The organism is Murimonas intestini (assembly GCF_024622195.1).
Lineage (GTDB): Bacteria > Bacillota > Clostridia > Lachnospirales > Lachnospiraceae > Murimonas > Murimonas intestini.
In genome coordinates this window covers 1-57671 of the sequence record NZ_JANKBI010000006.1, presented here as the reverse complement: position 1 = coordinate 57671, position 57671 = coordinate 1, and the positions used below count along the sequence as shown (strand labels likewise).

Annotated in this window: 46 protein-coding genes, 1 tRNA gene and 1 other annotated feature (1 of these 48 running past the window's edge); of the genes, 35 read left to right on the top strand and 12 right to left on the bottom strand. The window is 45.8% G+C overall.

Annotated elements, in window-relative coordinates; all coding sequences use genetic code 11:
* The 4 genes from hflK to NSB28_RS11140 all read right to left on the bottom strand — a co-directional run.
* Window positions 1-321, bottom strand: the start of a protein-coding gene (gene hflK / locus NSB28_RS11155) for an FtsH protease activity modulator HflK (protein WP_109627328.1). It extends 846 nt beyond the left edge of the window; the window shows 321 of its 1167 coding nt (coding positions 1-321); its start codon is at window positions 319-321; its stop codon lies beyond the left edge, outside the window.
* Between the two features lie 308 nt (window positions 322-629).
* The gene (locus NSB28_RS11150; protein WP_109627326.1) at window positions 630-1187 is read right to left on the bottom strand and encodes a hypothetical protein; all 558 of its coding nucleotides are present in this window, start codon (window positions 1185-1187) and stop codon (window positions 630-632) included.
* 149 nt (window positions 1188-1336) lie between these two features.
* Window positions 1337-2737: an MATE family efflux transporter gene (locus NSB28_RS11145; protein WP_109627324.1), complete on the bottom strand. Its 1401-nt coding sequence runs from the start codon at window positions 2735-2737 to the stop codon at window positions 1337-1339.
* A gap of 35 nt (window positions 2738-2772) precedes the next feature.
* Window positions 2773-3513 carry an SIR2 family NAD-dependent protein deacylase gene (locus NSB28_RS11140; protein WP_109627322.1) on the bottom strand — a complete coding sequence of 247 codons (741 nt, stop codon included), beginning with the start codon at window positions 3511-3513 and terminating at the stop codon, window positions 2773-2775.
* A 190-nt stretch (window positions 3514-3703) separates the two neighbouring features.
* On the opposite strand from NSB28_RS11140, the gene NSB28_RS11135 reads away from it, so the two are divergent.
* The 3 genes from NSB28_RS11135 to NSB28_RS11125 all read left to right on the top strand — a co-directional run bounded on the left by NSB28_RS11135 (window position 3704) and on the right by NSB28_RS11125 (window position 10176).
* Complete coding sequence (locus NSB28_RS11135; protein WP_109627319.1) at window positions 3704-5569, top strand: serine hydrolase domain-containing protein; 1866 nt, start codon at window positions 3704-3706, stop codon at window positions 5567-5569.
* 59 nt (window positions 5570-5628) lie between these two features.
* Window positions 5629-7098, top strand: a complete 1470-nt coding sequence (locus NSB28_RS11130; protein ID WP_257497737.1) for a diguanylate cyclase domain-containing protein — start codon at window positions 5629-5631, stop codon at window positions 7096-7098.
* 76 nt (window positions 7099-7174) lie between these two features.
* Window positions 7175-7409 (top strand) — a binding site (T-box leader).
* A gap of 118 nt (window positions 7410-7527) precedes the next feature.
* Window positions 7528-10176, top strand: a complete 2649-nt coding sequence (locus NSB28_RS11125) for a valine--tRNA ligase (RefSeq protein WP_109627315.1) — start codon at window positions 7528-7530, stop codon at window positions 10174-10176.
* Between the two features lie 16 nt (window positions 10177-10192).
* Here NSB28_RS11125 and NSB28_RS11120 read toward each other — a convergent pair whose 3' ends face one another.
* Both NSB28_RS11120 and NSB28_RS11115 read right to left on the bottom strand, forming a co-directional pair.
* Entirely contained in the window at window positions 10193-11779 is a 1587-nt protein-coding gene (locus tag NSB28_RS11120; RefSeq protein ID WP_109627313.1) for an ABC1 kinase family protein, read from the bottom strand.
* 20 nt (window positions 11780-11799) lie between these two features.
* Window positions 11800-12270 carry a hypothetical protein gene (locus NSB28_RS11115; RefSeq protein ID WP_257497738.1) on the bottom strand — a complete coding sequence of 157 codons (471 nt, stop codon included), beginning with the start codon at window positions 12268-12270 and terminating at the stop codon, window positions 11800-11802.
* A 311-nt stretch (window positions 12271-12581) separates the two neighbouring features.
* On the opposite strand from NSB28_RS11115, the gene NSB28_RS11110 reads away from it, so the two are divergent.
* A complete protein-coding gene (locus NSB28_RS11110; protein ID WP_257497739.1) occupies window positions 12582-13736 on the top strand; it encodes a sensor histidine kinase in 1155 nt (384 codons plus the stop codon).
* A 152-nt stretch (window positions 13737-13888) separates the two neighbouring features.
* Here NSB28_RS11110 and NSB28_RS11105 read toward each other — a convergent pair.
* Window positions 13889-13962, bottom strand: a tRNA-Arg gene (locus NSB28_RS11105).
* A 197-nt stretch (window positions 13963-14159) separates the two neighbouring features.
* On the opposite strand from NSB28_RS11105, the gene NSB28_RS11100 reads away from it, so the two are divergent.
* Genes NSB28_RS11100 through NSB28_RS11090 form a run of 3 tightly spaced genes read left to right on the top strand, consistent with a single transcriptional unit; the run spans window position 14160 to window position 16670 of the window.
* Window positions 14160-14993: a hypothetical protein gene (locus tag NSB28_RS11100; RefSeq protein WP_109627309.1), complete on the top strand. Its 834-nt coding sequence runs from the start codon at window positions 14160-14162 to the stop codon at window positions 14991-14993.
* A gap of 17 nt (window positions 14994-15010) precedes the next feature.
* Complete coding sequence (locus NSB28_RS11095) at window positions 15011-15772, top strand: ABC transporter ATP-binding protein (protein WP_109627307.1); 762 nt, start codon at window positions 15011-15013, stop codon at window positions 15770-15772.
* Entirely contained in the window at window positions 15747-16670 is a 924-nt protein-coding gene (locus NSB28_RS11090; protein ID WP_109627304.1) for a SufB/SufD family protein, read from the top strand. The genes NSB28_RS11095 and NSB28_RS11090 overlap by 26 nt, the downstream gene beginning before the upstream one ends.
* A 96-nt stretch (window positions 16671-16766) precedes the next feature.
* Here the strand turns inward: NSB28_RS11090 and NSB28_RS11085 are convergent, their stop codons facing one another.
* The gene (locus NSB28_RS11085) at window positions 16767-17012 is read right to left on the bottom strand and encodes a helix-turn-helix domain-containing protein (RefSeq protein ID WP_187374214.1); all 246 of its coding nucleotides are present in this window, start codon (window positions 17010-17012) and stop codon (window positions 16767-16769) included.
* Window positions 17013-17176: 164 nt separating this feature from the next.
* The gene (locus NSB28_RS11080; protein WP_109627302.1) at window positions 17177-17536 is read right to left on the bottom strand and encodes a helix-turn-helix transcriptional regulator; all 360 of its coding nucleotides are present in this window, start codon (window positions 17534-17536) and stop codon (window positions 17177-17179) included.
* A 190-nt stretch (window positions 17537-17726) separates the two neighbouring features.
* Between NSB28_RS11080 and NSB28_RS11075 the strand changes: the two genes are divergently transcribed.
* On the top strand, window positions 17727-17924 hold the full coding sequence (locus NSB28_RS11075) for a hypothetical protein (RefSeq protein ID WP_109627300.1): 198 nt from the start codon (window positions 17727-17729) through the stop codon (window positions 17922-17924).
* Window positions 17925-17985: 61 nt separating this feature from the next.
* On the opposite strand, the gene NSB28_RS11070 is transcribed toward NSB28_RS11075, so the two are convergent.
* Window positions 17986-18456: a CYTH domain-containing protein gene (locus NSB28_RS11070; protein ID WP_109627298.1), complete on the bottom strand. Its 471-nt coding sequence runs from the start codon at window positions 18454-18456 to the stop codon at window positions 17986-17988.
* Window positions 18457-19098: 642 nt separating this feature from the next.
* On the opposite strand from NSB28_RS11070, the gene NSB28_RS11065 reads away from it, so the two are divergent.
* The 17 genes from NSB28_RS11065 to NSB28_RS10985 all read left to right on the top strand — a co-directional run bounded on the left by NSB28_RS11065 (window position 19099) and on the right by NSB28_RS10985 (window position 44130).
* A complete protein-coding gene (locus tag NSB28_RS11065) occupies window positions 19099-19653 on the top strand; it encodes a DJ-1 family glyoxalase III (protein ID WP_109627296.1) in 555 nt (184 codons plus the stop codon).
* A 144-nt stretch (window positions 19654-19797) separates the two neighbouring features.
* Window positions 19798-21084 carry a trigger factor gene (gene tig / locus NSB28_RS11060; RefSeq protein WP_109627294.1) on the top strand — a complete coding sequence of 429 codons (1287 nt, stop codon included), beginning with the start codon at window positions 19798-19800 and terminating at the stop codon, window positions 21082-21084.
* A gap of 70 nt (window positions 21085-21154) precedes the next feature.
* Window positions 21155-21736 (top strand): ATP-dependent Clp endopeptidase proteolytic subunit ClpP, encoded by a 582-nt coding sequence (clpP, locus tag NSB28_RS11055; protein WP_109627292.1) that lies wholly within the window; start codon window positions 21155-21157, stop codon window positions 21734-21736.
* A gap of 116 nt (window positions 21737-21852) precedes the next feature.
* On the top strand, window positions 21853-23139 hold the full coding sequence (gene clpX, locus NSB28_RS11050) for an ATP-dependent Clp protease ATP-binding subunit ClpX (protein ID WP_109627290.1): 1287 nt from the start codon (window positions 21853-21855) through the stop codon (window positions 23137-23139).
* The gene (gene lon / locus NSB28_RS11045; protein ID WP_109627288.1) at window positions 23136-25457 is read left to right on the top strand and encodes an endopeptidase La; all 2322 of its coding nucleotides are present in this window, start codon (window positions 23136-23138) and stop codon (window positions 25455-25457) included. Before clpX ends, lon begins: the two co-directional genes overlap by 4 nt.
* A gap of 12 nt (window positions 25458-25469) precedes the next feature.
* Complete coding sequence (yihA, locus tag NSB28_RS11040; RefSeq protein WP_109627286.1) at window positions 25470-26090, top strand: ribosome biogenesis GTP-binding protein YihA/YsxC; 621 nt, start codon at window positions 25470-25472, stop codon at window positions 26088-26090.
* A gap of 89 nt (window positions 26091-26179) precedes the next feature.
* Window positions 26180-30697, top strand: coding sequence for an efflux RND transporter permease subunit (locus tag NSB28_RS11035; RefSeq protein WP_109627284.1), 4518 nt, complete (start codon window positions 26180-26182; stop codon window positions 30695-30697).
* Window position 30698: 1 nt separating this feature from the next.
* Window positions 30699-31331, top strand: a complete 633-nt coding sequence (locus NSB28_RS11030) for a TetR/AcrR family transcriptional regulator (protein WP_109627283.1) — start codon at window positions 30699-30701, stop codon at window positions 31329-31331.
* 175 nt (window positions 31332-31506) lie between these two features.
* Window positions 31507-33897: a glycoside hydrolase family 94 protein gene (locus NSB28_RS11025; RefSeq protein WP_109627280.1), complete on the top strand. Its 2391-nt coding sequence runs from the start codon at window positions 31507-31509 to the stop codon at window positions 33895-33897.
* 13 nt (window positions 33898-33910) lie between these two features.
* Window positions 33911-35338 (top strand): phosphoglucomutase/phosphomannomutase family protein, encoded by a 1428-nt coding sequence (locus NSB28_RS11020; protein WP_109627278.1) that lies wholly within the window; start codon window positions 33911-33913, stop codon window positions 35336-35338.
* 214 nt (window positions 35339-35552) lie between these two features.
* Window positions 35553-37331, top strand: coding sequence for a sensor histidine kinase (locus NSB28_RS11015; protein ID WP_109627276.1), 1779 nt, complete (start codon window positions 35553-35555; stop codon window positions 37329-37331).
* A 103-nt stretch (window positions 37332-37434) separates the two neighbouring features.
* Window positions 37435-38823 (top strand): ABC transporter substrate-binding protein, encoded by a 1389-nt coding sequence (locus tag NSB28_RS11010; RefSeq protein WP_109627615.1) that lies wholly within the window; start codon window positions 37435-37437, stop codon window positions 38821-38823.
* Between the two features lie 90 nt (window positions 38824-38913).
* Complete coding sequence (locus NSB28_RS11005) at window positions 38914-39801, top strand: carbohydrate ABC transporter permease (protein ID WP_109627274.1); 888 nt, start codon at window positions 38914-38916, stop codon at window positions 39799-39801.
* A gap of 13 nt (window positions 39802-39814) precedes the next feature.
* Window positions 39815-40675, top strand: coding sequence for a carbohydrate ABC transporter permease (locus NSB28_RS11000; protein WP_109627272.1), 861 nt, complete (start codon window positions 39815-39817; stop codon window positions 40673-40675).
* A gap of 182 nt (window positions 40676-40857) precedes the next feature.
* Window positions 40858-41598, top strand: a complete 741-nt coding sequence (locus NSB28_RS10995; RefSeq protein ID WP_109627270.1) for a response regulator transcription factor — start codon at window positions 40858-40860, stop codon at window positions 41596-41598.
* A gap of 117 nt (window positions 41599-41715) precedes the next feature.
* Window positions 41716-42744 (top strand): ArsR/SmtB family transcription factor, encoded by a 1029-nt coding sequence (locus NSB28_RS10990; RefSeq protein WP_109627268.1) that lies wholly within the window; start codon window positions 41716-41718, stop codon window positions 42742-42744.
* A gap of 258 nt (window positions 42745-43002) precedes the next feature.
* Window positions 43003-44130 (top strand): aldo/keto reductase, encoded by a 1128-nt coding sequence (locus NSB28_RS10985; RefSeq protein WP_109627266.1) that lies wholly within the window; start codon window positions 43003-43005, stop codon window positions 44128-44130.
* 106 nt (window positions 44131-44236) lie between these two features.
* On the opposite strand, the gene NSB28_RS25115 is transcribed toward NSB28_RS10985, so the two are convergent.
* Window positions 44237-44530 (bottom strand): helix-turn-helix transcriptional regulator, encoded by a 294-nt coding sequence (locus NSB28_RS25115; protein ID WP_109627265.1) that lies wholly within the window; start codon window positions 44528-44530, stop codon window positions 44237-44239.
* Window positions 44531-45033: 503 nt separating this feature from the next.
* Between NSB28_RS25115 and NSB28_RS10980 the strand changes: the two genes are divergently transcribed.
* The 8 genes from NSB28_RS10980 to NSB28_RS10945 all read left to right on the top strand — a co-directional run bounded on the left by NSB28_RS10980 (window position 45034) and on the right by NSB28_RS10945 (window position 52161).
* Window positions 45034-45603, top strand: coding sequence for a putative ABC transporter permease (locus NSB28_RS10980; protein ID WP_109627263.1), 570 nt, complete (start codon window positions 45034-45036; stop codon window positions 45601-45603).
* A 61-nt stretch (window positions 45604-45664) separates the two neighbouring features.
* Window positions 45665-46519: a DegV family protein gene (locus NSB28_RS10975; protein ID WP_109627261.1), complete on the top strand. Its 855-nt coding sequence runs from the start codon at window positions 45665-45667 to the stop codon at window positions 46517-46519.
* A 360-nt stretch (window positions 46520-46879) separates the two neighbouring features.
* The gene (locus NSB28_RS10970; RefSeq protein WP_109627613.1) at window positions 46880-48268 is read left to right on the top strand and encodes a radical SAM/SPASM domain-containing protein; all 1389 of its coding nucleotides are present in this window, start codon (window positions 46880-46882) and stop codon (window positions 48266-48268) included.
* A 390-nt stretch (window positions 48269-48658) separates the two neighbouring features.
* Window positions 48659-49669, top strand: a complete 1011-nt coding sequence (locus NSB28_RS10965; protein ID WP_109627259.1) for a zinc-dependent alcohol dehydrogenase — start codon at window positions 48659-48661, stop codon at window positions 49667-49669.
* Between the two features lie 21 nt (window positions 49670-49690).
* Window positions 49691-49852, top strand: a complete 162-nt coding sequence (locus NSB28_RS10960; protein ID WP_257497740.1) for a hypothetical protein — start codon at window positions 49691-49693, stop codon at window positions 49850-49852.
* Window positions 49849-50520 (top strand): response regulator transcription factor, encoded by a 672-nt coding sequence (locus NSB28_RS10955; protein ID WP_109627257.1) that lies wholly within the window; start codon window positions 49849-49851, stop codon window positions 50518-50520. Before NSB28_RS10960 ends, NSB28_RS10955 begins: the two co-directional genes overlap by 4 nt.
* A complete protein-coding gene (locus NSB28_RS10950) occupies window positions 50517-51608 on the top strand; it encodes a sensor histidine kinase (protein WP_109627256.1) in 1092 nt (363 codons plus the stop codon). Before NSB28_RS10955 ends, NSB28_RS10950 begins: the two co-directional genes overlap by 4 nt.
* 4 nt (window positions 51609-51612) lie before the next feature.
* Window positions 51613-52161, top strand: a complete 549-nt coding sequence (locus NSB28_RS10945) for a hypothetical protein (protein ID WP_109627255.1) — start codon at window positions 51613-51615, stop codon at window positions 52159-52161.
* Between the two features lie 1036 nt (window positions 52162-53197).
* On the opposite strand, the gene NSB28_RS10940 is transcribed toward NSB28_RS10945, so the two are convergent.
* Window positions 53198-54310 carry a radical SAM/SPASM domain-containing protein gene (locus NSB28_RS10940; RefSeq protein ID WP_257497741.1) on the bottom strand — a complete coding sequence of 371 codons (1113 nt, stop codon included), beginning with the start codon at window positions 54308-54310 and terminating at the stop codon, window positions 53198-53200.
* 297 nt (window positions 54311-54607) lie between these two features.
* Here NSB28_RS10940 and NSB28_RS10935 point away from each other — a divergent pair, with 297 nt between their 5' ends.
* Window positions 54608-56107, top strand: coding sequence for a response regulator transcription factor (locus NSB28_RS10935; protein ID WP_257497742.1), 1500 nt, complete (start codon window positions 54608-54610; stop codon window positions 56105-56107).
* A 54-nt stretch (window positions 56108-56161) separates the two neighbouring features.
* Complete coding sequence (locus NSB28_RS10930; RefSeq protein WP_109627247.1) at window positions 56162-57538, top strand: sulfatase family protein; 1377 nt, start codon at window positions 56162-56164, stop codon at window positions 57536-57538.
* Window positions 57539-57671 lie beyond the last annotated feature (133 nt).

Genomic DNA, 57671 nt, shown 5'->3' with positions numbered 1-57671 from the left:
ATATCCGATAGGAAATCCCTGAATAGTCGTGTTCACTTTTTTTACCTGCTGGATAACAGGAAGCTTAAAGTGGAGTCCTGTTTCCGTGACAGCTTTAGGTTTTCCAAAAGTGATAAGCACTGCCTGTTCCTGCTCCTGTATCTGGTAAAATGCGCCCATGCCCAGGAAAACAAAAACAACTGCGGCAATCACTATAATGACAGTCCGTTTAATGCGGCCGCCTGATCTGCCGGAACTGCCGCCTGAATGGTATGTACTGTCTGAGCCGGTATTAAATTGTGTCTTTCTTTTAAAGAAATCTTGTCCGTTTGGTATCTTCATAATCGTTCTCCTTCCGGTTGCAGTGCCGGTATGCTAAACCATGGTTTTTAGTGTTCCGGCAGTCATCATGTTGAAGATAAGGAGCAGCTTAAGACTGCGTGTATAATTTTTTATAAAAAAAAGACTTCTATTCCAGGCCGGGCCTGAAATAAAAGTCTTGCTAATCACTTACATGATGCGGATATCGCTATCGTACTGACGACACCATGTACCATCTTATTTATTATATCGATGGCAGCTACTCCCTTTTCTTTGTCAAAAGATTAACATACTTTTTGAGAAAAATCAATTAAAAATTTATTAAATATTTATAGCTGTAAAAGCTTTTGGCTGTTCCAGAGGAAAATAAGATAAAGGATGGAAGCCACCAGCTGTACAACGGCTGTCACAACACTTACAAGAGCAGCCATAATATTGATGATCGGTATATAAGACAGAAGTCCGCAGACAATAGAGATAGCCATACATACTGCATACAGCATCCATATTGTGCGTGCGCGCTCTGCCTGCGTATAGGCCTGAGCCATACTCATCCCTGAAAGCAGCTGCCCTGTGCTGGTGCACACGTAATAAACTACCAGGAAACTGATGATATTTTTCAGGATACTTAACACACCGCTCATAAATCCCCCTGTAAAGAAGTTGGCGAGAATGCCGATGACCATTCCCACAAGAGTAAGCGTGAATGCATTCTTATAGTCTATGGTTGCCTGTGACAGGGTGTAGAGCCCATAAAGGGAGATGACAGCGCCGATGATAAGTGCGGCCAGCCCCAGAAACGGGATAAAGCTAAACAGAGCTACTATCTGGCCGGTAAATACAAACATTAGCCCCCGGCCTGCAGTTCTTCTTGTTTCTTCAAACATAATTTCTCTCCTTCCGCAAGATTAGAATATACAGCCATTATAGCATAGGAGGAGGAGACTTGCCATATGAAAGTTCAGATATTGATGTTGCAGTGTAAAAGTTCAGCCGGACCGCCTTTATTCACGCGGGCAACGGGCCAAAGTCAGGCTCACTTGACCTTGGTGACTGCTGCGGGGGTCTTTGATTTACTGGCAGCTCCTTTCAGAAACAGACGCTTCTGCTTGTATACATAATAAATGATAAACAGGATCGATGTAAGCACCCATGTTATAGGATAGCTGAAGATAATTGTCGATACGGAGGGGCTTACTGGAACTGCGATTGCCACCCAGACTATTCTGAGCGCGCAGATGCCGAACATGGTCAGCAGCATTGGGATAAGCACATCCCCGATACCCCGCAGGGCTCCGGAAAGGATCTCTATAAATACAAAGAACACATAACAGGGTGTGATCATCTCCAGCATTTTTGAACCGATCTGAATTACGTTGTCATCGGCTGTAAAGATGCTAAAAAGCGGAACTCTGGCGAGCATCAGGAAAACCACCAGGATAGCGGCCACTGAAAAATCCATGAACAGGCAGATGCGGACACTTTTTTTGATCCTGTCGTATTTGCCGGCGCCAAAATTCTGCCCCACAAAAGTAGTGATGGCTATGCCGAAGGCGCCGCTGATCATCCAGAAGATAGCGTCCAGCTTTCCGTAGGCGGCCCAGGCAGCTGTGGTATCGGTGCCAAACTGGTTCAGCGCTGCCTGGATGATTATATTGGAAAAACTGTACATCACAGACTGAAGCCCGCCCGGAAGGCCTATCCGGAGCTGGGAGCGCAGCACGTTCCTGTGGAACCTTATTTCCTTTAAGGACAGTGAAAGAATGTCACTTGATTTCATTAAAGCCCTTGTTACAAGGACAGCACTGACAGCCTGTGATGCCAGAGTGGCAATAGCTACGCCTGCCACACCCAGAGGGAACACGACCACCAGAAGGATATCAAGCACAATATTTAAAAAACAGCAGACGATCAGGTAGTAAAGAGGCCTTTTAGAATCCCCGGCAGCTCTCAGGATACTTGAGCCTATATTATAAATGAAGACAAAAACTATTCCGCCAAAATAGATCTGCAGATAAGCAGTGGAGTCTGCCATCAATTCAGGCATCGTATTCATCTTTTCAAGCATATAAGGGGCCAGCAGGATGCCGACTATTGTAATGATAACGCTGCCTGCCAGAGAAAAGGCATAGGCTGTATGTATGCTCTCCCCCAGGCTTTTGCCGTCCCTTGCCCCGTAGAACTGGGATATGATAACAGTTGCTCCGGCTGTGAGGCCTGTGAAAAAGCCAACTACCAGGTTGATGATCTGGCCGGCTGAGCCTCCCACGCTGGCAAGAGCCTCTTTGCCAACAAAACGCCCTACGATGACAGCGTCTATGGTATTGTAGAACTGCTGGAAAAAGGTACCCAGTACAATTGGAAAGAAGAACAGCAGCAACTGTTTCCAGATGACTCCTTCAGTAATGTGGTTAGTTTTGATCATATTCTTTTTCATTTAGTAAAATCCATCCCTCGCGCTAGAATTAAAAATCAAGCCTCTTCCACCCATTCTGAAATCTTCTTTAAGGTATCTGCAATCGGCTCATTTATGACCAGGTCAGCCTGGCGGTCTGAGTAGTCGGACACAGGATTAATGACTATAAGGTGGTCGCCTTCAAAATACCGGGCGTACTGCCTTGCGGGTTCAAATCTCAGGCTTGAGCCGATCACAAGAAGAACGTCAGCTTTTGAAACCTCAGCGGTGGCGCGGCTCATGAGAGCATTATCGACTGTCTGTCCGAAAAAGATCAGTCCGGGGCGCAGTAAAGCTCCGCATTTGCTGCAGCGGGGAGCATTTTTGGACGCGAGGATATATTCTTTGGGATATTTTTCTTTACAGTGGGGACAGTAATTATTTTCAATATCACCATGCAGGGAAACTACGTTTTCGCATCCGGCTTTTTCCGGATAGCTGTATACGTTGTTTGTGATCACGCATTTTAATTTTCCGCATTTTGAAAGGTCTGCCAGATGATAAAAGGCCTCCCCGGGACAGCCCTCTCCGGCCAGTATCTCATTTCTGTAGAATTCAAAAAATCTGTCAGGGCGGGTTGAATAAAAAGAACTTGTGAACATTTCTTCCGGAGAATATCCGTATTTTTTCTCAATCTCATAGGCGCGGTCAGGGTCGCGCATGCTGAGCTGGCCGTATTCCTTCAACATTCCGCTCCCGCACAGGGCGACTAAGTACCTGCTCCTTAAGACCGCTTTTTTTAAGGCTTCATCTAACATATGATTTCCCTCCTTGTTTTGATTCTATTTTAGGTCATGGAGACAGATGAAGTCAACATATTTGGAGAATATATACAAAATATGCACGAAAATACTCCCCGGGCCAATAGCGTGAGAAAAGTAACAGAAAACAGGCACTTGTATCATATTTAAAGTTGTATTATACTATATCAAAACGGAGGCGGCAATTATGTTAAAGGAACAAAAAGCAGTTGTTGAGCTGATTGGGAGTCTGGTGCTTGGAAAAACAGCAGACATCAGCAGGGTAGAGTATTTTCCTCAGAAGCCGGCTTTTCCCCAGGGGGAGCTGCAGCAGAAGTTTCCCAGGGCGACACCTGAAAGCCAGGGGATATCTTCGGACTGGCTGTCCGGCATGATTGAAGAGCTCTCAGAAAGCAGGACGGGTGACATCCATCAGTTCATGGCAGTAAAGGGCGGACATGTCATCTGTGAGTGCGGTTTTGCACCATACAAAAGAGGGATCTGGCATATCACACATTCGCTGTGCAAGAGCATTACAGGTATGGCAATTGGAATGCTGATAGCAGAGGGAAAGCTTAGTCTGGATGACCATCTGATAGATATATTTAAGAACCGGCAGAATCTTTTTAGTTTTCTCAGACAGAGAGATATTACCATCCGGCACCTGCTTACTATGGCAAGCGGAGTCTCATTTAACGAGACCGGAGCTGTTGCGGGAAGTGACTGGGTAAAAGGATTTCTTGAGGCGGGCATTCATGACAGTCCCGGTACTAAATTCGAGTACAATAGTATGAATTCTTATATGCTCTCTGCTGTTGTCACGGAAATAACGGGCGAGACCATGATGGACTATCTGAGGCCGCGTCTGTGGGAGCCGCTTGGTATAACAAAGGTATTCTGGGAGACATGTCCCAAAGGTATAACAAAAGGCGGATGGGGACTTTTCCTGACCCCGGAGGATGCTGCGAAGCTGGGCTGGCTCTACCGCTGTAAGGGAGTCTGGAACGGGCAGCAGATCATAGCTCAGGAGTGGATAGAGGAATCTGTAAAAAAACAGATAGATACGGATGAGGACGGCAGTTCCTGCGGTTATGGCTATCAGATCTGGCCTAAAAAGAGGGAAGGCAGCTTTAATTTCAATGGCATGCTGGGACAGAATGTACTGGTATATCCAGATCTTGACCTGGTTATTGTTACGAATGCAGGAAGCAGTGAAATCTTCCAGGAGGGGGCTGTCATGGGCATCCTGGAAAAATACATAGGTAAATTGTCTCCTGGAGCAGGCCCTCTGCAGGAGGATTTGGAGGCGGCAAGGCATCTGAAAGCAGTAATACGCAGTGCAGAGGCAGCATCAGGCGGTGTCAGTCTGATTGAACAGGGAGGCTGGAAAAACAGAAAGCCGTCAGGCAGGTACTGCAGACGGGAACGGCGTGCAGGAAGTGACAGATATGCCGCTGACTTGACCGGCAGGAATGTTCAGGCCGGCATCAGGGATCTGATGCACATGGCAGAGGGGCGCCGGTACATAATGGACAGCGGTTCAGTGGGCTTTTTCCCGCTGATGATGCAGGTTTTTCATAATAATTATACAGACGGCATTAAAAAGCTGTGGTTTACGTCGGAAAACGGAAGACTGTGGATGGAATTTACAGAAGGTGAAGAAGATAAAAAAATAGAAATCGGCATTGGCAGGGCCTGTGTGACGGAGATAACAGAACATGGGGAGCCATATCTGGCTGCAGTTACAGGAACAATAGCCAGAGATGAGGATGAAAGGCTTGTCCTGAAGCTGGATATATCGTTTCTTGAGGAGGCAGCCAGAAGGACCTGCAGGATATATTTTGAAGATAAAAAAATCGAGCTCAGATTTAATGAAGCTCCCGGTAAGGTGGTCATACTCAATGGCCTTGCGGGGATCATGCAGGATGCAGGGAGCAAACTGAAATGGTCTGATAAAAAGGATGGCAAAGGAGCCAGGCTGATCCAGAGAGTTATGGAGTCATCTATTGCCCCTATAATCTACGGAAGTGAGGAAACTGCAGAGACTGAGCAGGAGGAATCAGTAGAAAATTAGAGCGTGTATACCGAAAAATGGATTTTCGAACACGCTTTAGGCAAGAGGAGATAAGGGCTATGAAACAGAGCGATATAAGAGAGTGGCTTAGCGAGAATGGGACAGGAGAGTTAAGCTACCGGGAAATCTTTGAACATGCTCCTGCAGGCTATGTGGTCTGCAGAGATGACGGGCAGATACTGATGGCAAACAGAGAGTTTTACAGGATGACAGGAGGGGAGAAAAAAGCCAGAGCATCTCTGACAGGGTACGTGGCAGAAAAAGATCATGGGGAACTGTTTTCTCTTCTCAAAAAAGCTGAATGCGGGACGGCGGCGTCAGCAATAAGCTTTCTGAGCACAGGGAAGAGACAGTGCATACCTGTGGCAGTGACTGCCAGCAGCATTGTGGGAGCGGCAGGACTAAATAAGGATAAATGTATTTTGTGCATATTGACTGACATGGAGACCTTTGCAGCCCGCTATGAGGAGATAGCACATGAAAATCTGTGTGATGCAATGACGGGACTTTTTAATAGAAGGTTTTATACCCAGTTTCTTAAACAATATGATGAAAAATCAGGTATGCCGTTCTCTGTCATGGTGTTGGACCTTAACGGCCTGAAAATGATAAATGATTCTCTGGGACATCAATTTGGAGACAAGGCAATCATAGGTGTTGCTGATGCGCTTAAAAAATATGCGGGACCAGGTTACCAGCTGGCCAGAATAGGCGGGGATGAAATCGTGGGGCTTTTTCCGGAAACTGGGCCGGATGAGGTACAGAAGTACATGGAAAGGGTGGAGCGGGAAGTGGCCAGCCATAAACTGGGCGGGTTGACTTTGTCTTTCTCATGGGGAATGGCCGTAAAAAGGAAAGAAGAGGAAGGGCTTAATGTGACGATCCATGCGGCCGAGGATGCCATGTACAGCCAGAAAGTCATAAGAAGCACCCAGCAGAAGTCGGAAACAGTAGATATCGTCCTGAAGACTTTATTTCAAAAAAGCCCCAGATTCCATAATCACTGCAGAAACGTATCTGTGATGGCGGCAGAATTCGGAAGGTATCTGGGATATGACGAGAAAGGGCTTCAGAATCTTCAGCAGCTGGGGTATCTGCATGATATTGGGATGGCTTCCATGTCGGGGGAAGTGCTGGACAAAAATGTGCCCCTGAAAAGAGCGGAGCGTCTTGAAGTCAAGCGTCATCCGGAAGTCGGCTACCGTATCCTCTATTCGGCTCCGGAACTCAGGAATAAGGCGCTGTCGATCCTTTACCACCATGAGAACTGGGATGGAAGCGGATATCCTTACCATATCTCAGGAGACAGGATTCCTGAGGAAGCCATGATCATTCACATAGTAGACACTTATGACAGGGCCAGGTTTGGCTATTTAGGCGTTGAGGGCAAGCCGCAGGAAAGTGTCCTGGCGGACATCAGGAATCAGAGCGGGAAAAAGTTCAGCCCCAAGATCGCGGAGGCATTTGAGAAGTGGATGAGGGTAAAGGCAGCTGAGCGTGTTACTGAGCATGGAGTGAACGGTAACTAAGATATTGGTTATTATGCAAAAATCAGCCAAGCCCTTGACAAAATCCCCCAAATTAGCTATTATTGGGTACATAGTTAAAAAGGTGGCGAGAAAGAGGAGTATATTTACACCGTCTGTCAGAGAGGATGCCTCATGGGCTGGGAGGGCATTTCAGATAGGATAAATAGAAGGTAGCTTTTGAACTGAACGGCTGAGAAACAGTGGATTAGGCCGTTACGCGTAATCAGCGTTAAAGGATTGGAGAGATATGGAAGGTCCTGACAGGATTTTCTGTATGAAAAAGGTGGTACCGCGTTTAATACGCCCTTTGCATATGCAGAGGGCGTTATTTTTTTGAACTCCGCGCCGGAGCATTTTTCGAAAATGCTCTAAGCTGCGCGGTCACATTTTACCGGACAGAGGATGCCGGATTATCCAGGAGGAATTATAATGAACAAAGAACTGGCAAAGACATACGATCCAAAGGGTATAGAGGACCGTCTCTATGAGAAGTGGATGAACAAAAAATATTTCCATGCGGAAGTGGACAGGAGTAAAAAACCATTTACTATCGTTATGCCGCCGCCCAATGTAACAGGGCAGCTCCATATGGGACATGCGCTGGACAATACAATGCAGGATATCCTGATCAGGTATAAGAGGATGCAGGGCTACAATGCGCTTTGGCAGCCGGGAACAGACCATGCCGCTATTGCCACAGAGGTAAAGGTGATAGAGAAGCTCAGGGAGCAGGGGATAGACAAGGATGAAATCGGAAGAGAAGAATTTCTGAAGCATGCCTGGGAGTGGAAGGAAGAGTACGGCGGTAAGATCATCAATCAGCTGAAGAAGATGGGCTCATCTGCTGACTGGGACAGGGAACGTTTTACGATGGACGAAGGATGTTCCAAAGCTGTAGAAGAGGTGTTTATCAAGCTCTACGAAAAAGGATATATCTATAAAGGTTCCCGCATCATTAACTGGTGTCCTGTATGCCAGACATCCATATCGGACGCGGAAGTAGAGCATGTTGACCAGGATGGCTTTTTCTGGCATATTAATTATCCTATTGTGGGAGAAGAGGGGAAATTTGTGGAGATCGCCACCACACGTCCTGAAACTCTGCTGGGGGATACTGCAGTTGCCGTTAATCCGGAAGATGAACGTTATAAGGATCTGATTGGAAAGATGCTGAAGCTGCCGCTCACAGACAGAGAGATTCCTGTGATCGCAGACAGCTATGTAGATAAGGAATTTGGTACTGGCTGCGTAAAGATCACGCCTGCCCATGACCCGAATGACTTTGAGGTGGGCAAACGTCACAATCTGCCTGAGATCAACATTATGAATGATGATGCTACGATCAATGAGCTTGGCGGAAAATATGCCAATATGGAGCGTTATGCTGCCCGCAAGGCTATGGTGGAAGACTTAAAGGAACTGGGACTTCTTGTGAAAGTAGTACCGCATACACATAATGTAGGCACCCATGACCGCTGCAAGACGACAGTGGAACCAATGATCAAACAGCAGTGGTTTGTCAGGATGGAGGAGATGGCTAAGCCTGCAATAGAAGCTATTAAGAATGGCAGCCTGAAATTTGTGCCTGAGCGTTTCGACAAGATATATCTGCACTGGCTGGAAAACATCCGCGACTGGTGCATATCCAGACAGCTGTGGTGGGGACACCGTATACCGGCATATTACTGCGATGAATGCGGTGAAATTGTGGTATCTGGAAGTCAGCCGGAAAAATGTCCAAAATGCGGATGTACACATCTAACACAGGATGAGGATACACTGGATACATGGTTCAGTTCAGCTCTGTGGCCGTTCTCCACACTTGGATGGCCTGACAAGACAGAGGATCTGGATTATTTCTTCCCCACAGATGTTTTAGTGACAGGCTATGACATTATCTTCTTCTGGGTAATCCGTATGGTCTTCTCATCTCTTGAGCAGACAGGAAAGGTTCCGTTCCATCATGTACTGATCCACGGCCTGATCCGTGACTCCCAGGGACGCAAAATGAGTAAATCTCTGGGGAATGGAATCGACCCGCTGGAGATCATAGACCAGTACGGGGCAGATGCGCTCAGACTGACGCTGATTACAGGAAATGCACCTGGAAATGATATGCGTTTCTATATGGAGAGAGTGGAAGCGAGCAGAAACTTTGCGAACAAAGTTTGGAATGCATCCAGATTTATCATGATGAACCTGGAAAAGGCGGAAGTGCCCTCATCAATGGAATTAAGCCAGCTTACCAGCGCCGATAAATGGATTCTTTCAAAAGTAAATACTCTGGCAGGCGATGTCACAGAAAATATGGATAAGTATGAGCTGGGTATTGCCGTTCAGAAGGTTTATGACTTTATCTGGGAGGAATTCTGTGACTGGTATATTGAGATGGTTAAACCACGTCTCTATAATGATGATGACAATACAAAATCAGCTGCTCTCTGGACTTTGAAAACAGTGCTGGGCAATGCCTTAAAGCTGCTCCACCCGTTTATGCCTTTTATTACAGAAGAGATATTCTGCACACTGCAGGAAGAGGAAGAATCCATCATGATATCCGAATGGCCGCAGTTTAGGAATGACTGGGATTTTAAAGAGGATGAAACGGCAGTCGAGACGATCAAAGAGGCAGTGCGCGGTATAAGGAATGTGCGTACAGGTATGAATGTCCCTCCAAGTAAGAAAGCAAAAGTATATGTGGTTTCTGAAAAGCAGGAAATCAGGGATATCTTTGAAAATGGAAAAGTATTTTTTGCCACTCTTGGATATGCCAGCGATGTAGAGATCCAGACTGATAAGACAGGAATTGCTGACGATGCTGTGTCAGCAGTGATACCTGATGCAGTGATCTATATGCCATTTGCTGAATTGGTGGATATTGAAAAAGAAGTAGAACGTCTGAAGAAAGAAGAAGAAAGGCTCACAAAAGAACTTGCACGTGTTAATGGAATGCTGGGAAATGAGAGATTTGTGAGCAAGGCTCCTGCTTCCAAGATCGAAGAAGAGAAAGCGAAGCTGGCCAGGTATACAGATATGATGGCACAGGTGCAGGAAAGACTTGCACAGCTGGTGAAATAAAACCAATTATGCCGCCTTACTTCCTGCCTTTTATAATGATATCCCATAACAGCCCCAAAATAAGCAGCAGAGCCAAGATAAATCCAATAAAGGCAGGCCAGGGGACACCCCATATTGTGGGGAGGGAAGAGAGTGCGCACATCATAGCTGAACCGATGAAGAGCGCTCCTGAAACGATGCCGAGACATAACCTGCCTGATGAACGGCGGTTTTCACGGATGAGGTCTGAAGCGTCAGAGAACTCAATATTCAATCTTGTCTGCCCGTTTTTTGTTATATTTAAAAGGTCGCAGAGCAGGGCGGGGATATCAAGTGATTTTGTGCCGGAAGTGTAGAGCTTTCTGGCCAGGTGTCTGCCCTCTGTCTTGAGATCCAGACTTGTAAAGGCAATTGATGACATATGGGATGTCAGGATCTGGATCATATTAACATTGGGGGAGCAGGCCCGGAGGGTTCCTTCCATAGTTATCATGCTGCGGCCAAGGAGTGTTATATCAGAAGGTATGGCGATTTTATGCTGTTTTACCATATCCAGCAGGCGTTCAATGAGTTCGCCCAGATCCATGCTGCCAAAATCCATGCTCATGTACCGGCTGATGAGGTCATCCAGATCTGTATAGAGGCGGGCATGGTTAATCCGCTCCCTGGCTTCACCGATAGACAGGATGACATTTTTCAGTTCATAAATGTCATTCTGCAGAAGGGACAATATAGCATGCTGAATAAGCTGACGGTAACGGCTGGACAGATGTCCGGCCATACCGAAGTCCAGCCATGCTATTTTACCTTCACAGATGTACAGATTGCCCGGATGAGGGTCTGCGTGGAAAAATCCATCCTCAAGTATTTGCTTACAGTAATTTTCCGCAGCCTTCTGCCCGATCTCCTCCATGTCATATCCTCTGGAGGTGAGCAGCTCTGTCTGGTCGATGGGAATACCGTCTATGTATTCCATCACCAAAAGCCTGGGAGTTGTGAGAGAACGTATGACCCGGGGGCAGGTTACATATGATATTTTTTCCTGATTGCTGGCAAACAAGTCGAGATTAGAAGCTTCCAGATTAAAATCCATCTCTTCAAGAGCTGTCTTTAGCAGCTCATCCAGAATAGTATTAAAGTCTATCAGGTCTCCTGTCCCCATAGTGATTTTTAAAAGGCCGCTGGCCTTCTTCATGAGAGTGATGTCATTCTCCATAGTCTCACGAATGGCAGGCCTCTGGACTTTGAGGGCAACCTTTTTTCCGTCCAAAAGCAGTGCACAGTGCACCTGCGCAATAGAAGCAGAGCCTAAAGGAACGGGGGAAATTTCAGAAAATATCTGTTCCACCGGTCTCTCAAGCTCTGCTTCTATAACTTCTTTAACTGTCTGGAAGGAAAATGGCTTTACTTCCGTGCGCAGCTTTGTCAGTTCCTGACAATATGATTCAGGAAGGATATCAGAACGCATAGACATGATCTGTCCCAGTTTTACATATGTGGGCCCTAGGTCCTCCAGCAGATTTTTAAGCTTTTTAGGAGACACTCCGCGGGTCAGATGATGTTTTTTCAGTACAGATGCCATTTCGCCTATGCGTTCAATGGAAAAAGAATTATTTTTGTCCATATATTTTATTTATAACGGAATTATTCTTCCGTTTCCGATTTAGCCTCTTCAGCAGCAGTGTTTTCTTCCTGGTCAGCAGCTTCGTCCTCAGCTTCGGCAGCACATGTCTCCTGGTTAGCAGCTTCTGTCTCTGCTTCAGCAGCTTTGGCTTCTTTTTCGGCCTTTTTAGCTTTTTCTTTTGCAGCCTTTTCCTCAGCGGCCTTTTCAGCAGCCTCGATCTTTTCCTTTAATGCTTCCAGCTCTTCGGCAGTCATGTGATCAACAGCATTCATTGCATCTTTGTATTCTTTTACAATATTTACAGTAACATGATCCTTTACTTTTTCTTTTACATCACGTTTGAGTTCTTCATTTATTACTTTTCCCTGAGATACAGCAGCTTCGCCCTTTTCAACAAGAGTATTTGCAATATCCTTTACTACCTCAACGGATGCAGTGGCAGCCCCGATACCTGCCAGCAATACTTTTTTGATGCCCTCTTCAATATCCATAAGAATTTCCTCCTTTAATCAGCTTCAATTACATTATTTTAAGATTTTTTAATTATACCATATTATCTGGCAACAAAGGCGTATTTTATGAAATCTTATGAAATAATTTAGAATGTTGGCCTGGTATATAAATATTTTAGATTTCACAGAAGGCGCCTGTTTCTTATGGAATATATTAATGTTACTGGTCACGGAGTGAGCAGTAACATATTAATTGGAAATTAAGAATTTAATCTGCGAATATTAAAACTGAAAACGTTGTAATATGGTATACTCAGTAAAATTGAATGGCCCAAAAGCGGAGGTTGGAATTGAGGAACAAAAGTAAAATCATTAATAAGGCGGTGCTGGCAGTAGCCTGCACCGTTGCAGTATGCGCTGTCCTTCTTTCATTCGTGGATGATGGACTAAATGGAGCCGTGGCCGACTGGTTTTATAACAATTTTATGAACACATATGATATGTCATATGGAGAAATGGAGGGTTACCATACAGTTACCGAGCCGGACTGGGCAAACCTTAAAAACTTTGTTATAGTCTTTTTTGTGATTTCATCTGCAGCTATTGCCCTGATGGCAGTACTTATATCCGCCAGAAGCGCCCGAAAAAAGGAGATAGCGACTATCAGCTACATTTCAGAGGCAATGAGGGTGTATTTGAAGCAGGAGGATGCGGGGCTGGAACTGCCAAAGGAATATGCGGAGATTGAGAGCCAGCTGATACAGGCTAAGAACAGGGAACAGGAGCATTTGACACTTCTGGAGAAGGAGTCTCAGCAAAAGAATGATCTGATCACATATCTTGCGCATGATCTTAAAACACCTCTGGCATCGGTTATTGGTTATCTGTCTCTTTTGGATGAGGTGCGCGATATGCCTGTGGAACAGCGTGAAAAATATACAGGTGTGGCTTTAGACAAAGCATACAGGCTGGAAGAACTGATTGACGAGTTCTTTGACATTACCAGATTTAACCTGCACTCCATAGAGCTGAGCATGGGGAGAGTTGATCTGTATTTTCTGCTTCAGCAGCTGGCTGAACAGTTTTATCCCATCCTTTCACAGCAGAATAAGGAGGTGGAGATCCATTCGCCGGAGGATACTATGGTCTGGGCAGATGGAGATAAGCTGGCAAGGGCATTTAACAACATTTTAAAAAATGCCATAGCCTACAGTTATGAAAATACTGTCATAAGGATCTTTGTGGAAATAGAAAACCGTACAGTAGTAGTGAGATTTGTAAATAAAGGGAATCCGATACCGCCTCACAAGCTGGAAACCATATTTGAAAAGTTTTACCGCCTGGATACCTCCAGATCTACAAATATGGGAGGCGCAGGGCTGGGGCTGGCCATAGCAAAGCAGATCATAACTGCCCACAGGGGAGAGATACTCGCAAGCAGCAGCAAGGAGAGCACCGTATTTACTGTAGTACTTCCGGAAGCACTGATCCAGGAAGAACACTAGAAAAAAGATGCATTCTCCCCAGCCTGCCGGCTGATATTTTAAAGGACGGGCTGAATTTAAGTAACAACTTTAAGCGAAAACAACTTGTTAGTCAAATGTTGGTCAAAGACAAAAAAACGGTTTCCCACAATCTGGGAAACCGCCTAAAACAACGTGCGTGAGAAGATTCGAACTCCCGGCCTTCTGATCCGTAGTCAGACGCTCTATCCAGCTGAGCTACACGCACATCTCAACAACGAAGCTTATTTTATAGTATTATTCGAAAAATGTCAACCCCTAAATTTAAAATTATTAAAAAAAATTGTAATAGTTACAAAAGATGCAATATACAACTATAATTAACAAACGTACCGAAATGTGGTAAAATGACCCTGGGACCAGAAATTATAAATGACTGTTCAGCAGTCAGACAGGAGGCAGAATATGATGAATAAAAAGTTAATGGCCGCTATATGCTGTTTTTCACTGTGCGCGGCTTCACTCAGCCTGGCAGCAGGCTGCAGCAGCCAGCAGAAGGAAACGGGAAAAGAGACAAAGGCGGCTCAGGAAATACAGAGTACAGAAACCGCGGCAAAACAGAATGATGAAACTAAAGCGGCCGGAACACAGACTGAGAATGATCAGACAGAAACAATGCCGGAAGAGCAGAAAACAGAGGGACAGATTACAGAGGAGCAAAATACAGAAGGGGAAAGTACAGACGGGCAGAGCACAGAGGGTATAGATGAAGAGGTGTATACCACGGAGGGCCAGCCTGTGGGAGCAGACACGGGAACAACAGCAGAGACTCAGGGTACCGCAGATGTGCGGAAGGATCTGATGCTGTACATAACTCTGGGAGGAGAGGATTTTCAGACATATCCGTATAATGGTGAGGAAACGCCCGCCGGCCTGATACAGGGAATTGCAGATCTGACAGGATGGAATCTGACACTTGCTGACGAGATATACAGCGGAAAAGGCGGAATATCCGTTGCATTTTCACCTGAATCTTCTATCTTTACAGGGCCTCCGGAAAATCAGGCTGATGAATTCCATGTTTTTGACAGTGAACAGATGACATATGCCATATTGGACAGTGTACAGAAGACCCTGCAGAATTATGCCAGCTCTGTGAATCCTGACAGTGTAGATATATGGTACAGCATGGGTGACGGGCAGCCCCTGACAATAGATTCATTGGGAGTTACCCTGCCAATAGATCAGCCGTATTCTCATGAGGCGCTTATGGCTCAGATGGAAAACGGCATTAATTAGAAAAAGAGGCGATAGAAGTGCTGAAGGTTGAACACTTATCTTATGAAGCAGAAGAAAATGGAATACGACGCAGAATTCTGTCCGATGTGAGCTTTACTGTTGAGGACGGTGAAATGCTTGTAGTAACAGGCCCAAACGGCGGAGGAAAATCGACTGCTGCCAATCTGATCATGGGAATCGAAACTCCCAGCCAGGGAAGAATCTGGCTGGACGGCAGAGAGATTACAGATATGAGCATAGACGAAAGGGCGATTGAAGGAATCGGATTTGCATTCCAGCAGCCGCCGCGTTTCAAAGGGCTGACGGTATCAAGACTGCTCTCTCTTGCAGCAGGACGAGAACTGGCCGGGAAAGAATGCTGTTCTCTTTTAAAAGCAGTAGGCCTGTGCGGCAAGGAATACAAGGACAGAGAAGTGGACAATACTCTTTCTGGAGGTGAAATGAAAAGGATAGAGATTGCTACTGTCTTTGCCAAAAAACATAAATTAAGTATTTTTGATGAACCGGAGGCTGGAATAGACCTGTGGAGCTTTTCAATGCTTATAAAGCAATTTGAGAAGATGCACAGAGAGAAGAAAGAGAGTATCCTGCTTATATCACATCAGGAGAGGATCATCAGAATGGCAGACAGGATAATGGTGATCAAAGACGGAGCGGTTCAGAAGATAGGGAAAAAAGAAGAGATGCTGCCCAGCCTGATGATCGGGGATGCCGGGAGCTGTACCTGTATGCAGCACAGAGGAGGTGCAGGTAATGAAACTGGATGCAGTGACGAGTAGGATATTAAAATTCATAGATGAGAGAGGATTCAGACAGAAAGGCGCTTTTAACCTGAGATATAACGGGCAGGCAGTCTGCCATGGAGATACAGAAAATATCAGGATTGTAAAGAAAAAGGATAATCCTGGCATAGATGTCTATATCAGCGGAGGGACAAAGGGAGAAGAGATACACATACCTGTAGTGGTAGCGGCATCCGGTATGACGGATGTAGTCTATAATGATTTCTATGTGGAAGATGGTGCGGACGTAATTATAGTGGCCGGCTGTGCCATACACAATGATGGGTGCAATGAAGCAAGACATGACGGCATCCATTCCTTCCATGTAGGGAAAAATGCAGCAGTACGCTACGAAGAAAAACATTACGGGGAAGGAGAGGGGACAGGGGAGAAAATACTCAATCCAGCAACAAAGATTTATATGGGAGAGAATTCGGTTTTCACTCTGGACACGGCACAGATAAAGGGCGTTGATTCAACTGTCAGAGAAACATATGTGGAAGCAGGGAAAAATGCAAGGCTGTATGTGACTGAAAAGCTGATGACCCATGGGGAGCAGAGCGCCATTTCTAATATGGAAGTGCAGTTAAATGGAGATGACAGTTCCGCTCAGATCGTATCGCGTTCTGTGGCCAGAGGCAGATCCAGCCAGGTATTCCATCCGAAAGCAGTGGGGAATGCCCTTTGCCATGCCCATATACAATGTGATTCTATTATCATGGATCAGGCCAGAGTCTCCTCAATTCCTGAAATCAATGCCAACTATCTGGATGCCCAGATCATCCATGAAGCTGCGATCGGGAGAATAAACAGCGCCCAGCTTATCAAGCTGCGTACTTTCGGGCTGACAGAGTCTGAAGCGGAGGCTGTTATAATCGAAGACTTCCTGAAATAGTTCTGAACGAAAACAGGTGGTTTAGATAGAAGGGGACAGTTAAAGGGTGCTGCAGTTTAAAATGCAGCACCCTTGCCGTTATTATGGTCATATTGGTTATTCAAATTCAAAAAACTTCTTGACTGGAACATTTAATGCATCCGAGATCTGAAACAGTATCTCAAGGGAAAAAGATGTGGCAGCATCAGGAGCCTCTATATTACTTAAATGGGTACGGCTTATGTTGATGCTTTTAGCCAGCTGCTGCTGCGTATAGCCGTTCAGCTTTCTGTGATAAGCGATGAGGAGACCGATTTGGCGGTACTCTTTAATATGTTTTTGCTTAATCTGGTCTTTATCCATATTTAAGCCTCCTTTTGACAATACATATAGTGTAGTCTTGTCAAAAGAAAAACTGAACAAACTATATATTAACTTTTGCGAAGTAATAAGTTGCAAAAAGTGAGATGTAGTAGTATAATATCAGCTGAAAACCATGATAGAAGTAATAGGGGAAAACGGCAGCCTTATTCCTTTCTGCCAGAAACGAATTTTTTGAATGCAAGATAGTCCAGCACGTCGTTTTGGTGTACAGGGGACAAAGCTCGGTAATCACAGATTATACCTGCCTCAGTCTGATTGAGCGGGATAAGATGTACGTTGTTTACTTCTTCTTCATATGAGGCAGCAGCATCGAGCAGGGAAGTCAGGGATATACTGTACAGTTTTGTGAGGCGTATAAGTATATCCAGGGAAGGCATACGCTTATCGTTTTCATAATGTGAGTATGACTGACGTTGTACATTGAGATACTTGCTTACCTCTTCCTGAGTCATGTTGTTATTGTGGCGTAGTATTTTAAGACGTTCTCCTAAAGTAGATTGCATGTAATCACCCCCCTTAAACTGTACCTATTATACCAATAATTGCAAAGAATAGTCGATTCAGTTACAGAATGTATCAGAAGGGGATTATGTTACAGAAAATAGCAACAAAGTGTTGCAAAAATCAACTGTTTGATAGTAATATAGTTATATCATGATGTCATAATTTAATGTAGGAAGCAGGAGAGAGAATATGAAATTACTGGAGCTTGGAATGAAACTGGAAACTAGCAAAGTGATGGGGACAGGATTACTGTCTGGAGTCTGCTGTACGGCAGCAAGATGGCAGGCGGATCTGATTGAACGCAGACTGGAGAGAAGAGATTATTATCTTCCTGATGACTGTTTAACAGTTGAGGAAATGATGGGATATATCAATCAGCGTATGTGAAAAATGGTTTAAGAAGATAACAAAAATTAACATGAATTGCGGGCCGCAGAGGACCGGGAGTTTATTTTCCCGGTGTCTGCGGCCTGCTGTCGTTCTGACTGAGCTGACTGTTATGGTACTCGCCGGAAAAAGTGACATCTCTGCCAAACCAGAGAGGAGGCACAAAACTGTCTGCTTCTTCTTTGGCGGCAAACTCCACTTCAGCCATCTTCAGCCCGTCCAGATGGCCGTGAAAAATATCAAGCTCGATAGTATGTCCGGCATCCAGAGGAATCAGATAACGTGTCTTGCTTATCATATATCCGTCCACTTTAGAAGACAGATGTTCATAAGCTTCTTTTGTCAGAGGCAGATTATATTCTTCCCTCACCATAAGCCCCTTTGATTTATAGGTAAGTATATAGTCATCATCCTGCCGCCGTATGCGCACAACAGGCTCCGTATTAAGGTATCCCTGCTCAATGATATGAAAAGGATAATTCTCAAGATCTTCCGGCAATTCTTCAATCAGATATTTACGTTCAATTTCCATGCTAATGACCTCCTGGTTTTGATTATGATGAGAATGCGGTGATGTTTATTAGTATACCATAAAAAGATTATATTTTTACAAGATATGCGGTAAATATATTGCTGATTTCATTCTATTCCGGGAATCCAATAACGTAATGACTTCACTTATCCTCCCTCCTCATTATGGGAGCCAGCTTTGCACCAAGAACTATAGCATCAGCGTGAGGAACAGGCAGGCGGCCAGGTGGTATCGCGGTGAAGGACTATAGCGAGGACATGAAAATCTTAGGCTCCAGAGGCTGCGGTCAGTGAAAGTGAGCGCTTGCGCTCAAGGCCGGAGCTGTCTGAGGGGCGTTTGCATCGGGCAAACGGACCGAGTTTCCGGCCGCCTTTCACGGTTCGAGCAGACTTTGGAGCCTTAGATTTTCAGGACGCAGCGGTTCGGACAGAACCACGATACCACCTGGCCGCCTGCCTGTTCCTCACGCTGATTCACCATTCACAATGCAAAGCGTCCTCTCAGCCAGTAATCATCTGCAGTCCCACAATTAGAGTAGAAATCCTCCCCATCTTCTGTTAAAATAACAATTATGGAACTGTTATAGCACAAGGTATCATGCGGCGGTATATGCGCGGGCATGTGAAGATCAGGAGGTTAATGATGGGCAGAGTATATTTGTTTTTGGCAGATGGGTTTGAGGAGATTGAGGGATTGACTGTTGTGGATATTTTAAGGAGGGCAGGAATTGGGATTCAGACTGTCTCTGTTACCGGAAGCAGGAATATCTGCGGGGCGCATGAGATACATGTGGAGGCGGATGTTCTGTTTGAAGAGTGTGATTTTGGGGATGCAGACATGCTGGTCCTGCCCGGCGGAATGCCGGGCACAAGGAATCTGGGAGAACACAGAGGGCTGTGCGGGCTGCTTAGAGAGGCGGCAGGGGCAGGCAGAAAAATTGCAGCTATCTGTGCTGCACCGAGTGTTCTTGGGGACCTGGGACTGCTGGAGGGCAGAGATGCCGTATGCTATCCCGGATTTGAGGACAGGCTTAAGGGAGCCCGGGTGCTGGAAGAGGACGTGGTGGTGGATGGGAATATCACCACCAGCAGGGGGATGGGTACAGCGCTTCCCTTTGCTTTAAAGTTGGCCGAACAGCTTGTGGGAAGCCATGAGGCCGTTAAAATAGGCCAGTCAGTAATGTTTCTAAAAAGTTGATAAAGCGCTGAAAAAAGGGTGGCATTTTGGAAATGCGTATGCTATACTATTAAAATGACTGTAAGTATGGATAAGTTTAGGCAGTTTAGGCTTTAGCTGTGCCTGAAGCTTTTCATATAAGAATCAAGGAGGAAATAGGATAACATGAGTTTACAGGTAGAGAAGTTAGAGAAGAACATGGCGAAGCTGACAATTGAGACAGCCGCTGAAGATTTTAACAATGCAATCCAGAAAGTATACCAGAAGAATAAAGGCAAGATCTCTATGCCGGGATTCCGTAAAGGAAAAGCACCTCTTGCTATGATCGAAAAGATGTACGGCAAGGGAGTTTTCTATGAAGATGCGGCAAATGAGCTGATTCCTGAAGCGTATGCAAAGGAAATAGAGAACTGTGAACTGGATATCGTGTCACGTCCTAAGATTGACGTGGTTCAGATTGAAAAAGGCAAGACTTTCATCTTCACAGCAGAAGTTGCTGTTAAGCCTGTTGTCACATTAGGTGATTACATGGGTGTGGAAGTTGAAAAGACACCTGTTGAAGTGACAGATGAAGAGATCCAGAAGGAGATCGACAAAGAGAGAGAAAACAATTCCAGAATGATCGATGTAGATGACAGAGCTGTTGAAAACGGCGACATCATCAAATTAGACTTCGAAGGATTTGTTGACGGGGTTGCATTTGACGGCGGCAAGGGCGAGAATTACAGCCTGACTATCGGTTCCGGAAGCTTTATCCCGGGATTTGAAGATCAGCTTGTAGGGGCTAAGCTGGGCGAAGACATGGAAGTTAACGTGACTTTCCCAGAAGAGTACCAGGCAGCAGAGCTGGCAGGAAAAGCAGCAGTATTTAAATGCAAAGTAAATGAGATCAAAGTAAAAGAGCTTCCTGAAGCAGATGATGATTTTGCTAAAGATGTGTCTGAATTTGAGACAATGGAAGAATACAAAGAAGACATCCGCAAGAACCTGTCTGAGAAAAAGGCTGCTGAAGCTAAGACAGCTAAACAGAACAAGGTTGTTGCCAAGATCGTTGAAAATGCCGAGATGGAGATCCCGGGTGCAATGGTAGACGAGCAGGTAAGACAGATGGCAGATGATTTCGCAAGAAGGATCCAGTCACAGGGACTTACCATCGAGCAGTACTTCCAGTTCACAGGCATGACAGCAGAGAAGTTATTTGAGCAGATGAGGCCGGAAGCTGAGAAGCGTATCCAGAACAGCCTTGTATTAGAAGCTGTTGCTAAAGCTGAAAACATTGAGATCAGCGATGAAAAGATGGATGAAGAGATCGCCAAGATGGCTGAAATGTATAAGATGGAAGCTGATAAGTTAAAAGAACTTATGGGCGATGCTGAGAGAGACCAGATGAAGAATGATCTGGCTATCCAGGAAGCAGTTGCTCTTGTAACTGAGGCAGCTAAAGAGGTTTAATTGAAATTAAAGGCATTTAAGAGTTTACTGGCCGCGCAGCGGATGGTAGCTCTATGAGAGGAGAATCATCATGAGCTTAGTGCCATATGTCATTGAACAGACAAGCAGAGGCGAAAGATCCTATGATATCTATTCAAGATTATTAAGTGACAGGATCATATTCCTTGGAGAAGAGGTTAACGATGTCAGCGCCAACTTAATAGTTGCGCAGCTGCTGTTCCTGGAATCCGAGGATCCGGGAAAGGATATACATTTGTATATCAACAGTCCGGGAGGTTCTGTTTCAGCCGGATGGGCGATTTATGATACAATGCACTATATTAAATGCGATGTCTCCACAATCTGTATGGGTATGGCAGCCAGTATGGGTGCCTTCCTTCTGGCGGGCGGAGCAAAAGGAAAGCGTTTTGCGCTTCCCAATGCTGAGATTATGATCCACCAGCCTTCAGGCGGTGCAAAGGGACAGGCAACAGATATTAAAATAGTTGCAGATCAGATCCTGCAGACAAAGAAGAAACTGAATCAGGAACTGGCGGCAAACACCGGACAGCCTCTGGAAGTCATCGAAGTGGATACTGAAAGAGACCATTATATGAGTGCGGAAGAAGCAAAGGCATACGGGATTATCGATAGTGTGATTGCACACAGGTAATAAGCATAAGATAAGACTCCTGCTCAGATGGGCGGGGGTCTTAATGCAACTTAGGAAATAATGGACTGGCCGATGAGGGCCGGTTACCTTAGGAAATATATTTATGAGGTGAAGAAATGGCAGGGAAAATTGGAGAACAGAAAGTAAGATGTTCTTTTTGTAATAAATCAGAAGATCAGGTCCGCAAGCTGATTGCAGGTCCTGACGGAGTGTATATCTGCGATGAGTGTATTGAAATATGCTCTGAGATCGTGGAGGAAGAACTGGACGATGACTACGATATTGATACAGAAGGTTTTATCAATCTGATGAAGCCGGAAGAGATCAAAGGCTTTCTCGATGACTATGTCATCGGGCAGGATGATGCAAAGAAGGCATTGGCTGTGGCAGTATATAACCACTATAAGAGGGTGACTGCTGTCAGGGAGATCGGTGTGGAGCTTCAGAAGAGCAATATCCTGATGCTGGGGCCGACAGGCTCAGGTAAGACGCTTCTGGCACAGACATTGGCAAAGATGCTGAATGTGCCTTTTGCGATCGCAGACGCCACAGCTCTGACAGAGGCCGGTTACGTAGGCGAGGATGTGGAAAATATCCTGTTAAAGCTCATTCAGGCCGCTGACTATGATATTCCAAGAGCTGAGTATGGGATCATATATATAGATGAGATAGACAAGATCACAAGAAAATCTGAGAATGCGTCTATTACACGTGATGTGTCAGGCGAAGGTGTCCAGCAGGCGCTGCTGAAGATCCTGGAAGGTACGGTTGCATCTGTGCCGCCCCAGGGAGGCAGGAAACACCCGCACCAGGAACTGCTTCAGATTGATACTACAAATATTCTTTTCATCTGCGGCGGAGCATTTGAAGGCCTGGAGAAGATCATCGAGGGCCGTCTGGATAAGAAAGCCATAGGTTTTAATGCATCTGTTGCTGATAAGAAGGATAAAAATGTGGGAGAACTGTTAAAGCAGGTACTTCCCCAGGATTTTGTCAAGTTCGGTATGATCCCTGAGATCATAGGCCGTGTGCCCGTGGTGGTTTCCCTGGATTCACTGGACAGTGAAGCACTGCTGAAAATATTGAAGGAGCCGAAGAACTCTATCGTGAAGCAGTACAAGAAGCTGTTTGAGATGGACGGCGTAGTCCTGGAATTCGAGGATGAGGCTCTTATAGCCGTGGCTGAGAAATCACTGAAGAGAAAGACAGGCGCCAGAGGGCTCAGAGCTATTCTGGAAAAGTCCATGATGGATATCATGTATACGGTGCCGTCAGATGAAACTATTGAGAAATGTGTTGTGACAAAAGACACTATTGAAGGAACGGGAGAGCCGAAACTGATCCATAAAGAGCTGCTGCCCGGCCGGAGTGTCAAGAAAAAAAGGATTGAAGAAACTGCATGAGTGAAGTATTAAAAAATATACCGGCTGTTGCCCTGCGCGGGATGACTATCCTGCCGTCTATGATCGTCCATTTTGACATCAGCAGGGATAAGTCGATAAAAGCTGTAGAGGAGGCTATGCTGAGGGATCAGAAGATCTTTGTGGTGACACAGAGGGATCCCGATACTCATGAGCCGGCAATAAATGATTTATATAAGATTGGAACCCTGGCAGAGATCCGGCAGGTCATTAAACTGCCTAAAAATATTTTCCGTGTCCTTGTGGAGGGAACCGACAGGGCAGAGCTCCTGGATATGGATGAGGCTGCAGGGTATCTGGAAGCGGAGATCGCCTGTTTCCCGGCTGATGACGGAAGCCTTCCGACTGGCCCGGCCTATGAGGCGATGGTACGCAATCTGAAGGAGATCTTTCAGGCATATAGTATTGAACATGCAAAAATGAGCAAGGAGCTGGTTCATCAGCTCCTTGAGCTGGAGGAGCTGGACAAACTGATAGACCAGGTATCTATTAATATCCCCCTTCATTATGAGGAAAAGCAGAAGATTCTGGAAGCGGTGAGCTTAGGCGACCGCTACGAGCTTCTCTGTCTGATACTCAGCAATGAAGTCCAGATCATGCAGATCAAAAAAGAGCTGCAGATGAAGGTGAAGGAGAAGGTAGACAAGAGCCAGAAAGAATACCTGTTAAGAGAACAGCTCAAGGTGATCAGGGAAGAACTTGGTGAGGACACCACGATCTCCGATGCGGACCACTTTGCGGAAGAACTGAAGAAATTAAAGGCTTCCCCGGAAGTAAAGGAAAAGATAGCAAAGGAAGTAGAACGTTTTAAGAATGTAGGCAATAATTCATCGGAAAGCGCAGTGATCAGGGGATATATAGAGACTCTTCTGGAGCTTCCGTGGAATAAGGCGTCGAAGGATAACAAAGACCTGAGAAATGCCAGGGACATACTTGAGGCGGACCACTACGGACTGGAAAAGGTAAAGGAGCGCATCCTGGAATTTTTGGCTGTGCGTATCCTGACTAAAAAAGGTGACAGCCCGATCCTGTGTCTTGTAGGACCTCCCGGTACAGGTAAAACGTCCATAGCCCGCTCAGTTGCCAGAGCTCTCAATAAGAAATATGTCAGGATCAGCCTTGGCGGAGTCAGGGATGAGGCAGAGATCAGAGGCCACAGAAGGACATATGTGGGTGCTATGCCGGGCCGCATCGCAAACGGGATGAAGATGGCAGGAGTTAAAAATCCCTTGATGCTCCTTGATGAGATCGACAAGGTGAGCAGTGACTACAAGGGAGATACTTCTTCTGCGCTGCTGGAGGTACTGGATTCTGAACAGAATAATAAGTTCCGTGACCATTACGTGGAGATACCTATTGACTTGTCGGAGGTGCTCTTTATTGCAACTGCAAATGATATTCAGAGTATCCCAAGGCCGCTCCTTGACAGGATGGAAGTGATAGAGATATCCAGCTATACTGAAAATGAGAAGCTTCATATAGCTAAGGAACATCTGGTGGATAAGCAGATCGAGAGGCACGGCCTGGAAAATGCAAATTTCACTATAAGTGACGGGGCTTTGAAGAAGATCATTTCCGGCTATACGAAGGAAGCAGGAGTGAGAGGGCTGGAGAGGCGGATTGGAGATATCTGCCGCAAGGCCGCCAGGGAAATACTGGAAAATAAAAAGGCCCAGGTGAAGGTGACAGAGAACAGCCTGTCAAAATATCTGGGAAAAGAGATATACAGTGTCAATATGCTGAACAAGGCCGATGAGGTAGGTATTGTCCGGGGGCTGGCATGGACCAGCGTGGGCGGTGATACTCTGGAAATAGAAGTGAATATCATGCCCGGCAAAGGAGAGTTTCTTCTGACAGGCCAGCTCGGCGATGTGATGAAGGAGTCAGCGCAGACAGGGATCAGCTATATACGTTCTGTGAGCGGTGAATATGGCATAACAGGGCAGTTCTTTAAGGAAAATGACATCCACATACATATTCCGGAGGGAGCAGTGCCGAAGGATGGACCTTCTGCCGGAATTACGATGGCGACAGCCATGCTTTCTGCCATAACGGAGATACCGGTCAGGGCAGATATAGCTATGACGGGTGAGATCACGCTCCGTGGCAGGGTCCTCCCCATAGGCGGGCTCAAGGAGAAACTGCTGGCGGCCAAAAATGCAGGCATGAAGATCGTTCTTGTACCTGCCAGGAACAGGCCGGACGTGGAAGAGATCGCGTCAGAGATCAAGAGAGGTCTGGACATCCGTTTTGTGGAATCTATGAAGGATGTTCTGCCGGCTGCTCTTGTCAGAAAGTAAAGGTATCTGGATATGATAATAAAGAATGTAGCGCTTGAGACAGTCTGCGGCATTACAAGCGTGCTTCCCAGGAATGAAAAGATGGAAGTCGCTTTTGCAGGAAAGTCAAATGTAGGAAAATCATCACTGATCAATGCGCTTATGAACCGGAAATCGCTGGCCAGGACCAGCGCACAGCCAGGTAAGACACAGACAATAAATTTCTACAATATAAATGATGAATTGTATCTGGTGGATCTGCCGGGCTATGGATATGCAAAGGTGTCACAGGCGGCCAAGGATCAGTGGGGAAAGCTGATCGAGCGGTATCTGCACGGTTCAGAGCAGCTGAAGGCAGTATTTCTTCTGATAGATATACGCCATGAGCCTTCGGCAAATGATAAAATGATGTATGACTGGATCTTGTACAATGGATATGAGCCGATCATTATTGCCACTAAAATGGATAAGATCAAGAGAAGCCAGATCCAAAAACATATCAAGATGGTAAAAAATGGTCTTGATGTAAAGCCGGGCACTGCAGTAATTCCATTCTCAGCTGAGACTAAGCAGGGAAGGGAAGAAATATGGGAAGTGATCGAACAGAAGATCAAACCCGAATGTGCATCCGGGGTTTCAGACTCTGAGAATTAATATAAGTCAAAGTAAAGCGGTGCAGTCCGCTTTACTTTTTAAAATCATCCGACCGACCGGTCGGACGGAAATAATAGAGGAGAAGAATTATGATATCAAAATTCAGTGTAAAGCGTCCATATACGGTTGTGGTGGGTGTGGTGCTGGTGCTGATCCTTGGGATCGTGTCATTTACCAGCATGAAGACGGATCTGCTGCCGGACATGACGCTGCCCTATGCACTTGTCATGACTACCTACCCGGGCGCCAGCCCGGAAGAGGTGGAGACAGTAGTCACCAGGCCTGTGGAGCAGGCGATGGCTACGATCAGCAATATTGAAAATGTAACTTCTGTATCAAGTGAAAATATGTCCACGGTAATCCTGGAATTTGCCCAGTCTGCCAATATGGATGCTGTCACGATCGAGATGAGGGAGAGCCTGGATCAGATCAAGGGTTACTGGGACGATACTATAGGCAGTCCCATTATCATGAAACTGAATCCTGATATGATGCCTGTTATGGTGGCGGCCCTTGAAGCCGGCGATATGACTAGCGCGGAGCTGACAGATTTTGTGGAGGGGAAGATACTTCCGGAACTGGAAAGTATAGAGGGCGTAGCCTCTGTGACACCCTCAGGCAATGTGGAGGAGCAGATCCGGGTAGTGATACGTCAGGAGAAGATTGATGAAGTAAACCGCCAGATCACAGAATCTCTGGACAGGAAATTTGCTGACGCCGAGGAAGAGATGAGTGAGGCGAGAAAAGGGCTCGAAGAGGGAAAAGAACAGCTTGAGGAGGGAGAAAATGCGCTTGTATCAGGTACCTCCAGCGCCCAGGGACAGATCAGTACCGGCCAGGCTGAGCTTATTAAGAATGAAGTACAGATAGATTCCAGCCTGCAGACAATAGCAGAAAAGCTTCAGGAGCTGGAGACATCTGAACGGCTTCTGACAAGCCAGGAAAGTGTACTGGATGAAGGACAAAAGCAGCTGGATGCACTTCCGGGCCAGCTGGAGGAGCTGAACGCACAGGAGGCCCAGCTAAATGCAGCCATAGAGATGCTGGAGCAGGCGCCGGGCCAGTTGAGTGCCCTGCGTCAGGCCAGGGATGCGGCACAGAGCACACTTGATGCACTTGGAGCGGGCAGCCAGCCCCAGCCTCCGGAGACTGGCAGCTCTGATGCGGAGACGGGGGCGCCGGAGACAGGAAGCCCTGATGCGGGGACAGGAGCGCCGGAGACAGGCAGTACTGATGCGGGGGCAGCCACAGAAGCCACGCTTCAGCCTGACAGCACAGAAGCCCTGCCCCAGCCCAGCAGTATAGAGGTACCGCCTCAGCCTGACAGTACAGAGGCAGCACCGGAGATCCAGCAGCCTTTGACAGAAGGAACTCCGGAAGCCCAGACTTCATCTGCGGCGGATATGTCAATGACATCGGGCTATAGTGGCGGCCAGTCTGTATTTGTGAATGCTTCAGCCCAGGGAGCAGACGCTCCGGGGGGATTTTCTGCAGCCAGTGCGGCGGCCATGACAGAGAGTCCGGCGGAAGGAAGCACAGAGGGAAACACAGAAGGTAATACAGAGAAGAGTACGGAGGGCACACAGCAGATGCCTGCGGTACCGGAAATGCCGGATATCAACCCGGGACAGACTGCCGATATCGCCCAGCTGCAGGCCCAGATCGCCCAGGCAGATGCGGGGATAGCAGCTATACAGGCCGGCCTTTTGGAGTTTGGGATCGATGAAAGCCAGATAGCGGATAAGAAAGCAGAGCTGGAAGCGGCCAGGACTGAGCTTACAAAGGGGAAAGAAAAGCTTGCGGAGGCCGTGGAGAAGATTCCGGAGCAGCAGGCTGAGATCGATAAGGGCAGAGAGCAGATCGCAGCGGGAAAGGCCCAACTGGAAGCAGGAAGGCAGCAGTTAAATACAGCCAAGGCGCAGCTGGAGGGCGCAAAATCCCAGATAGCATCAGGGAAATCAACTGTGTCCCAGGCAGTGGCAGAGCTGAATAAGCAGCAGGTGTCGGCGTCTATCCAGATGGCAACTACAAAAGTCAAGCTGGAGACAGGTGAAAAAGAACTGGACGCAGCAGAGGAACAGCTGAAAAGCCAGAAGGAGACAGCATATGACAGCGCCGACCTGACAGATATCGTCACGGCGGATATGGTAAAAGGGATCCTTGCGGCCCAGAACTTCAGCATGCCCGCAGGCTATGTGACAGAAGAGGGCATCGATTATCTGGTGCGTGTGGGAGACAAGCTGGCAGATGCAGAGGAGCTTAAGAATCTGGAGCTTCTGGACATGCATATGGACGGGGTTAACCCTGTGAGGCTGGAGGATGTGGCAGATGTAACTGTGACAGATAACAGCGGCGAGGTTTATGCCAAGATAAATGGAAATGCAGGCATACTCTTTACTATGCAGAAGCAGTCAGGATATTCCACTGGCGATGTATCTAAGAGGATCAAGGCCAGATTCCAGGAAATTATGGAGGAGCAGGATAACACACATATTATCACCCTGATGGACCAGGGAGTCTATATCGATATGGTGGTGAGCTCCGTGCTCCAGAATATGCTTTTTGGTGCGGCGCTGGCAGTTATAGTCCTGCTGCTGTTCCTGAAGAGCATCAGGCCCACGATAGTAATCGCCTTCTCCATTCCGATCAGTATCATGACGGCGCTTGTGCTCATGTATTTCAGCGGGATCAGCCTGAACATTATCTCTCTGTCAGGGCTGGCTCTTGGAATAGGAATGCTGGTAGATAACTCAATCGTAGTAATTGAAAATATATTCAGGCTCAGGAACCAGGGAATGTCGGCCAGGAAGGCGGCGGTAGAAGGGGCCAGGCAGGTGTCAGGAGCCATAGCTGCCTCCACGCTGACTACGATCTGCGTATTTGCGCCTATCATATTCACGGAAGGGATCACAAGACAGCTGTTTGTAGATATGGGTCTTACAATCGCCTACTCACTGCTGGCCAGCCTTCTGATCGCGCTGACGCTTGTCCCTATGATGGGTGCGGGACTCCTGAAAAAGACAGCTGAAAAGAAGAGCAGATTTTTTGAAAAGCTGCAGAATGGCTGCGGACATCTCATTACCCTGGCTCTCAGATTTAAAGCTGTTGTCCTTCTGGCGGCAGTGGCGCTGCTTGTAGTGAGCGGTGTGCTGGCTGTCTCAAGAGGAACAGCCTTCATGCCGGAAATGGAGAGTACGCAGGTATCTGTGGGAATAGAGCTGGGCAAAGAAGCTACACTTGAGGATACAGGGAAAATGGCTGATCAGGTCATGGAGCGTATTCTCACCATTGAAGATGTGACAGATATCGGCGTCATGGCAGGCGGCAGCGGAGGCAGCATGATGGGCGGCAGCTCCAGCGATAATGAAGCCACCATGTATGTGCTGCTCAAAGAAGATAAAAAACTCACTAATGATGAGATCACAGAGGCGATTCTGGAGAAGACAGAGGACCTGGCATGTACGGTAAATGTCCAGACTTCAAATATGGATATGTCTGCCCTGGGCGGCTCCGGGATCTCAGTTAAGATCAAAGGACGTGAGCTTGACAAGCTTCAGGAAATAGCAGCTGATGTGGCAGCTATTGTAGGAAATACAGAAGGCGTGGCAAATGTCTCAGATGGTGTGGAAGAAAAAGAGATGGAGCTGAGGCTTAAGGTTGATAAGGATAAAGCTATGAAATATCAGCTGACGACAGCCCAGGTTTACCAGCTCCTTCAGGGCAAGCTTGCTGATGCAAGATCAGCCACCACTCTGGCGGCGGATGCTAAAGATTACTCTGTCATGGTTGTAAACGGAACTGATAAGGAGCTCACAAGAGAAGACATTAAAAAATTAACTATTACAGGGAAAGATGCCGGGGGCAAAGAAAAAGACGTGCCGCTTAGTGAGATCGTCACATTTGAGGATAAGGAAGGGCTTACGTCAATACGCAGGGAGGCCCAGACACGTTATCTGACAGTGACAGGCGAGATCGACAAAGACCACAACATAGGGCTTGTTTCAGCTGAGATTGAAAAAGAGCTGAAGAATTATGATGTCCCCAAGGGATATTCCGTAGAGATGGCGGGAGAGGATGAGACAATAAATGAGGCTATGGGCGAAGTATTCAAGATGCTCGGCCTGGCGGTTGTGTTCATGTATCTGATCATGGTTGCCCAGTTCCAGTCACTGCTGTCACCTTTTATCATCATGTTCACCATACCGCTGGCATTCACGGGTGGACTTTTCGGCCTTTATATTACGGGCAGCCCTGTGAGCGTCATCGCCATGATCGGATTTGTCATGCTCTCAGGTATTATTGTAAATAACGGTATCGTGCTGGTAGACTATACGAACCAGCTGCGCCGTGAAGGGATGGAAAAGAGGGCGGCGCTTGCGGAAGCGGGCAGGACAAGGCTGCGCCCCATCATTATGACAGCTATGACTACAGTGCTGGGACTTTCAACTATGGCTGCCGGAATGGGAATGGGGGCAGATATGATGCAGCCTATGGCGATCGTAACTATAGGCGGCTTGATTTACGGAACGCTTCTGACTCTTTTTGTTGTGCCGTGTATTTATGATATATTCAACAGGAAAAAGGATATGACAGAGGAGGAGATCTGATATGCTGGAAAAAGAACTGCAGGATTTTTTTAACCTCTCATCTCCTAAGGTCATCTCCATGTATGATGCTGTAGGTGAGCTGATCAGCCAGGGAATGGACCTGAATGATATCACCGTCCTGGATATCACGAAAAAAGCAGGTATCGGAAAGGGAACGGCGTATGATTATTTCAGCAGCAAGGAAGAAATAATCGCAAAAGCCCTTCTCTATCACATACAGAGAGAGATACAGGTTCTGGTGCATGGCATAGGGGAAAAGGACAATCTCCATGATAAAATATATACACTGCTTAACAATATTGAGGCCAATTACGGCAGCAGAAGCAACTGGATGCAGTATCTGTGCTTCCACATGCAGGCTATAGTCATGAGACAGGAGCTCATGGAGAAGTTTGTAAAATGTAATGTATACCAGGACGAGGTAGAGAAATTCATAAGAGAATTCCGGGACCAGGCTGTCAAGGAAGGAGCATCATCATGTGAACTGCCTCTTCACTGTACAGCAAATGCCCTCTTCTCCCAGGTGCTGGCTTTCTGGTACTACCTGGACAACGGGCTGGGGGCGGAGGAGCTCTCCATGGAGGAAGAGAAAGCATTTATTTACAGGAACATCCTGAAGATCATCGGAGGATGACAGCTTACAGTTAAATACAGAGCGGGGCGCCGCACCATCATGATAATAAATGATGGTGCGGCGTTTTTTAATTAGTTACCAAGTTTGAACAAATATTAACAGAAACGGCTATTCCTAAGGTGAAGGCAGGAGTTTATAATAGTGTTAAGCTATAAGAGCAAAAGGAGGAGAAGGAATGAAATACGGACATTTTGACAACGACAGAAGGGAATATGTCATTGACAGAGTAGATCTGCCGGTATCCTGGACGAATTATATCGGAGTGGAAAATATGTGTGCCGTAGTGAACCATACAGCAGGGGGCTATATGTTTTACAAGACGCCTCAGTACCACAGGGTAACCAGGTTCCGTGCAAATTCAGTGCCTATGGACAGGCCGGGGCATTATGTGTATCTGAGGGACGACAAGAGCGGGGATTATTGGAGCATTTCCTGGCAGCCGGTGGGAAAGCCCCTGGACAAGGCCAGATATTCATGCCGCCACGGCATGTCATATACAGTTTATGAGTGTGAGTATGATAAGATTCAGGCATCCCAGACACTGCTGGTGCCTATTGGGGAAAATGCGGAGCTTTGGGACGTGAGGATAAAAAATACAGATGATAAGGAGAGGACGATAAGCGCATTCTCCTATTGTGAATTCTCATTCCATCATATTGAGATGGATAACCAGAACTTCCAGATGAGCATGTATGCTGCAGGCTCCTCCTATGAAAACGGCGTGATCGAACATGACCTGTTCTATGAAGAGTTCGGGTTCCAGTATTTTACAGCCAGCTTCGAACCTGACAGCTTTGAATGTCTCAGGGACAGATTTATCGGCCCATACAGGACAGAGGATAATCCCATCGCTGTAGAGCAGGGAAGCTGCAAAGGCGGATCTGAGAAGGGAAATAACCACTGCGGAGCCCTTCAGAAGCAGTTTGTGCTTAAACCTCAGGAGGAAGTCAGGTTTGTCTTTATCCTGGGAGAGGGAAGACGGGAAGAGGGAATAAAAGCGCGGGAGAAGTACAGCGATATGGCCCGTGTGGATGCCGCATATGAGGAATTGAGAAAATTCTGGGACAGGAAGTTTGAAAAGCTGCAGATCGAGACTCCTAATGAGGGGATGAATACACTGATCAATACATGGACCTTGTACCAGGCAGAGATTAATGTCATGTTCTCCAGGTTCGCATCCTTTATAGAGGTGGGAGGACGTACAGGACTGGGCTACAGGGATACAGCCCAGGATGCTATGACCATCCCCCATTCAAATCCTGAAAAATGCAGACAGAGGATCGTAGAGCTGCTCCGGGGGCTTGTATCTGAGGGCTACGGGCTGCATCTCTTCCAGCCTGAGTGGTTTGATCCGGACACTGAGGTAAAGCCGTTCAAATCCCCCACTGTAGTGCCCACGCCAAGCAGGGCGGACGTAGTGCACGGGCTGGATGATGCCTGCTCCGACGATGCCCTGTGGCTGGTGAGCGCCATCACGGAATATGTAAAAGAGACAGGGGATTTCTCTTTCCTGGATGAGGTATACGGATATGCTGATAAGGGAGAGGGAACTGTGTATGAGCATATGAAGAAAATCCTTGACTTCTCTGCCCGCCAGGTAGGAGAGGACGGCATATGCAAGGGACTTCGCGCAGACTGGAATGACTGCCTGAACCTGGGCGGGGGAGAGAGCGCAATGGTGTCCTTCCTTCACTACTGGGCAATTGTGAACTTCCTGGAGCTGGCCAGATACAGGGGCTGCCGGGAGGACATTGAGAAATATGAAGCCATGGCTGCCGGAGTGAAAGAAGTCTGTGACACAAAGCTGTGGGATGAAGAATGGTTTATCCGCGGGGTAACAAAAAATGGAAAGCGGATAGGGACCATGGCGGATGAGGAAGGAAAGATCCATCTGGAGTCTAATGCCTGGGCAGTCCTGTCAGGGGCAGCTTCACCTGAAAAGGGAAGGAAGGCAATGGACAGCGTGGATAAATATCTGTACTCACCGTATGGGATAATGCTCAACGGCCCGGCCTACACAAAGCCGGATGATGATATAGGATTTGTTACAAGAGTATACCCGGGGCTGAAGGAAAATGCATCTATATTCAGCCATCCGAACCCATGGGCGTGGGCTGCGGAGTGCCGCCTGGGCAGGGGAGACAGGGCCATGAAATTTTACGATGCACTAAGCCCGTATAATCAAAATGACATGATCGAGATAAGAGAGTCAGAGCCCTATTCCTACTGCCAGTTCATCGTGGGCAAGGATCACACGGCATTTGGCAGGGCAAGGCATCCGTTTATGACAGGCACGGGAGGCTGGGCTTACTTCTCGGCTACCAGATATATCCTCGGTGTGCGGCCCCAGATCGACAGTCTTGAGATCGATCCGTGTATTCCTGGAGAATGGGACGGCTTCAGGATGCAGAGGGTATGGAGAGGGGCGCTCTACGAGATCCAGGTGGAGAATCCTGACCATGTGATGAAGGGTGTCAAAGAGTATTATCTGGACGGACAGAAAACAGACAGGATACCTGCCTGTGAAGCGGGAACGAAGCATCAGGTCCGTATAATAATGGGATAAAGGAGCGAATAAAATGATTAAGTTTGGTACGGGCGGCTGGAGGGCCGTCATCGGAGATGAGTTTACAAGAGAGAATATCCAGAAGCTGTCAAAGGCTCTGGCTGTGAAAATGAAGAATGAGGACGTGGACCACAAGGGTATCTGTATCGGATATGACAGACGCTTTCTTTCAAAAGAAGCAGTTATGTGGGCATGTGAAGTATTTGCAGCTGAGAATATTACCTGCTGGTTCGTGAACCGTTCATCTCCCACACCTCTCATCATGTATTATGTGATGGCTCATGAGCTGCCTTACGGCATGATGGTGACAGCCAGCCATAATCCGGCTATTTACAACGGTATCAAGGTCTTTACCCGGGGCGGCAGAGATGCCAACGAAGAGCAGACAAAGGAGATCGAACAGTATATAGCTGAGGTAGAGCAGAGTGTGGCAGAGGGCGGGAAAATTGAGATCATGCCATATGAAAGAGCTGTTGCCGAAAAGCTTGTCATTGAGTTCAATCCTCTGAATGAGTATATCGATAATATTATTCAGGCTGTGAATATGGATGTGATCAGGGAAAAAGGCCTCAGGATCGCCCTTGATCCCATGTACGGCGTCAGCCAGACTTCTCTGAAGACCATCCTCTCCATAGCCAGGTGTGAGGTGGAGACTATCCACGAGAGACATGACACACTGTTTGGCGGAAAGCTTCCGGCTCCCAATGCCCAGACACTCCGCTCACTGCAGAATTATGTGCTGGACCGGGGCTGTGACATTGGCATAGCCACAGACGGTGATGCGGACAGGATCGGAGTCATTGATGATAAGGGAAGATTCCTTCATCCAAATGACATCCTGGTGCTGCTGTATTATTATCTTGTTAAATATAAAGGCTGGAGAGGGCCGTGTGTCCGCAACGTAGCCACGACACATATGCTGGATAAGGTTGCTGAGAGCTTTGGGGAGCAATGCTATGAGGTCCCGGTTGGATTTAAATATATCTCCTCCAAGATGCAGGAGACAAATGCCGTGATAGGCGGAGAATCTTCAGGAGGACTGACTGTCCGCGGGCACATCCACGGCAAAGACGGCATCTATGCGGCTGCTCTTTTGATCGAGATGATAGCAGTGACCGGCAAGAAGCTGTCCCAGATAGCTGAGGACATCGAGAAAGAATACGGCGCTATCTTCATGGAAGAGAGAGATTATAAATTTACTGAGGAGAGGAAGAAAGAGATCCATAAGACACTGATGGAAGATAAGCTTCTGCCTCAGATGGATTTTACCATTGAAAAGGTCTCATATCTGGATGGGTGTAAAGTATACTTCAATAACAGCGGATGGATCATTGCAAGATTCTCAGGAACGGAACCGCTGCTGCGTATCTTCTGTGAGATGCCGGATAAAAAGGACGCAGCCAGGCTGTGTGAGATATTTGAAGAGTTTTTAAGTCTTTGATCTTCATAAAAAATAGGTGATTTAAGGAGAAGTGACGGTCTATCTGTCTGATAAAAGTCAGATCATAGATTACAGGCACTTCTCCTTTTTGGTATAAGAAAATATTGCTATGCCCATTCAGGGGATTCTATGCTAGAATGGATTCAGCCGTATATATAGTATATAAGAAATATAAGGAATGTATAAGGGAAAGAGCGGTGCGGGAGGATTTCATATGAGAAGAAGAGAAAACAGAAAGATGTACTCCATCAGAGGGAGGATGATAGGCATTGTACTGATGTGCTGGCTCCTGCCATTTGTATTGGTGATCGGGGGGATGGGATATTATATCCTGAGCAACAGGTCGGATAATAAGGCGCAGAGCCTGGAGGCCCAGCTGGCCTTTAACGACCAGATATGTGTGGAGAGGCTGAACAATGCGGTAAAGGATTCTAAAAAAGCTTCTTATGACAAAGAGATAGAAAATGCCTTTAAATACAGGGATACTGTCTATAAAGGGGAAGGAGACTGGGAGAGCAGCAGGTGGACAGGAATCATGCAGGTGACGAGGGAATATATATCTGCTCAGTACCAGTCAAATATCTGTTTTATGGATACTGTTTTCTGGTATTATGACAATCCTGAAAAACATAATACAAGTATTTTTAATCTCCGGGCAGGAGGGGGCTACTCTCAGATCGACAGCTATTGGAAAAATGACCATGAAGAGATTTATGAAACTGCCAGGGAGCTGGATACAGCCGTGGCTTTTAAATATGTAAACGGCCGGCTGTATCTTGTGAGGAATCTGATAGATTCCAGATTTGAGCCTATCGGAGCCCTGGTAATGAGGATCAATATGTCTTACTGCTTCAGTACTCTGACAAGCTTCCCCTTAGGGTCAGCGCTCACCATTATGCTTCAGGATGAAATGATCACTCTCCAGGGGAGGGAATTAGATGAAGAAGAGCAGGGGTACCTCTCTGACAAAAAGTCAGGCTACGAGTGGAGCGGTGAAGGCCTTTATGTCTACCACTCTATGCGGGGAAGTGATTACAGGCTTTCCACAGTGATGCTGGCTGACAAGTCCACAGCCCTGTCCTCATTTTTCGGTTACCAGTACGTGCTTCTGGGGATGCTGTTATTCCTTATTCCCCTCATGCTGCTGCTTATGCGGCTGCTGAACACCCAGATCGCAGTGCCTATCCAGGGACTGGTGAGGGCAGGTGACCAGATAAAGGCCGGGAATCTGGGGTACCAGCTGGAAGACGAGCCTGGTTCCACAGAATTCATATCACTTACAGAATCCTTCAACCAGATGTCAAGTACCCTGAAGTATCAGTTTGATCATATATATGAAGAAGAGCTGGCGCTGCGCGATGCTAAGATCATGGCACTGCAGTCCCACATTAATCCTCATTTCATGAATAATACGCTGGAGATCATCAATTGGGAGGCAAGGCTGGAAGGAAATATCAAGGTATCAAAGATGATAGAATCACTCTCCACCCTTATGGATGCGGCCATGGACAGGCATAAAAGGCCCGAGGTGCTGCTTTCAGAGGAGATGATATATGTGGATGCGTACCTGTACATTACAAAAGAGAGGCTGGGCAAGAGGCTGACGATTGAGAAAGAGCTGGATGAGGATATGATGGAATGCTATGTACCCAGGCTTATTCTCCAGCCTGTAATAGAAAATGCCATAGAGCACGGAATCGTGCCAAATGGTTCAGGAATTGTCAGGATCACAGGAGAGATGGAGGAAAATTACCTCTACCTGTATATTGAGAACAGCGGGACACTGATAAAAGAAAATGAGGAGAAGATAGAGCGGCTGCTGGATCCTGATTATGACACCAGTAAGGAGTCATCAGGCAACCTGGGAATCGCAAATGTGAATCAGAGACTGCGCATCCTGTATGGCCCCGACTGCGGCCTGACCATCAGATCTGCCGGGGAAAACCGGATCAGGGCAAGACTTGTTATTAAGAGGGGGCAAAAAGAACAATAAAATACAACAAATGGCAGAACGGGTTATTCAAAATTGCCTGCGGATGCGCGATAATATAATCACAAGGTATACAAAATATATAAAAAATCCGGGAGGTAATGAAATGAAGAAAAAAGTAGTCAGTGCATTATTAAGCACAGTAATGGCAGCAACAATGATCGCTGGGTCTGCATCAGCAGGAATGGGAACAGTTGAGGCAGCAGGGACAGAGGAATTTGATACATCAATGCTTACAAAAGCTGAGAATCCTGTAGAGCTGAATGTAACAACAACATTCGCAGGCGAAGACGGAAACGTTAAGAATTTCCAGGATGCAGTTAAAGCTTATGAAGAGGCTACAGGCAATACGATCAACGATATGTCCGGTACAGCTAATGAGGCTTTCAAAGCACGTGTGTCAGCTGACTTCCAGACAGGATCTGAATCAGATGTACTTTTCTACTTCAATGGGGTGGATTCAAATGAGTTTGTTGAGGCAGGCAAGGTAATGTCAATTGACGAGATCCGTGAGAAATATCCGGAATATGCGTCAAATATGGATGACGGACGTATGGGTGCATCACCGGTTGACGGCAAGAACTACTCTGTTCCTGTAAACGGATACTGGGAAGCATTGTTTGTAAATACAACAGTACTTGCAGACTGCGGAATAGATGTTCCGGGACCGGATTATACATGGGAGCAGTTCCTGGCAGACTGTGAGACAATCAAGGAAAAAGGATACTCACCTATAGCAGCAGCTCTTGGCAGCGTACCTCATTACTGGTGGGAGTATTCAATTTTCAACAATGACACACCTGAAACGCATCTGAATGTACCAGAGACAGTGGATGATGAGGCAGGAAAAGCATGGGTAGCCGGACTCAATGATATAAAGGATCTCTATGATAAAGGATATTTCCCTGAAAATACACTCTCAGCATTGGATGAAGAGACAATCCAGCTGTTTATGGAAGATAAGGCAGCATTCCTTGTTGACGGTTCCTGGAGAGTAAACGGCCTTGCAACTAACTGCCAGTCAGATCCGGAAGATCCGTCCACACTGGATACAGAGAGACTTGATAAATTTGCAGTAACATATTTCCCGGCAAAAGACGGTAGAAAAGCAACAGATGTGCTGGGCGGCCTTTCAGAAGGATATTTTATCTCCAGAAATGCATGGGAAGATGAAGAAAAACAGGCAGCGGTTGTAGAATTTGTTAACTATATGACAAGTGACGCTATGGTAGCCAGATTTGCACAGCATACAGCATCTGCATTAAAAGCTGCTCCTGATGTTGACAAATCACAGTTCAATTCACTGCAGTTAAAGTCTATGGAAATGATGGCAGGCGTAACATCCTTTACAGCAGTTGTACAGGATCTTGTTCCACAGGACTGCAGGACTCCGATGTTTGACACAGGAATGCCGGCTATCGTTTCAGGTGATGTGACACCGGAAGATGCAGTACAGCAGAGTCTTGACCTGATGGCTGAAAAGGCTGCTCAGTAAACTACAGCTCAGTATAATTATTTTAATCAGAGAAAAAAGGCCGGAGGCAAAATCTTGAGTCTCCGGCCTTAATATGAAGAGGGTGGAACAATGGGTGCAAATATTTATAAAAATAAAAAGCCGCTGTGGATTTTTCTCTTTCCGGCATTTCTGTTTATGGCAGTATATCTGTATTATCCGTTTCTGATGAATATATATAACAGTTTCCAGTCCATAACCGGCCTGGCACATGCAAGTAAAGGGCTGAATTCTCCGTGGTATTCCAATTACGTTAAGCTTTTCCAGGATAAAGCCATGAGGACGGCGATCGTCAACACACTTATTATGATGGTTGTGACAATCGTAGGCCAGGTGGGTGTCGCCATCATTCTGGCACTGCTTGTAGACAATATAAAAAGAGGAGCTAAATTCTTCCGTACAGTTTATTTCTTCCCTATCGTTATCTCAGCTACGGCTTTAGGACTCTTATTTAACCTGATCTTCTTATACAACAAAGGTATGGTCAACCAGTTTGCAGAGCTTTTCGGGGCTACAAAGCTGATTGACTGGAAAGATAAATCTTATGCATTATTTACAATGATGCTTCCGGTAATGTGGCAGTACGTAGGGTTCTACTTTGTCATATTAATCACAGGTTTGAACAATATCTCAGAGGAACTTTATGAAGCATCATCTATAGACGGTGCATCGAAATTCCAAAGAGTTAGATATATTACGCTTCCTCTTTTGCACAATGTGATCTGTACCTGCTTGGTTCTGGCTGTCACAGGAGCGCTGAAAGTATTTGACTTGCCATGGATCATGTTCAGGTCAGGAATGCCAAACGGGGCTACGTGGCTGACAGGCACATATATGTACCATCAGACTATGATCACAGGGGATATTGACTATGCTTCTACCATTGCCATCGTCATCGTTATACTGGGAGTCATAGTGTCCAAGATAGTAAATACAATATTTAAAGAGAAAGATTATTAAGGGGGAGAGGAAAATGAAAAAGAAAAAACATATATCCCTGTCAACAGGCGTGATCTATGTGATCCTTTCCGCCTGGGCACTTACAACGATTTATCCGATCTTCTGGATAATTCTGAATTCCTTCAAAAACAGGAATGAAATTGTATCCAATTCCTTTGCGATTCCCACAGGGGACCTGTTTACACTGTCAAATTACAAACAGGCATTTGAAAGGATAGGCATCCTGGGAGCCTACAGGAACAGTATTGTAATCTCAGGTATTGTAGCCGTGGCGGTTGTCCTGTTTGCAGGCATGGCATCCTTTGCACTGGTCAGATATCATTTTAAGCTGAAAAACGTAATGATGACTGCTGTTTTGGCAGGGATGATGTTCCCGGTTTTTGCAACTATAATTCCCGTATTTGCCATGGAGGCTTCCTGGGGTATCGTAAATACCTCCAGCCTGTGGCTCTCGCTTGTTTCTGTCATACTGCCGCTGATCGCGGGCAACCTTTCATTCGCCATCGTTATCCTTACAGGATATATGAAGGGCCTGCCCATAGAATTGGAAGAGGCGGCGTTTATGGAAGGCTGCGGACCGTTCAGGATATTCTTCCAGGTTATAGTTCCGCTGACAAAGCCGTCATTTGCAACAGTTATGATCTTCTCATTCCTGTGGAGCTACAATGACCTGTTTACACAGAGCTTTTTCTTAAGGACACCGAAACAGTATTCGATCACAGCCCTTCTGAATATGATCACGGCCCAGCAGGGAACGAATTACGGGCTTATGGCAGCTACAGTGACACTGATCGTAGTTCCTGTCATCATTGTATATATCTTCCTTCAGAAATATATCATCAAAGGGATGACAGCAGGCGCTGTTAAAGGCTGACAAAAGGCATTTGCCTGTGTTATAATGATTTAGACGTGACAGGGGTGTTGCATAAATGCAATGCCCCGTCCGGTTGTTCAAAAACATATGCGCTGTAATCAAAAATATGTGCACAGTAATTCTGAATAGCTGCCGGTCTGTATACTGAACCCGGGATTTGGGTTTAAATGTGGGAGGTACGTATGTACAAGGTTATGATAATTGATGATGAGCCAATTATAGTGGAGGGGATATCCAAGGTAGTGCCCTGGGAGAAATACGGGTGCACTGTTGTGGATACAGCCAGCGACGGGAATGAGGGACTGGAGAAGATCCGTGTCAATAAACCGGATATTATCTTTTCAGATATAGCTATGCCGGGACGGGACGGGCTGAAGATGATAGCTGCACTGAAGGTGGAGTTCCCGGATATGATGATCTGTATCCTCACAGGCTACAGAGATTTTGACTATGCCCAGACAGCCATACGCCTTGGGGTCACCAGATTCCTCTTAAAGCCGTCCAACATGAGCGAGATAGAAGAAGCAGTGGAGACTATGGTCGCAAAGCTTAAGAAGCAGCGGGGGGATGCACCGGAGGAGGAGCATGAAGAAGAAGGAAAAGCAGGGAGCTTTATTGTCAAGAATGCACTCCAGTATATGGAGGAAAATTATAAAAATAAGATAACCCTCAATGACGTGGCTGAAAATACATATGTAAGCCAGTGGCATCTGAGCAAACTTTTAAACAAGCATACAGGAAAAAGTTTTTCTGACCTTCTCAACCAGATCAGGATCAGCCAGGCCAAGCTCCTGCTTATGGACCCTTCCCTGAGGGTAAGTGATGTGGCGGAAATGGTGGGTTTCCTGGATGTGGCACATTTCTCCAGGGTATTTAAAAAGCAGGCAGGGATGTCAGCTAATGAATTCAGGAACAAACAGTAACACATGTAGTTATCATTTGCAATGTAATGTCCAGAATGCTCTTTGCAATATACAAGTTATCTGCTATAATGGATTTGTTATAACCATTATCGGAAAAGGGGCAAGGAGGAAAAATTTATGGGCATAGTTATTAGTGATGAATTGGACCCGTTGTTCGAGACGGGTGTGCTTCTTTATTGCAGCAGCAAAAAATTTAATGCAAAAGACAGGATTATCGCTGAGCTGAACGGTTTAGGGATAAATGGTGAAGCATTTTATCAGAAGCATTTCAGCATTATTAAGAGATACCTCCGGTATTTTAAAAAAAATATGGTAGTAATAGAAGGAAAAGAGTTCTTCTTTAATGCGCAGGAGGACTTTTTTGCGTTGGCACTTAAGATTTTGGTAGAAAACAGGGAATGGATAGATGACTTTGGAGGGGTCTCTGATCTCGAAGTCAGAAGCCTGATTGCCTTTATGCTGGAAAACAGGCAGAGCACAAGGCTGCCGGATAAGGAAAAGATGCCGGTATTGGAGGGCAGCAGTGAAATAATAGATTTTCTGCAGAAGCAGGATATTACGGAAGAGATGAAATGGCATTTTATGGAGTTTATGAGCAGGCCCAAGTACTGGCTGGAAGTGTTGTTTGAGTGTATCAGCGCCAACATACCTGCTTATGAGCAGGCGGTATATGTTGTCAGGAGGCCGTATGCGGAGGTGCTGAAACGCTATCGTGATTATACAGAGGCACATGCAGAGGATATGCAGAAGAGATATGGTCCGGACAGAGTAGTGCATCCCACGCTGATCGCTCCTGTGCAGCAGCTGGATACATTCACACGGGGGTACCATGGAATGCTGAATGAATTTATCAGCAGGAAGGACAGGAATCCTGATGCAATAAAGGATTCTCTTGTTATGAAAATGAAGGCCCTGGGCGACAGGAGCAAATTAGAGATACTGTGTACCCTGAAGGAACAGCCGAAATATAATCTGGAGCTGGCGGACAGTCTTAAACTATCTACATCCACAGTGTCACATCACATGAGTGTGCTGTTTAACTGCGGTCTTGTTTCTGTGCAGAAGAAAAATGCAAAGGTCTATTATTGCGTGGAGACGGAGGCAATTGAAGAGATGGCGGCAGATCTGCAGAATCTGTTGGGGTGAAGCAGACAAATGCCGGGCGATTGAAATAATTGAGACAGGATATATTCCTGTCTTTTTTTGCGCATTTAGCACATAAACATCTTGCGGAACTGTAACCTTTTTCTATGCATATATATATTTTCAGCTTGCATATATGTGTAAGAAAGAATACAATTAATGTAACTGTGAAGTTACAGAACAGTTGCCAATATAGAAAAAATCATTGTGACAGTGAAGATAATGAAGGGTTGCAGTGGTATCAATCAAGGAGGTAAATTTATGGAGTACAGAAGATTTGGGAAAACAGGACTTGAAGTGTCTGCTCTGGGATTTGGCTGCATGCGTTTTCCAACAGTAAAGGATGAAAACGGCAAGGACCATATTGATGAAGAGCTGGCGGTAAGCATGGTGCGCCGTGCCATCGATGAGGGGGTTAATTATATTGACACTGCTTATCCGTATCATGACGGAATGAGTGAGATCGTGGTAGGCAGGGCGCTGCAGGACGGTTACAGGGAAAAAGTATATCTGGCCACAAAAGCGCCTGTCTGGATGTATAAAAGTGAAGAAGATTTTGACAGGACACTGGACGAGCAGCTGAAGAAGCTGGACACAGAGTACATAGATTTTTATCTGCTCCATGCGTTGAATAATGAGCGTTGGGAAGACACTGTCCTGAAGTATAATCTGCTGGACAAGGCTGTAAAGGCAAAGGAAGAAGGGAAGATCCGCCACATAGGATTTTCGTTCCACGATGAGATGGATATATTCATGAAAATCCTGGACGGATTTGACGGATGGGATTTCTGTCAGATACAGATGAACTATATTGATGTGGATCACCAGGCAACCATAAAAGGTCTGGAGGAAGCAGGAAAGCGCGGACTCGGACTTGTTATTATGGAGCCGCTTCTCGGCGGAAAACTGGCAAATCCCACAGATAATGTGAGAAAGATGCTTGGAAAAGAGAAGGAGCCGGCAGAATGGGCTCTGGACTTCCTGTGGAACAGGCCGGAGGTCAGCCTTCTGCTCAGCGGTATGAGCAATATGCAGCAGACAGAAGATAATTTGGTCTATGCATCCCGTTCATCGGTGGGCATGCTTACGGAAAAAGACCTGGATATGCTGGCTGAGGCTAAGAAGGTCTACGACACCATGGCTCTTGTATCCTGTACAAAATGTGAATATTGTATGCCGTGTCCGGCAGGAATCAATATTCCAAAGACGTTTGAGGCATATAACCAGACTGCATCTAAGGGGGTGGAAGAGGCCAAAAAGCTCTATGAGACTCTGGAAATAAAAGCCGATGCGTGCAGGAAATGCAGGAAATGTGAGAAGGTCTGTCCGCAGAGTATCAAGATCAGCGAGAATATGGTGAAAATAGCTGAGATATTCAAAGCAGATTAAGACGGAATATTAACAAAATAAACAGATATAAAAGGGGCAGTCGGGAAATAGATAGTCTCAGACAGGGGGGAGGTTAAAACTAGAATTAACCGCCCCCCTATTCTGATTATTTCATTGCTTTCCTATGACGTACCCTATACTCTCCAGGTGTCATTTGAAAATATTCTTTAAACAGCCTGTTAAAGTGTGTACGATTTTCGTATCTTAGCTGTTTAATAATTGTCTGCACATCTAACGTAGTAGTAGAAAGCAGTCGGGCGGCTTCTTCCATACACACAGTCTGACAATAGTTCAGAATTGATCTGCCTGTCTGCTTTTTAAACACCCGGTTAATATAATCTCCATTATAGGACAGAATTTCTGCCACTTCTTCCCTCGTTATTCTCCTTTTTCTGGGCATTTATGTAATAGATTACTTCGTCTGTAATGTTCTTATCAGAAAGCAGACCAAGGCTTTTTGGTTCAAAGCGATAAATGTTAATAAAAAGTTCGAAACCCGACTGTCTTTCAGACATCTCGATTTTAATCTGATTCCATATATTTGCAGCCTCTAAATCTTGGATAGATCTGTCCTTTAATATAAAATCTATATAATCTTTGTTTTTTTGGGAATTATCATCTAAGTTCTGACGAAAAAAACGCAGGATATTTTGTGGCCAGCCAGAAATTCTAATTCACCTTCACTTGAACTCACCTCTCTACTTTCCTAATTTAATTTATCTTTTGTTCGATCCTTCTATTAACATGTCCTCCTTCTCCTTAAGGCATAATTTTTTGTAACCAATTCAGACTATTTTTTCTCATTATTGTAGTAATTAATAATACATAAACATAACACAAGTAAAATGAAAACAATAAAATGTTATTCTTCTTACAGAACTACAAAAGAAGGATGGATACAAAATGAAAAAAATCATGAACAATACCTGTTATTGGACAATTTTATTTTTTACAGGAGGCATAATAGGCTGGTTACTAGAGATGATTGCATTTAAAGGCTCCCATGTTAATGTCTCCTGGATTGAGATTGTTTTGAATCTTCGAGGCGTTTTGCATGGCCCATGGGTTCCAATTTATGGGTTCGGATTTATACTACTTGTACTGTTTGGACATAAATTGAAAAAATATCCTATTTTCCTTTTTATTGGAAACATAGTAATTTGTGGTCTTTTGGAATATGTCACTTCTTACGTACTAGAGTTAATCTTCAACGCAAGGTGGTGGGATTATAGTTCTAAGTTCCTAAATCTTCATGGACGTATTTATGTTGGAGGGTTATTGATGTTTGGAATTGCCGGCATGCTCGCTGTATATCTCATTGAGCCATGGATGCGTGCTCGATTAGAGCGTATTAATCCTTGTGTGAAAGTTGTATTTGCTGTGCTGCTGATAACTATTTTTTGTGTAGATGTAGTTGTTGCATTACAATCCCCGAATCTCGGAATGGGGGTATCTATTATAGGGGGAAAATAACGATGTAAACATGCAGAAAGTGCCAGGCTGAGTATATAAACATTAAGAATGGAGTTTGACGATGCAAAGAAAAATTATTATTTTAACAGAAAGTGGAGCTGATATACCTGCAAAAACGGTTAGAGAACTGAAAATACATATTGTACCGATGCATGTGGCTTTGGGGGAACGAAATCTGAATGATGGTGCCTTTCCGCAAAAAGAAATCTTTGAATATTATAAACAAACCAGACAGATTCCATCTACGAGTGGAACAAATCCGCAGGAATACCGAGAGGCATATTTGAAGATCAAGCAACAGAATCCAGATTGTAAAATCCTTCATCTGTGTTATTCGGCGGTGACAACCGCAACATGGCAAAATGCAATCATTGGAAGTGAGGGTATTTCAGGCATTACCCATATAGATACAAAAGCGGTAAGTGCAGGTCAGGGCAATCTTGTAATAAAGGCAGCAAAATATTTGGAAGCCCACCCAAACATATTATTGGATGAATTGGTGGGAGCCATTCATAAGTGGATAGAAAATGCCCGGATGTATTTTATACCGGAAAACCTGGACTACCTTCTTGCAGGAGGAAGGGTGAGCAATGCCCAATATATTGGCGCTAATATTTTACATTTAAAACCTATGATTGAAATAAAAAATGGATATTTAGTTTCTACAAAAAAATATAGAGGGCGAATGAGAACGGTTTGTTTAAGGCTGTTAGAAGATGTGCTGAAAAATAATCAATTTGGAAAAGAAGATATCTACCTGTTGTATTCAGAAGGACTGTCAAAAGATACGTTGAGAAGAGCCGGACAATTTTTGGGAGAAAACGGGTATTCAAATGTCCGGTGGGTTCAAACAGGCTGTGTTATTTCGACACATGCAGGACCTGGTGCATTTGGAGTTGGCGGGATAGTGACTTAATAAAGGGATTTTGTGGTCTTTGCGGGTCATGGCAGGCATTACAATTACAGTGGTTTGTTTGCTGTAAGTGAGATATTAATTTTTCTCAAACAAAATTGAATCGATTTTTAAATAATCAAGGCGTATGATGGCATTGTTGTTGAAGTACCGTGTCAATGACCACATATCAAACAAAGGAGGAATGAGATATGGCTTTTAAAGTCGTAGTTGTAGCTGTAGTAGCTGTAGCAGCAGGCGCTATTGCCGCTGTTGTTAAGAAGAAAAATAAAAAATAAGAAAACAAACAATGCACAGGGGCTTTGGGCAGAATGTTCAGAAGTCTCTTTTGCTAAAGATAATAAAAGAAAAGAGGACAAAAGAATGCCAATAAAAGAAAATGTGGAAGCGCTGGCTTTGAAAACGGCGCTTGGATATCTTGACAAAGACCCAGAAAAAAATATGCTCAAATTGCTGGCATGGTTTGACAAATTTGATAGAAAAAATACTTTGAAATCAGAAAGAGAAGCAATCCATAAAGTTATGGGGAACAAAAAAGGCAACTGGTATAAGCTGGTCATGAGCCTGTGGTCTGATATTGATGCCGGAGTTCGGAATAGACTGTTTGAAAACCTGATCATCAACGGTTGTCTGCTGGGGTACCAAAGACAGAAAGAAAACAAGGAAAAATATAACTGTAATGTGCCCTGGGCAATTTTACTTGATCCCACAAGTGCCTGCAATCTGAAATGTACCGGATGCTGGGCTGCCGAGTATGGTAATCATATGAACCTGACCTATGAAGAAATGGATGATATTGTAAACCAGGGGGTTGAACTTGGAACTTATGTGTATCTTTTTACGGGAGGGGAACCGCTGGTGCGGAAAAAAGACATTGTCCGGTTATGTGAGGAACATCAGGACTGTGTGTTCTCCACATTTACCAATGGAACCCTGATCGATGAAGCCTTTGCTGACGAGATGCTCCGCGTGCAGAATTTCATGCCGGCCATCAGCATTGAAGGATTTGAAGAGGCGACAGATGGAAGACGCGGTGAGGGAACTTATGAAAAAATTTTAAATGCTATGTCAATCTTAAAAAAGAAAAAACTCCCTTTTGGAATTTCCTGCTGCTATACAAGCAATAATGCAGAAGTGATCGGCAGCGAAGAATATTTTGATTATATGATCGAACTGGGAGCTAAATTTGCATGGTTCTTCACCTATATGCCGGTTGGAAAAGGAGCGGTACCTGAACTGATGGCTACAGCTAAGCAGCGTGAGATGATGTATCACAAGATCCGTGAGTACCGTCATACGAAGCCAATATTTACGGTTGATTTCTGGAATGACGGCGAATATGTTGGCGGCTGCATTGCCGGTGGAAGGAGCTACTGTCATATTAATGCTAACGGAGATATTGAACCCTGTGCCTTCATCCATTATTCTGATTCCAATATCCGGGAAAAGACATTATTAGAGGCTTACCGCTCACCCTTATTCATGGGATACCATGACAACCAGCCGTGGAATGACAACATGCTTCGCCCATGTCCGGTACTGGACAATCCAGGCCGATTGACAGAAATTGTAGAAAAGAGCGGTGCTGTAAGCACAGATTACCAAAATCTGGAGACCGCAAAAGAGTTTTCTGATAAATGTGTGCTTACTGCCGCAAAATGGAAACCGGTGGCAGAAAGATTATGGTCTGAGTCCAATAGATGTATGGCCTGTGGAAAGTGCGGAACAGACAACAGAATCATTTTTCCATAGGGTACAAGGAGCAGAGAGAGGACTAGGCTGCGGGATTTTAAAGGGGGCAGTTTCACATAAGGACTTTACGATAATTTTTTCAAAATCAGTTGTTTCTAAAAGCTCCAGCGTCTTAGCTTTCAATTTCTTATCCATATCACCAAATCCTTGGTTATTCTTTGTATTCATAAAAATCTCCTTTATTCCAACACGAATTGCTGTATTGATGATTGAACCCTGCGACGGCTGCTGATAAAATCTTTATATAATCCAGGTATAAAAGCAACGTGTGTTGGAAAAAAGAGCGAGGTTGCATTAATTTTAATAATTCTAAAACAAAATACAAACAGAATAAAAACGAACAGATGATATTCTCAGATAGAATTGTACTGATACGGAGGAATAATAAAGATGAAAGCAGCAATTTATTTAGGAAAAGAGCAGATAGAGGTGAGAGAACTTCCCCTGCCGGAATGCGGGGAAAATGATGTTTTGATCAAGAATATTTATTCCAGTATTTGCGGAACAGATGTGGCGGTCTATCAGCATGGAGCGAATACAGGACACAGGATTGCTGTTGGAGCGGAATTTGGTCACGAGACAGTATCCAGGGTTGTGGCAGTTGGTAAAAATGTGACGGAATTTCAGATAGGGGAAAGAGTTTATCCATATCCCCGTTATGTCAAAAATGACACCAGTCGGGCGGGAACTATTGGCGGATTTTCAGAATATATCCTTGTGCCGCAGGCGAAAAAGAATTACTCCCTGTATGATGTGCCGGAACAGATTTCAGACCGGCTGGCCTGCCTGATTGAACCTTTTACGGTGGGATGCAGGGCAGCCAGGCGGGGACAGCCGAAGCCGGGAGAAAAGGCAGTTGTGTTTGGCTGCGGGACCATTGGTCTGGCTGCGGCAGTTGCTCTTAAATACTTTGGAGTGGAGCAGGTAATGATTTGTGACTTATCGGATTACCGGCTGCATATTGCGGGGGAACTCGGTTTTGCTGCCTGCAATACAGCAAAAGAATCCGTGTGGGAAAAAGCAGAGGAATATTTTGAAACGGCGCCGGCTCTTATGGGTGATACTGCGGATGCGGACATCTTTCTGGATGCCGCAGGCCATGAGAGTATTCTGGAGGATTTTATGGCGCATGGGAAAATAGGGAGCCGCTTTGTGTCCGTGGCAGTGAACAATTCGATGCGTCAGCTTGACTTGCTCCATATGACTTACGCACAGAAAAGCATCATTGGTTCCGGCGGATATTTTCCCGAAGATGTAAAGGATGTGATGGATATGATGGCAAGCAGGAAATGGAATCTGGAATCTGTCATTACCCATGAATTTTCGATTGATGAGATTGACAAGGCAATCCAGACAGCGTCGGATAGGGATCATGCACTGAATGTGACAATCCGGTTTTAATCATACAGGAGGGAACTATAGGTGGGTTTACATTGGCTGAGTTCAGGGAAAAAAGAAATAACGGAGATCAGCAGTGCGGTCAGGGAAAACTATGATGAGTCTGACAGCCGTTCCCTTCTGGCGGATTGTGAAAATGGGGGCGCAGAAAAATGCCTGTCTGGAAAGAAAGGAAGAGAAAGATGATTTCTATACTTGTGGTAGATGATGACGCAAAATTAACGCAGAGTGTCTGTGCTTATCTGAACAACAGCGGATATCAGGCGAAAGGCATGCTGTCGGTGGATCGTGCCTATGAAGAAATGTATGGTGCGCTGTATGACCTGATCATTTCTGACATCATGATGCCAGGGACGGACGGGTTTGCGTTTGCGGAGAATGTCCGCAGGCTCAACAAACGGATTCCAATTTTATTCATGAGCGCCAGAGACGATATGGCATCAAAGCAGAAAGGCTTTGATATGGGGATTGATGACTATATGGTTAAGCCTATAGATATGAGTGAACTTCTGATGCGAGTCAGGGCGCTTCTTCGGCGTGCAAATATTGAGGAAAGCCGGAGGCTGGTGGTGGGTGAATTGATCTTGGACGCGGACGCCATGATGGTCATGTACGACGATGAGGAGATTTTCGTCACGGTGCGTGAATTTAATATTATGTTTAAGCTGCTGTCTTATCCAAACCATACCTTTTCCAGAGCGCAGCTTCTGGATGAGTTCTGGGGTATAGAAAGTGACACCGGTCTCCGTGCGGTGGACGTTTATGTGACAAAGCTGAGGGATAAGTTTTCTGTTTGTAAGAACATACAGATCAAGACAATCCGCGGCCTGGGATATAAGGCGGTGATCCTATGAAACAGGGGGGGAAAACAACAGACCCAAGAATATCCCGGAGCTATTTTAAGCTCCCCATTTATCTGGCATTGTTTTTTACTGTGGGTACTTTGATGCTGCTGCCCACTGTTTTGTACGGGGGTATCCATTTGATTCGGGACGATTCAGGGCCTTATGTGAAATGGTATTTTATTTACTGTGTTGTAGTTTCGGCGGCGATCCTGTCTGCGCTCAATCTGTATAAGTACATGACGGTGGAGCGCCCGATCCGCAGGCTGAGCATTGCCGCGAAGAAGGTCGCGGAGGGAGATTTCTCTGTATACCTCCCGCTCCGCCACGCCCCAAATGATATGGATTATATTGATACCCTGTATATGGATTTTAATAAAATGGTGGCGGAGCTTGGTTCTATTGAAACGCTGAAGAATGATTTCGCAGCAAATGTGTCCCACGAAATGAAAACGCCGCTTTCTGCTATTAATAATTATGTGCAGCTATTGCAGGGAACGGAACTGGACGCTGTACAGCAGGAGTATGCGGATGCCATACTGGAAAGTACAAAACGCCTGTCCTCCTTGATCTTTAATGTTCTAAAACTCAATAAGCTGGAAAGTCAGAAGATACAGCCGAAGCCCGAGAGGTATGACCTGTGCGGCCAGTTGGCCGAGTGTGCCATAGGGTTTGAGGCAGTCTGGGAAAAGAAAGGGATTGAATTTGAAGCGGATATGGAAGAGTGTGCTTATGTGGAGGCGGACAGGGAGCTAATAGGACTGGTATGGAATAATCTTTTGTCCAATGCGTTCAAATTTACGGATGCAGGCGGTACGGTGAGCATACGCCAGTATTCTGACCAGGAATATACTACGGTGGAGGTATCTGATACCGGATGTGGTATGTCGGAACAGACTATGAAGCGGATGTTTGATAAGTTTTATCAGGGGGATACTTCCCATGCAATGGAAGGAAACGGGTTGGGACTGTCGTTAATCCTCCGTGTATTGCAGATGAGCGGAGGAACGATTACGGTGAAGAGCACGGAAGGGAAAGGAACTGTTTTCCGTGTGGGGTTCCCGGTTTCCATTATAATGGAAAAGGAACAGGAGGAGTGATTTTATGACAGAAGTCAGCAATGTCGGATCCGAATATGTGGGGTACGAATATAAAACAAAGGAAATATTGAGGGAACATGCTTCTTTGTATCTGGACAGTTATCCCTGTTTCGGATGGGAGGAGGACCCAAATGCAGAGGTGGTTCAGGAGCGGGCGCATATAGGAGGTTATACGACCCTTAATTTCCGGCGGAACAGGATGATCTGCAATAAGGTGGAACTGACCAGGCTGCAGAGAAATTTTGACAGCTGTATTCTGGAAATTGACAGGCTGGAAAAGTCGAAAGCGACCCTTGCAACGATTGCAGCAATACTGATTGGCATTGTGGGCACTACCTGCATGGCAGGCGCCGTATTTGCAGTGACGGCGGAGCCTCCGCTTGTTATGCTGTGTATCCTCCTTGCCATTCCAGGGTTTGCCGGGTGGATTGCATCCTGGTTTGTGTACCGGATGCTTGTCAGAAAAAGAACGGAAGAGATTCAGCCTTTGATTGAAGATAAAATGGAAGAACTTTATGAGGTGTGTAGAAAAGGGAAAGACCTGCTGATATAGGAAATGTAATTGATAGTAAGGAAAAGAATCGTCGTAGGAGGCGGTTCTTTTTTAATATTTCGCAAACCATACTCAAATTATTGAAAAACAAAAGGGGTGTAAACTGAAAGAAAAACAGAATGGGGACGCCTATGAAAGAAATAAATATTTTATTGACAAAATATTCGGACTGTGTATCCAGTCTGGTTTACTATGTGTGCGGTCGAAGCTATACTCACGCTTCTATATCGTTGGAGGAAGAGCCGGGGAAATATTACAGCTTTAATTATCGGGGATTTGCTGTCGAAACACTGGAGAAACATAGGAAGCGTGGTGTGAAACACAGCTGCTGTTACAGGATTCAGATTACAGAGGCAGCTTATAAAAACATACAGGACATTCTCAGATTTTTTCTGGCTGAAAAGGATTCCTACAGGTATACAAGATTGGGTGTTTTATGTTGTGTACTTCATATTCCCATGCATTGGAAAAGGCATTATTTTTGTTCGCAGTTTGTTGCAGAACTGCTGGAGCGGTCGGGCGCAGTCACTATGAGGAAAACATCCAGCCTTTTTCTGCCAGGTGATTTTATCGAGTTAATTGAAGGGCATTTGCCTTATCAAAGGGTGGACAATCTTGTTTGATTTTAATATTACAGAAACGAGATTCAATCAAAAAACAAATATTCCTGTGGTATCCTAATTTCTATCAGATCAAAGACAGGAAGTCTGATATATCAAACAGGAAAATGTGGATAAATCATCCTGACATTTGGAGGGAAAAGAAAGGGGGGGATTAGATGTTAAAAGTTGTAGTTGTAGCGCTTGTTATTGTAGCGGTAGGTGTCGTGGTAGTGGTTATAAAGAAAAAGAAATAAGCAGTACATAACAGAATCAAGGGGCAGTCGGGAAATAGATAATCTCAAACAGGGCCAGGTGCGACTCGTAAAAGTCACACCTGGCTTTAAATTTTTCAGGCTTATCCTAAAACGGGACACGTTGATGAAACAAAATCTGTAAAGGCCGGTCTGCCATTCTATGGGGAGGACAGCAGGATATTATTCCAGAGTTACATTCTCTGCAATCTCCCGCAGCCTGTCATATGCGTCACAGAGAAAGTCCTGGTAAGGGCAGTACCCGGGTTCTGCCTTATAGAATGAACGGTATCTCTTGCACCCTCCCCCGCACAGGCCTCTGACGGGGCAGGAAGGGCATAGAGAATTCTGGGGCTCCTCATATTTTATAAATCTTTCGGTGCCTGCCGCTTTCCTGATCTCTTCAAAGGAGCTGGTCATGATATTGCCGCTGTAATATTCATCCAGTACATAGAAGTCGCAGGGATATACGCCTCCGTCAGCCTCCACCACGAATTGGGGAGAACAGAATCCCATCATGCCGCACTGCTCAGCCGGCCGCCCTTTCATCATCCATACCAGGTTGTCAAACTGACGGACGCTGATGTAACGGTCTTTCCTGAGGCCCTCATACCAGAGTGCAAAGAAATCCTTAAGAAAAGAGGAGTAGAGCTTTGGTGTGAGGTCAAACGGCTTATCAGGCTGATCCTGTGCCTCCAGGGCCTTCAGGCACGGGATGACCTGCACATAATCTATCTTTTCCTTTTCAAAAAAACGGTATAATGTCTGAGGTTTCTTTGCCGTCTGCTTTGTGAGCACTGTTAGCACATTGTATTCAATTTTATGGCGCTTCAGCAGATTCAAAGCCCTGTGCGTAGTATCAAAGGTTCCCTTCAATGAAGAGTCCAGCCTCTGAAAGTCATGGATCTCTCTGGGACCGTCCAGAGAAAGGCCCACAAGAAATTGATTCTCCTTGAGGAACCGGCACCATTCTTCATCTAATACCTGGCCGTTTGTCTGGATGGCATAAGCGACAGTGTGTCCATCCTGCTGACGGCTGCGTACCTCCTCCACAAAAAATCTGTAGTAGTCAAGGCCTGCAAGCGTTGGCTCCCCGCCCTGGAAAGCAAATGTAAGCTGCCCCGGCGCAGGAGTATATTCAAACGCCCTCTCGATCAGCTTTACGGCAGTTTCTTTGTCCATGACGCCGTAAGAAGCCACTTCCCTGTTAGAGACAACATCATAGTAAAAGCAGTAGCGGCATCTCATATTGCACAGTGAAGATGCCGGTTTTATCAGTGTAGAGAAATATCTCATCTGCAAAAATCCCCCTGAAAATATATTTAAGATCAGTATTACGCCCAATTGCAGCGTGTGAACAAGAACTTTCATTTGTCCTTAATATCGTACAGGTTTGGGAGTGGTTTGTCAATTGAGTTTTGTCAAACGCTGGGGATGGTGACGTGTGAACAGTAACGGATTCCTGCCTTATCTGGCAGCATATTTTTCCATATGCCAAAACTGGATATTCTATATGCAAATAAGAAATTAAAAGATATAATCATTTTATATGCAGTCAGGATTTTGCAGAGTGCGGGGAAAGGGGGGAAGAGAATGTATACAGTAATGGCAGTAGATGATGAGCCGGCGGCCTTAAACCATCTGTGCAAAATAATCCGCAAAATTGGGAAGGATTTTTGTATTCTGGATACCGCGGAGCATGGGGCGGATGCATTGGAGAAGATGAAGGAAGGGCAGCCGGACCTGCTGTTTACAGATGTAAAGATGCCGGTCATGGATGGGATCGGACTGGTAAGAGAGGTAAAAAACAAGTATCCGGCTGTTTTGTCTTATGTAATAAGCGGATATCAGGAATTTGAATATGTGAAGGGGGCCATACAGTCAGGGGTCTGTGATTATCTCCTGAAACCTGTAATACCTTCCAGGATGGAAGAAGTGCTCGGGCAGGCTAAGGCAAGGCTGGATGAGATCTATTACAGGAAACGGTACGGACTTATTAAAAGACTCTGTCAGGGGAAAGAAGGCCCAGGGGAAGAGCTTAGGCATTATTTTCAGGATGAATGGTATTACAGTGCACTGATCAGGAAGAACGGGCTGCCCCGGCGGTTTACAGAGGCCGCGGGCATTGAGGTATTTTCTGAAGAAGCGGAGCAGATAATGTTCTATGGGAGGGATGAGATGGAGGCGCTCTATGTCTGTCCGGCATCACTGTCCAGAGAGAGAAGCTTTCCGGCAGTGATTGACAGATGTCTGAAAAAAGACTGGAACGGGACCGGGTATCATACGTGTATCATATCCGGGGAGGCGTTCCAAATAGAGGATCTGCCGGAGAAAGCGAAGAAGCTGTATAAGGCCCTTAATAAAAAATCAGCCATAGGAAAGGATCAGAGACTTATTCTGGAAGAAATGGGGCAGGAGAAAAAAGAGAGCGTATCACAGGGCGTATTTCTTGCGATGAGTGTCTATCTGGAAAATGGACAGACAGAGCTGTTTATAAAAGAGGTAAAGAAGTGTCTGCGAAAATGGACACAAGAAGGGCGTTCCCAGCTGTGGGTGGAGAATATGGTACGGCAAATTGTATACATAATGCAGAAGACAGGATACAGGAATCTGGAGGGGGAGGATTATGAATTCGTTTTAGAGGATGCTTTTTTCTATGCGCTGGATTCGGAAGACCTGATCCAGAGCCTGGAAGGGCTGCTGTCAGCAGGGAAAGAGGGCATACGGGGGCATGGTGCAAAGGCGGATATGGAGAACTTCTACAGGGAGGTCACGGCCTATATGCAGGAACATCTGGCGGAGCCTCTGACTCTTCAGCATATCTGCAGGCAGTTCGGGGTATCCCAGACATATTTAAGCAAAGCGTTCCGGCGCTGTGCAGAGACATCATTCTCCAATTATCTGACTATGGTCAGAGTGGAGGCTGCCAAGAGGATCATGGGGGAGCAGGAAGGCATATTTGTTCGGGATGTGGCTGCTATGACAGGATTCAGTGACCAGTTTTATTTCAGCAGGATATTCCGGTCAGTGACAGGGATGAGGCCCAGCGATTACATGGCAGATCACGCAGCGGTAAAGGAAGAGAATAAATAATGATATTTAAAATAAAAAACTGTGCGGACACAGTTCAAGGAGAGGAAGAGGATAATGAAGAAGCCAAATATATTGTGGATCATGACAGACCAGCAGAATGATAAGATGATGAGCTGTGCGGGAAATACCTGGATTAAGACACCTAATATGGATTATCTGGCGCAGGAGGGCGTCAGATTTACGGAAAGCTATTGTACGAACCCTGTCTGCCTTCCGTCCAGATTCAGCCTATTCACAGGCCATTACCCCGGGGATATCGGCCTGAAAAGCAATGATTACTGCAGGGAAGTGGAGAGGTTGCCAAAACGGCTGCTCACAGACGGCCTTGGGAAGAAACTAAAGGAGGCAGGATATGAAGCGGTCTATGGAGGTAAGGAACATCTGCCCCATATGCGCGCGGCGGATCTTGGATTTGATTATATCTGCAGTGATGAGAGGGGAGAACTGGCAGATACATGCGCCAAATATATAAGGGATTACAAAAAAGAAGAACCGTTTGCCATGGTGGCTTCTTTTATCAACCCGCACGATATCTGCCTCATGGCCATATCAGATTTTGCGAAGCAGTCAGGTCCGGTGGAACAGATGCTGGCGGAAGAGCTGATCACAGAGACAGAAACAGTACACGAGGCTATGAGGATTCCTGAGGGGATGCATCCTGACGTATTTTACAGGACCATCTGTCCCACGCTCCCAAAAAACTATGAACCGGCAGCGGACGAGCCGGAGGCCATAAGGATAATGCAGGAGCAGAGGCGTTTTAAGAAGCTGGCCAGAGAACAGTATACAGATGAGAGATGGCGGCTGCACAGATGGGCATACGGGAAGCTGACAGAAAAAGTTGACGGGGAGATAGGAAGGCTGCTGTGTGCACTGAAGGACTCAGGAAAATGGGAGGACACAGTAATTATATTCACAAGTGACCACGGTGATATGGACGCGGCACATAAGATGGAACACAAGACGGCGCTGTATCAGGAATGCTGCAAGGTACCGCTGATCATAAAAGGAATCAGCGGCCCGGGGAATGAGGTGAGCAGCAGCCTTACAGTGAACGGGCTTGATCTCATATGTACTGTCATGGATTATGCGGGGATAGAAAAGCCGGACCATCTGGAAGGAATATCTTTGAAAAGAGAAGCAGAAGGGGAGAGTGACGGGACATCAGAGAGGAAAGAAAGAGAATGTGTGATCGTGGAGAGTGAATTTGGAATTGCGGCGGTTGGCAGGAGCGGCAAGTATGTGAGGTATTCCTGCGGGAAAGATAATGAGCAGTTTTATGATCTGACTGTAAATCCGGGTGAGGATCATGACCAGATGTCAGAGGAAAAATACAGGGAAGAGGCAGAGAAATTAAAGAAAGCGGCGGAGCTTCATATTACGTTAAGAGAGGACAGACGGAAGAAGCTGCAGTGCATACCCATGTACTGACATGTATCAGGCACACTGGATATGTTACTGTTCACTCCGTGACCAGTAACACGCTTCGCGATGCACAGAAACGGCAAAAACCGCCGTTTCGCGCTGCAGCCCTCGGGATTTTCGTGCAAATACGCACGAAAAC

Excerpts from the sequence above, each read along its gene's own strand:
- NSB28_RS10970 (WP_109627613.1), top strand. The coding sequence starts at position 46,880 with ATGCCAATAAAAGAAAATGTGGAAGCGCTGGCTTTGAAAACGGCGCTT.
- NSB28_RS11025 (WP_109627280.1), top strand. The coding sequence starts at position 31,507 with ATGAAATACGGACATTTTGACAACGACAGAAGGGAATATGTCATTGAC.
- clpP (WP_109627292.1), top strand. The coding sequence starts at position 21,155 with ATGAGCTTAGTGCCATATGTCATTGAACAGACAAGCAGAGGCGAAAGA.
- yihA (WP_109627286.1), top strand. The coding sequence starts at position 25,470 with ATGATAATAAAGAATGTAGCGCTTGAGACAGTCTGCGGCATTACAAGC.
- NSB28_RS11020 (WP_109627278.1), top strand. The coding sequence starts at position 33,911 with ATGATTAAGTTTGGTACGGGCGGCTGGAGGGCCGTCATCGGAGATGAG.
- NSB28_RS11035 (WP_109627284.1), top strand. The coding sequence starts at position 26,180 with ATGATATCAAAATTCAGTGTAAAGCGTCCATATACGGTTGTGGTGGGT.
- NSB28_RS11120 (WP_109627313.1), bottom strand. The coding sequence starts at position 11,779 with ATGGACAAAAATAATTCTTTTTCCATTGAACGCATAGGCGAAATGGCA.
- NSB28_RS11005 (WP_109627274.1), top strand. The coding sequence starts at position 38,914 with ATGGGTGCAAATATTTATAAAAATAAAAAGCCGCTGTGGATTTTTCTC.
- NSB28_RS11030 (WP_109627283.1), top strand. The coding sequence starts at position 30,699 with ATGCTGGAAAAAGAACTGCAGGATTTTTTTAACCTCTCATCTCCTAAG.
- NSB28_RS10975 (WP_109627261.1), top strand. The coding sequence starts at position 45,665 with ATGCAAAGAAAAATTATTATTTTAACAGAAAGTGGAGCTGATATACCT.
- NSB28_RS10955 (WP_109627257.1), top strand. The coding sequence starts at position 49,849 with ATGATTTCTATACTTGTGGTAGATGATGACGCAAAATTAACGCAGAGT.
- NSB28_RS11015 (WP_109627276.1), top strand. The coding sequence starts at position 35,553 with ATGAGAAGAAGAGAAAACAGAAAGATGTACTCCATCAGAGGGAGGATG.
- NSB28_RS11065 (WP_109627296.1), top strand. The coding sequence starts at position 19,099 with ATGGGCAGAGTATATTTGTTTTTGGCAGATGGGTTTGAGGAGATTGAG.
- NSB28_RS10935 (WP_257497742.1), top strand. The coding sequence starts at position 54,608 with ATGTATACAGTAATGGCAGTAGATGATGAGCCGGCGGCCTTAAACCAT.
- NSB28_RS11010 (WP_109627615.1), top strand. The coding sequence starts at position 37,435 with ATGAAGAAAAAAGTAGTCAGTGCATTATTAAGCACAGTAATGGCAGCA.
- clpX (WP_109627290.1), top strand. The coding sequence starts at position 21,853 with ATGGCAGGGAAAATTGGAGAACAGAAAGTAAGATGTTCTTTTTGTAAT.
- NSB28_RS10995 (WP_109627270.1), top strand. The coding sequence starts at position 40,858 with ATGTACAAGGTTATGATAATTGATGATGAGCCAATTATAGTGGAGGGG.
- NSB28_RS10980 (WP_109627263.1), top strand. The coding sequence starts at position 45,034 with ATGAAAAAAATCATGAACAATACCTGTTATTGGACAATTTTATTTTTT.
- NSB28_RS11140 (WP_109627322.1), bottom strand. The coding sequence starts at position 3,513 with ATGTTAGATGAAGCCTTAAAAAAAGCGGTCTTAAGGAGCAGGTACTTA.
- NSB28_RS11115 (WP_257497738.1), bottom strand. The coding sequence starts at position 12,270 with ATGGATATTGAAGAGGGCATCAAAAAAGTATTGCTGGCAGGTATCGGG.
- NSB28_RS11085 (WP_187374214.1), bottom strand. The coding sequence starts at position 17,012 with ATGGATAAAGACCAGATTAAGCAAAAACATATTAAAGAGTACCGCCAA.
- NSB28_RS11135 (WP_109627319.1), top strand. The coding sequence starts at position 3,704 with ATGTTAAAGGAACAAAAAGCAGTTGTTGAGCTGATTGGGAGTCTGGTG.
- NSB28_RS11075 (WP_109627300.1), top strand. The coding sequence starts at position 17,727 with ATGAAATTACTGGAGCTTGGAATGAAACTGGAAACTAGCAAAGTGATG.
- NSB28_RS10950 (WP_109627256.1), top strand. The coding sequence starts at position 50,517 with ATGAAACAGGGGGGGAAAACAACAGACCCAAGAATATCCCGGAGCTAT.
- tig (WP_109627294.1), top strand. The coding sequence starts at position 19,798 with ATGAGTTTACAGGTAGAGAAGTTAGAGAAGAACATGGCGAAGCTGACA.
- NSB28_RS10940 (WP_257497741.1), bottom strand. The coding sequence starts at position 54,310 with ATGAGATATTTCTCTACACTGATAAAACCGGCATCTTCACTGTGCAAT.
- NSB28_RS11125 (WP_109627315.1), top strand. The coding sequence starts at position 7,528 with ATGAACAAAGAACTGGCAAAGACATACGATCCAAAGGGTATAGAGGAC.
- NSB28_RS11100 (WP_109627309.1), top strand. The coding sequence starts at position 14,160 with ATGATGAATAAAAAGTTAATGGCCGCTATATGCTGTTTTTCACTGTGC.
- NSB28_RS11130 (WP_257497737.1), top strand. The coding sequence starts at position 5,629 with ATGAAACAGAGCGATATAAGAGAGTGGCTTAGCGAGAATGGGACAGGA.
- NSB28_RS11000 (WP_109627272.1), top strand. The coding sequence starts at position 39,815 with ATGAAAAAGAAAAAACATATATCCCTGTCAACAGGCGTGATCTATGTG.
- NSB28_RS10930 (WP_109627247.1), top strand. The coding sequence starts at position 56,162 with ATGAAGAAGCCAAATATATTGTGGATCATGACAGACCAGCAGAATGAT.
- NSB28_RS10985 (WP_109627266.1), top strand. The coding sequence starts at position 43,003 with ATGGAGTACAGAAGATTTGGGAAAACAGGACTTGAAGTGTCTGCTCTG.
- NSB28_RS10990 (WP_109627268.1), top strand. The coding sequence starts at position 41,716 with ATGGGCATAGTTATTAGTGATGAATTGGACCCGTTGTTCGAGACGGGT.
- NSB28_RS11090 (WP_109627304.1), top strand. The coding sequence starts at position 15,747 with ATGAAACTGGATGCAGTGACGAGTAGGATATTAAAATTCATAGATGAG.
- NSB28_RS10945 (WP_109627255.1), top strand. The coding sequence starts at position 51,613 with ATGACAGAAGTCAGCAATGTCGGATCCGAATATGTGGGGTACGAATAT.
- NSB28_RS10965 (WP_109627259.1), top strand. The coding sequence starts at position 48,659 with ATGAAAGCAGCAATTTATTTAGGAAAAGAGCAGATAGAGGTGAGAGAA.
- NSB28_RS11080 (WP_109627302.1), bottom strand. The coding sequence starts at position 17,536 with ATGCAATCTACTTTAGGAGAACGTCTTAAAATACTACGCCACAATAAC.
- NSB28_RS11145 (WP_109627324.1), bottom strand. The coding sequence starts at position 2,737 with ATGAAAAAGAATATGATCAAAACTAACCACATTACTGAAGGAGTCATC.
- NSB28_RS11150 (WP_109627326.1), bottom strand. The coding sequence starts at position 1,187 with ATGTTTGAAGAAACAAGAAGAACTGCAGGCCGGGGGCTAATGTTTGTA.
- lon (WP_109627288.1), top strand. The coding sequence starts at position 23,136 with ATGAGTGAAGTATTAAAAAATATACCGGCTGTTGCCCTGCGCGGGATG.
- NSB28_RS11070 (WP_109627298.1), bottom strand. The coding sequence starts at position 18,456 with ATGGAAATTGAACGTAAATATCTGATTGAAGAATTGCCGGAAGATCTT.
- NSB28_RS25115 (WP_109627265.1), bottom strand. The coding sequence starts at position 44,530 with ATGCCCAGAAAAAGGAGAATAACGAGGGAAGAAGTGGCAGAAATTCTG.